Raw genomic sequence first — 56,620 nt, 5'->3', positions numbered from 1 at the left:
TCGCGCATCGGCGTCTGGCGGAAGAAACCGAGCACGAAGGCCGACAGGCTGAACGCGGCGAGCAGGGCGCTGCTGTCGGCGATAAGCGACTGGTTGTAGCCCAGCTGCGGCACCCAGGCCGCCAGCAGGCCCAGGTTGGCGGCGGCGCACACCGCCAGCCCGGTATGCAGGGCGGCGAGCCACAGGCTGCACACCGAGCGCATGTAGGCGAAGCGGATCAGGTTGTAGATCACCACCAGCAGCAGGGCGCCGAGCAGCGCACCGAACAGGTAGGCCGGGCGCTCGAGGCTGACCAGTTCGGCCTCGTCGATGACCTTGAACCAGGCCATCAGCGGGTGGTTGGAGGTCATGCGTACATAGACTTCCCGGGCCTGGCCGTCGTTGGGCAGCGACATCAGGTAGGCGCGCGAGGGCAGCGGGCGAGAGCTCATCGGCATCGACTCGCCGCTGTGCACGGTCTGCTCGATCAGCTCGCCGCGCAGCAGGTAGTAGTCGAGGTACTGCACCCGTGGCGCGAACAGCCACAGCCAGTAAGGCGCCTGGTGTTCGGGCACGTCGAAACGCAGCCACACGGCTCGGTCGCTGGGCGGGAAGGTGAAGGCGAGGTCGTCGAGGGGCAGGAACTGGTTGCGGCGGCTGCGTACGTCATCCAGATCCAGCTGGGCGCTGTCATCGATGAACGCCGACCAGCCGGTGGCGTACGGGGTAGCCACTCGCTGCGCGGCTACGCTCGACAGGCAGAAGCCGGCCAAGAGCAGGCTGACGAGTAAACCGATGGCAATCCTGAGCCGACGCACGTGGCAATCCCTTTGAGGTTATACGACCGGATTATAGTCAGCCGGTGTGGCGCCGACTATGCGAGCTGAAAGCCTATCCTGCCAGCCGAGCCGCGTGGTTGAGCGGCCCAGCTGTGGTATTGCCGATGGGCGGCAGCGCTTGATGCCGCCATCGTGTTACATCAGTTGTCGCCACGCTCGCGGGCGATGGCCCGGTAGCCGATGTCGTTGCGGTGGAACATGCCGTTCCAGCGGATCTTCGCGGCCAGGCGGTAGGCCTGCTGCTGGGCATCCGCCACGCTTGCGCCGATGGCGGTGGCGCACAGTACGCGGCCGCCGGCGGTGACCACCTGGCCATCCTTGAGCGCAGTTCCGGCATGGAACACCTTGCCTTCCAGCTGAGCAGCGTCGTCCAGGCCTTCGATCACGTCACCCTTGGCGTAGTCGCCCGGGTAGCCGCCGGCGGCCAGCACCACGCCCACGGTCGGGCGCGGGTCCCAGGTCGCTTCGACCTTGTCCAGCGCCTTGGCCAGTGCGGCTTCGACCAGCAGCACCAGGGAGCTTTCCAGGCGCACCATGATCGGCTGGGTTTCCGGGTCGCCGAAGCGGCAGTTGAACTCGATGACCTTCGGCGCGCCGGATTTGTCGATCATCAGGCCGGCGTAGAGGAAGCCGGTGTAGACGTTGCCTTCGGCCGCCATGCCGCGCACGGTCGGGTAGATGACTTCGTCCATCACCCGCTTGTGCACCTCGGCGGTGACCACCGGAGCCGGCGAGTAGGCGCCCATGCCGCCGGTGTTCGGGCCGCTGTCGGCGTCGCCAACGCGCTTGTGGTCCTGGCTGGTAGCCATCGGCAGCACGTTCTGGCCGTCGACCATGACGATGAAGCTGGCTTCCTCGCCATCGAGGAATTCCTCGATCACCACGCGGGCGCCGGCGTCACCGAAGGCGTTGCCGGAGAGCATGTCGCGTACCGCCTCTTCAGCCTCACTCAGGGTCATGGCGACGATCACGCCCTTGCCGGCGGCCAGGCCGTCGGCCTTAATGACGATCGGTGCGCCCTTCTCGCGCAGGTAGGCCAGGGCCGGCTCGACCTCGGTGAAGTTCTGGTAATCGGCGGTCGGGATGTTCTGACGGGCCAGGAAATCCTTGGTGAAGGCCTTGGAGCCTTCCAGCTGGGCCGCCGCGGCGGTCGGGCCGAAGATGTCCAGGTCGCGGGAACGGAACAGGTCGACCACGCCCTTCACCAGCGGCGCTTCCGGGCCGACGATGGTCAGCTGCACGTTCTTCTCGGCGAAATCGGCCAGTGCCTGGATGTCCAGCACGTCGATGGCCACGTTCTCGCATTTGGCTTCGGTGGCGGTGCCGGCGTTGCCTGGGGCGACGAATACCTTGGCGACGCGCTTGTCCTGCGCCACTTTCCAGGCCAGGGCGTGTTCACGACCGCCGCTGCCGATGATCAATACGTTCATGTCTCTCTCCCAATGGAGGCGGGCCGCTGGCCCGTTTGGTGGATAGGAAAAGCGCTATCCACCCTACAAATTCCGAGGTCGCGATGAAGCCGGTAGATGCTAGGCGCCCCGGGTTTCGACAAGCGGAGTTGCCTATTGGCAATGAGCATTGGCGGAACCCGGGGCAACAACGCAGATGCCGGTTTCAGTGCGGCCGATTTAGTGCCTAAAGTGGCGCATGCCGGTGAACACCATGGCAATGCCTGCTTCATCGGCGGCGGCGATCACTTCGTTGTCGCGCATCGAGCCACCGGGCTGGATCACCGCGGTGATGCCGGCCTTGGCGGCGTTGTCGATGCCGTCGCGGAAGGGGAAGAAGGCGTCCGAGGCCATCACCGCGCCCGGTACCGGCAGGCCGGCGTGCTCGGCCTTGATGGCGGCGATGCGCGCGGAGTTGACGCGGCTCATCTGACCCGCGCCGACGCCGACGGTCTGGCGGTTCTTGGCGTACACGATGGCGTTGGATTTGACGAACTTGGCCACTTTCCAGGCGAAGATCAGGTCATGGATCTCTTGTTCGCTCGGCGCGCGCTGGGTGACGATCTTCAGGTCTTCGGCCTTGATCATGCCGATATCACGGCTCTGTACCAGCAGGCCGCCGTTGACGCGCTTGTAGTCCCAGCCCGGCGCACGCTCGGCCGGCCACTCGCCGCATTCGAGCAGACGCACGTTGGCCTTGGCAGCGACCACTTCACGGGCGGCGGCGCTGATTTTCGGGGCAATGATCACTTCGACGAACTGGCGCTCGACGATAGCCTTGGCGGTTTCGCCATCCAGCTCGCGGTTGAAGGCGATGATGCCGCCGAACGCCGACTCGGTGTCGGTGGCGTAGGCCAGGTCGTAGGCCTTGCGGATGCCGCCTTCGTCTTCCGGCACCACGGCGACGCCGCACGGGTTGGCGTGCTTGACGATCACGCAGGCCGGCTTGACGAAGCTCTTCACACATTCCAGCGCGGCGTCGGTGTCGGCCACGTTGTTGAACGACAGTTCCTTGCCCTGCAGCTGCACGGCGGTGGCCACGCAGGCCTCGTCGGCATGCTCGACGTAGAACGCCGCCTGCTGGTGCGGGTTCTCGCCGTAACGCATGTCCTGCGATTTGACGAACTGGGTGGTGAAGGTGCGCGGGAACAGGCTGCGGTCTTCGGTAGAGAGGGTATCGCGGCCCTGGTCGATGGTGCCCAGGTAGTTGGCGATCATGCCGTCGTAGGCGGCGGTGTGCTCGAAGGCCTTGAGGGCCAGGTCGAAGCGCTGGGCATAGCACAGGCCACCGATTTTCAGGGAGTCGATGACGGCCTTGTAGTCACCGGCATTGACCACGATGGCCACGTCTTTGTGGTTCTTGGCGGCCGAACGCACCATGGTCGGCCCGCCGATATCGATGTTCTCGATGGCATCGGCCAGGTCACAGCCCGGTTTGGCGACGGTGGCGGCGAAGGGGTACAGGTTGACCGCCACCAGGTCGATCGGCTTGATGCCGTGCTCGTCCATCACCGCGCCGTCGAGGGCGCGGCGGCCGAGGATGCCACCGTGGATTTTCGGGTGCAGGGTCTTCACCCGCCCGTCCATCATTTCCGGGAAGCCGGTGTAGTCGGCCACTTCCACTGCTGCCACGCCGTTGTCCTTGAGCAGCTTGTAGGTGCCGCCAGTGGAGAGGATTTCCACGTTGAGGGCGACGAGCTCGCGGGCGAATTCGAGGATGCCGGTCTTGTCGGACACGCTGATCAGCGCACGGCGGATGGGGAGGCGGGTGGTCTGGTCGGTCATTACAGGATCCATCAGCAGGGGAATCAGTAAAAAGGGCGGCTGATCAGAGCCGCCCTTCTTCAGGATTTCGGTGAGTTACAGCAGATCGTACTGCTTGAGCTTCTTGCGCAGGGTGCCGCGGTTCAGGCCCAGCAGCTCCGAGGCCTTGGTCTGGTTGCCCTTCACGTAGTTCATGACGGTCTCCAGCAGCGGGGCTTCCACTTCGGTGAGCACCAGGTTGTAGACGTCGGTGACGTCTGCGCCCTCAAGGTGAGCGAAGTAGTTGTGCAGGGCTTTCTCGACGCTGCCGCGCAGGGTCTGGCCTTCTTCGCTCGGTGTGTTGAGGTGCTGTTTCAAACTGGTGTTGTCGCTCACGGGTGCAATCCCACTTCCTAAAGTCTCGGTCAACAGTGTCATGCGGCAGCCTCTTTTTCGTCGTTATAGCGCTCACCGAAGAACTGGCGAACGCTTGCACATTGCGCCTCCTGGCTGTCGAGACGGTTGAACTGGGCACGGAATTCGCGGGCGCCGGGCAGCGTCGCGAGGTACCAGCCCACGTGCTTGCGAGCGATGCGCACGCCCATCACATCGCCATAGAAGGCGTGCAGGGCAGCCAGATGCTCGAGCAGGATGCGTTCGATCTCGGCCAGCGCAGGGGCCGGGCAATGGGCTCCGGTGCGCAGGTAATGCTCAATTTCTCTGAAAATCCACGGGCGGCCCTGGGCCGCCCGGCCGATCAGCAGACCATCGGCACCGGTGGTGGCCAGCACATGGGCGGCCTTTTCCGGTGAATCGATGTCGCCATTGGCCAGTACCGGAATCGATACGGCCTGCTTGATCGCGGCGATGGTGTCGTACTCGGCTTCGCCGGTGTACAGGTCGGCGCGAGTGCGGCCATGCACGGCCAGGGCGACGATGCCGCACTGCTCGGCGATGCGCGCGACCTCGACGCCGTTCTTGTTCTGACGGTCCCAGCCGGTGCGAATCTTCAAGGTCACCGGGACGTCGACGGCGGCGACCACCGCTTCGAGGATCGCCTGTACCAGCGGCTGATCCTTGAGCAGGGCGGAGCCGGCCGCCTTGTTGCACACCTTCTTGGCCGGGCAGCCCATGTTGATGTCGATGATCTGGGCGCCCAGCTGCACGTTGGCGCGGGCTGCCTCGGCGAGCATCTGCGGGTCGCCACCGGCGATCTGCACGGAACGTGGTTCCGGATCGCCGCTGTGGATCATGCGCAGGCTCGACTTGCGCGTATTCCACAGGCGTACATCGCTGGTGACCATTTCCGAGACCACCATGCCGGCGCCGAGGCGCCGGCACAGCTGCCGGAATGGCTGATCGGTGACGCCGGCCATGGGGGCCAGGATCAGTCGATTGGGCAATGTATAGGGGCCGATGCTTAGCGCCGACATAGGGCTTCCCTGCTCAAGAGACGTGCTGTTGAGACCGTAGGAGGGTGCGAAAGGGGGGTGATCATACCCGCTCTCAATGACCGGATAAAGGTGGTTTTGAACAAAATCTGAACAGCTGGGGTGCGGTGCCCGGTCGCGCTGGCGGGCGGCCGCGATGCAGACGGCCTGCGTTGTGCGGCCGTCTATCGGTTGCCCGGTATCACTCCGGCGAGTGGAAGTTGAGGCTGTAGTTCACCGCGCGTGGGCCCGGATCGAGAATGTCCAGGGCGATATGAATCGGCGTCTGCGGCGGCATTTCCGCCTGGCCGGCCAGTTCACCGGCCAGGTATTCGCTGGGCTTGAAGCGGCGGCTGGCGATCAGCTGGCCATTCATATCGGCGAAGCGCATCTCCAGCAGCGGAAATGGCTGGGAGAACGACGCACGGTTGTAGAGGATCGCGTCCACGACCAGGGCGCCGCTGAATTCCGGATGGCTGCGTACCACCAGGTTGCTGCTCTTGATCTGCTCGATATCTACCTTGGAGGGCAGGGTGCAGCCGATGGTCGGGCAGATCTGCTCGAACCAGGGGCGGTACTGATCCTGGCGGGCAAGCTCGGCGTAGTGATAGATCACGTATTGCCCGGCCAGCGCGGCGGCCGCCAGCAGATTGAGCAGGCTCCAGGCGATCCAGCGGCCCCAGGGCTTGCGCGGCGGGCGCCAATCGAGCTGCAGCGGTTCCTCTTCCAGCTCGAACAGCGCTTCACCGCGCAGGTTCGGCTCGCTGCGCGGCCTTACTTTCGCGCCCTTGGGCGCAGGTGCTGGTGCCTCGGGCTCATCGTGGTCAAGGAGTGGTGTCGGCTCTGGCTCGTCGTCGCGTTCGGCGCTGAGGCTGAAGGTCGGCTCCAGCTCTGGCTCCGGCTCCTCGCGGGTCGGTGCAGCGGGCTTTGGCGTGGCGAGCACATCGCGCAGGCGCGGCGTCCTGGGGATCGGCGGCACGCTTTCCGGTGTCTTGGCGGGCGGCGGCTGGCCGAAATCGATGCTCGGCACTTTAGGCTCGTCGATAGGCTCGAGCTCCAGCTTGCTCACGGGCGGGTCGTCGCGCAGCAGCGCTTCGGCCCAGCGCTCGTCTTCGCCGGGCTCGTCATCGTCCTGATCGTCGAAGCGCGGCGTCTGCCGGGTCGGTAGGTCGAGCTCGAGGAACTGGCGCGACAGTTGCTGTTCCTGAGCTTCGAGCTTGGCCAGCTCCTCGTCGAGGTCCAGGCTGTCGAGATCGAGGTCGTCGTGAATCCACAGCGTGCCGTCGTCGGCCTTGCCGCGCGGCTTGGCAGCGGGCGGTGGTACGGCTGCCATGCTCGGTGCAGGTGCAGGTGCAGGTGCAGGTGCAGGTGCAGGGTGCTTGGGCGTTGCGGCGGGCACGGGTGTAGCGGGCGCTGCGGCGCGCATGTCCGGAATGTGATGACCCTGCTCGCGCAACTGGCGGGCGGCATTGAATACCTGCAGGCAGGCGCCGCAGCGTACCGAGCCCTGGGCAACGGCAAGCTGGGCCAGGTTCACGCGGAAACTGGTGCTGCAGTTCGGGCATTGGGTCACGAAGCTTTCGGTCATGCGTCATCCGACGGCCGCAGGGCGGCAAAAACGGGGCAATAGTCTAACCCAACAGATTGCAAAAGCAGCATTAAGTGCCGTGTCCGCACGCGCAGACACGGCACGTTTGCGTGCTTAACGGCGAACGCCGCTGATGCGCACCCAGCCGTCCTGAACGGCGGTCGGGTCGAGGTCGAAGTCGGCGGCGTAGGCGGCGCGCACTTCGTCGGCCTGTTCGGCGAGGATGCCCGACAGCGCCAGGCGGCCGCCTGGCTTGACCAGGCTGGTGATCTGCGGCGCCAGGCTGACCAGCGGGCCGGCAAGGATGTTGGCGACCACCACGTCCGCCGGCTCCTGGGGCAGGTCGGCTGGTAGGTAGACCGGAAAGCGCTCGTCGGCGATGCTGTTGCGCTGCGCATTGTCGCGTGAGGCTTCCAGGGCTTGCGGGTCGATATCCGTGCCCACCGCCCGCGGCGCGCCGAGCAGCAGGGCGGCGATGGCCAGGATGCCCGAGCCGCAACCGAAGTCCAGCACGCTGCAGCCTTCCAGTGGTTGGGCGTCGAGCCACTGCAGGCACAGCGAAGTGGTCGGGTGGGTGCCGGTGCCGAACGCCAGGCCCGGGTCGAGCAGCAGGTTCACCGCGTCCGGCTGCGGCGCCTCGTGCCAGCTGGGCACGATCCACAGACGCTGGCCGAAGCGCATCGGCGCGAAGCCGTCCATCCAGCTGCGTTCCCAGTCCTGGTCTTCGATATGCTCGATCTGGTGCTCGGGAAGCGCGCCGTCGGTGAGCAACTGCAGGTGCGCGACCAGCGCGTCGGCGTCGGTATCAGCCTCGAACAGAGCGAGCAGATGGGTGTGGCTCCACAGCGGCGTGGTGCCCAAGTCGGGCTCGAAGATCGGTTGGTCTTCGGCATCCATGAAGGTGACGGACACCGCGCCGACTTCCAGCAGGGCATCCTCATAAGTGGGCGCCTGCTCGGGGGTGATGGCGAGGCGCAGTTGTAGCCAGGGCATGGGAAGCTCCGGTGGGGCGGCCGCAAGCGCAGGGCTGGCGGCGGCAGATGATAGTCGCGGGCGGGTTCAGGTGCTGACGTCCGGGTTGTCCCAGTCGTCCTGGCCGTCGTTGTCGATAAGCCAGTTTAAGGCCGCGTGGCGCTCCATGACTACGCTGGAGTTGAGGCCGGCGGGCATCGGCGCCTGCTTGAGGCGGGCGTCCACGCAGGCCCAGTGGTAGTGGTAGATCAGGTCGGCTTCGTCGAGGATGCTGGCGATGTCGCGCATTTTCGTCTGCGCCATGAAGGCAGCGAAGTCCTGGTGTTGGGCCACGGCCTGGATAGCGAAGTCGCAGTCGATGGCGTGGTCCGGGAAATCCAGCTCCTCTACCACGCCCAGCGCCCACAGCAGCACCCAGTAGGCTTCGTACTTCCAGACCATGTTGACGACATCCTGCTCGCCACCCCCGTTGCTGAGGATGCGCACTTCATTGGGCGTCAGCCCATTGATGCCGTACTGCTCCAGCAAGTCCTGGCACCAGCGAGCAGTGTCCGGGGTGTACTGGCCGGCCTGGCGGTCGCAGGCTGCCTGGATGGCGATCAGGCAGGCGATGGCGCGGCGGGCAATTTCCTCGGCGCTGCGCACGCGCACTTCGCTGGCGCTCTCGATGCAGGGCAGGTGCTCGATATAGGGGATGCCGGCCGCCTTGAGGCGGGCGATGGAGGCCTGTTTGCGCGCCTCGGGCGTTTGGCTGGCCTGGGATGATCCGTTCATTTCGCCTCCTTTAAAGGGCTTTAAATGCAAAAGGGGAGCGGCCTTGGCCGCTCCCCTTTTGTGGTGCCGGACGCGCTTAGTGCTTGTCCATGCCCAGTTTCTTTTCCAGGTAGTGGATGTTGATCCCACCCTGACAGAAACCCTTGTCGCGAACCAGGTCGCGGTGCAGCGGCACGTTGGTCTTGATACCGTCGACGACGATCTCGTCCAGGGCGTTGCGCATGCGGGCCATGGCCTCGTCGCGGGTCACGCCGTAGGTGATCAGCTTGCCGATCAGCGAGTCGTAGTTCGGCGGCACCGAGTAGCCGCTGTACAGGTGCGAGTCGACGCGCACACCGAAACCGCCCGGAGCGTGGAAGTGCTTCACCTTGCCGGGGCAGGGCATGAAGTTGTCCGGGTCTTCGGCGTTGATGCGGCACTCCAGGGCGTGGCCCAGGAGCTTGATGTCTTCCTGCTTGTACGACAGCTTGTTGCCCGCGGCGATGCTGAGCATCTCCTTGACGATGTCGATGCCGGTGACCATTTCGGTAACCGGGTGCTCGACCTGGACGCGGGTGTTCATCTCGATGAAGTAGAAACGACCGTCTTCATAGAGGAACTCGAAGGTACCGGCACCGCGGTAGCCGATCTCGATGCAGGCATCGACGCAGCGCTTGAGCACTTCGGCGCGGGCCTTCTCGTCGATCAGCGGCGCCGGGGCTTCTTCCAGCACCTTCTGGTGACGGCGCTGCAGCGAGCAGTCGCGGTCGTACAGGTGGATGGCGTTGCCCTGGCCGTCGGACAGTACCTGGACTTCCACGTGGCGCGGGTTGCCGAGGAACTTCTCCAGATAGACCATCGGGTTGCCGAACGCGGCACCGGCTTCGGTGCGGGTCAGCTTGGCCGACTTGATCAGGTCCTCTTCCTTCCACACCACGCGCATGCCGCGACCACCACCGCCACCGGCGGCCTTGATGATCACCGGGTAGCCGACTTCACGGGCGATGCGCAGGGCTTCTGCCTCATCTTCCGGCAGCGGGCCGTCGGAGCCTGGAACCACCGGTACGCCGGCCTTGATCATGGCGTCCTTGGCGGACACCTTGTCACCCATCAGGCGGATGGTGTCGGCTTTCGGGCCGATGAAGGCGAACCCGGAGTTTTCCACCTGCTCGGCGAAGTCGGCGTTTTCCGCGAGGAAGCCGTAGCCAGGGTGGATGGCGGTGGCACCGGTGACTTCCGCGGCGCTGATGATGGCCGGGATGTTCAGGTACGACAGGTTGCCCGGCGCCGGGCCGATGCATACGGACTCGTCAGCCAGGGCCAGGTGCATCAGCTCGCGGTCGGCAGTGGAGTGCACGGCCACGGTCTTGATGCCCAGCTCCTTGCAGGCACGCAGGATGCGCAGGGCGATCTCGCCGCGGTTGGCGATCAGAACTTTTTCCAGCTTCTGCATTACGGGTTCCCCGTGCATCAGACGATGGTGAACAGCGGTTGATCGTATTCCACCGGCTGGCCGTTCTCGCCCAGGATGGATTCGATCGTGCCGCTGGTTTCGGCCTCGATGTGGTTCATCATCTTCATCGCTTCGACGATGCAGAGGATGTCGCCTTTCTTCACGGTCGAACCGACTTCAACGAAGTTGGCCGAAGTTGGCGAAGCGGCGCGGTAGAAGGTACCGACCATTGGCGAGCGCACCACGGTGCCGTTCAGCTTGGCAGCGGCCGGAGCAGCTTCAGCGGCAGCGGCTACCGGAGCGGCGGCAGCGACCGGAGCAGGCGCCGGTGCGTAGGTCGGTTGGGCGTAAGCCGGTTGCTTGCCATGACGGCTGATGCGCACGGACTCTTCGCCCTCTTTGATTTCCAGCTCGTCGATGCCGGACTCTTCCAGCAGTTCGATCAGTTTTTTGACTTTGCGAATATCCATAGGTGTTCAACTCCCAGTCTGGTCAGGGTCGTTCAAGTTGTATGAAAGAACCGCCGCTGCGTGGCGTCGGTTTCAGGTGTTTTTGCTCGCCAGGTTTTCCAGGGCCGCGTCGAGCGCCAGCCGATAACCGCTGGCGCCGAGCCCGCAGATCACGCCTACCGCCACGTCGGAGAAGTAGGAGTGGTGCCGGAAAGGCTCACGCTTGTGCACGTTGGACAGGTGCACCTCGATGAATGGGATGCTCACCGCCAGCAATGCGTCACGTAATGCGACGCTGGTGTGGGTGAAGGCTGCCGGGTTGATGATGATGAAGTCGACGCCTTCGCCGCGGGCGGCGTGGATGCGTTCGATCAGTTCGTACTCGGCGTTGCTCTGCAGGTGCAGCAGATGATGGCCGGCTTCGCGGGCACGCTGTTCCAGGTCGAGGTTGATCTGTTCGAGCGTGGTGGCGCCATAGGTGCCGGGCTCTCGGGTGCCGAGCAGGTTCAAATTGGGGCCGTGCAAAACCAGCAGCGTCGACATGATCCGGGCTTCCTTCTTTTTAGCTGCGCGGACTCTGCCAGAAGTGCCGTAGGGCTGTCCAGTTTTTGGGAGTAGTCAGCACGATCCATGCAGGGTTGGCTGAATATGTGACCGAGTTTCCTAGAATCGTTCTCGCGCGCCGTTCAGACGCTCGGCAAAGCCTGCCGCATCGATTTCGCCGATGACTCGCAAGTCATGCATTTCCTGCCCGTTGGCGGCGAACAACTGGATCGCCGGTGGCCCGAACAGCCCGTAGCGATCCAGCAGCGCGCGCTGGGCAGCGGTGCTGTCGGTCATGTCGAACCGCAGCAGGTGATAGTCAGCCAGTTGCGGGCCGATCTGCGGGGAATTGAATACTTCGCGCTCGATCTTCTTGCAGCTGATGCACCAGTCGGCGTACCAGTCGAGCAGCAGCGGCTGGCCGTCGTTCTTGGCCTGGGCCAGCGCGGCGTCCAGTTCGGCGGGTGTGCTGACCGTCTGCCAGCTACCGGAGGCGCTCGACTGAGCGCTGGCGATACCGCCGGCGAGGGGCTGCAGGGGATCGTCGTTGCCCTTCAGGGCGCCCGTCCAGGCGGCCAGGGCGTAGACCAGCAGCGCCAGGCCGAGCAGTTGGGCGAGCTTGCCGCGAGCATCTTTAGCGTTGAATTCCAGGGCGCCGAGAAACAGCGCAACGCCTGCAGCCAGCAGGCCCCAAAGCGCCAGGGAAATCTGCCCCGGCAATACGCGCTCCAGCAGCCAGACCGAAACGCCCAGCAGCATCACGCCAAAGGCGTTGCGCACGGCGACCATCCAGGTGCCGGACTTAGGCAGCAGGGCACCGCCGCCGGCGGCGAAGATCACCAGCGGCGTACCCATGCCCAGGCCCAGGGCGAACAGCTGCAGGGCGCCGCCGGCGGCATCGCCGGTACTGCTGATATAGAGAAGCAGCGCGGTGAAGGGCGCGGTGATGCACGGCGAAACGATCAGGCTGGACAGCACGCCCAGCGTCGCCGCGCCGGCGATGGTGCCGCCCTGGGTCTGCGCGGCCTTGCGATCCAAGCGTTCACGAATGAATGCCGGCAGGCGCAGTTCGAAGACGCCGAACATGGCCACCGCGAACAGCGCGAAGAACAGCGCGAAGGGCACCAAGATCCACGGTGATTGCAGCATGGCCTGCAGGTTGAGCTTGGCGCCGAACAACCCCATCAGCGCACCGAGCGCGGCGTAGCAGGCGGCCATCGGCAGCACGTAGGCCAGCGACAGCACCAGGCCGCGGCCCTTGCTCGGCCGGCCGCGCAGCACCACACCGGAGAGGATCGGCAGCATGGGCAGCACGCAGGGCGTGAAGGTCAGGGTCAGGCCGGCGGCGAACATCAGTGCCAGGTCGGTCCAACTCCAGGTGGTTTTGCCGCTAGCGGGAGCGCTGGTGCTGTCGGCCTGGGCTGCAACGCCGCCATTGATCGCCAGCGTTTCGGTTTCCGGCGGATAGCACAGCCCCTTGTCGGCGCAGCCCTGGTAGGTGACGGCGAGGTTGAGCGGCTTGTCGTCCGGGTTGTTCAGCGGGATGTCGACATCCAGCACTTCGTAGAACACCTGCACATCACCGAAGTACTGATCGTTCTTGTGCAGGCCTTCCGGCACCTCGACGGGCTTGCCGGCCAGCTCAGCCGGTTCGACCTTGAACTTGAACTGGTGGCGATACAGGTAATAGCCCTCGGCCGCAACGAAGCGCACCTTCGCCGATGTCGGCGAGCTCTCGACCAGGCTGAGCTTGAAGGCCTCGCGTACCGGCAGGAAGTCGGCGCTGTTATTCAGCGCCTGACCCAGTGGCGCGGCATTCGGGCGGCTGTCGAACACCCCGGCGCCGGCAGGCAGGACGACGAGCAACAGCAGCAGGCAGATAAGACGTGGCATGGGCATCTCGTGGGGCATTGATCGCGCCATGATAACGGAGCCGGCGCGCTGTGCCATGGGCGGCGCAGTAAGTGGCCATTGCGGCGGGTTGATATTGCGCGCCTCAGGGGCGATTGCTGCGACACAAGGCCGCGTGGGGCGGCTGCCGTCATGCGCAGGTGCTGCGATTCGCGCGCATGGCGCGCTCACACGACAGTTCCTAGGGTAGACGACGCTTTACCCGACTACAGTTCTTCGATCGCAATGGTGGATGAAAAGAGCGTCGGCTACGCGCCCCGATCCACCCTACGTAGCTGAGGCGTAGGATGGGTGAAACCCATCGAAATCACCATTGATGGATTTCGTCTGCTCGGCTCGACCCGTCCTACTGGCTGGGCGTCCTCATCCGCTATCAGATCGGATTAAGGCGCTTTTGATGGGTTAGCACCCATCCTATAGGGTAGAAACGTGTTGTTTACACCCGAAACGCCTGCACCGCCTGATCCAGCTGGCCGCTCAGCGCTTGCAACTCGACGCTCTGCGCGCGGCCCTGGCCGATGCGTTGCAGGTTGTCGCCACCCAGTCGATAGATACGCTCGCTGTGGTCGCGGATCTCGCTGACGGCGCTGCCCTGGTAGGCCGTTGCCTCGGCGATGCGCGCAGCCATGCTGGCGATGGTGCCGATGGCGCCGACGATCTCGTCCAGAGCGCCATCGGCAGTGCGGGCCTGGTCGGCGGTCGCTTCGGCATGTTCGACCTGGCTGCGCATGGCTTGCACCGAGTTGTTGGCGGCTTGCTGCAGGCGGCTGATCACCTCCTGAATCTGCGCGGTGGCCGAGCTGGTGCGTAGCGACAGCGAGCGCACCTCGTCCGCTACCACAGCAAAACCGCGGCCCGCTTCACCTGCCCGCGCCGCCTCGATGGCGGCGTTGAGGGCCAGCAGGTTGGTTTGCTCGGCGATGCTGCGGATTACCGTCAGTACGCTGCCGATCGTGGCGGTTTCCGTGGCCAGATGCTCGATGGCCTGGGCATTGCCCTGTACTTCCTCAACCAGTGCATGCAAGCCAGCAAGGCTATTGCCGATCACCTGCTGGCCCTGGGCGAGGGCGCGGTCGGCGTCGCGGCCGGCGGTGGCGGTCTGGCTGGCATCGCCAGCCACCTGCAGGATGGTCGCCTCCAGCTCGCCCAAGGCATCACGAATCTGTGCGGTATCGCTGGCCTGGCGCTCGGCGCCGTCGTGCAGGCCGCTGCTCAGGTCGGCCAGGGTATGGCTGGACGCCGAGACCTGGGCCGCGTGCTGGTGAATGGTGCCCACCAGTTCGACCAGATAGCGACGCAGGCGATTGAGCGACTCTTCGATGTCACGCAGTTCACGGGTGTTTGTGGCCAGGTGGATCTCGCCCGCGAAATCCCCGGCCGCCCAGGCCGAGAGCGCCGGCACCAGACGCTCGAGCAGACGGCTCAAGCGGCGCTGCAGGGTGTCGATGATCAGCGCGATGAGCAGGATAAGCGCCACCATGATGCCGAGGATCAGCCTCACCTCGCCCTGGATACGCCCGTGCTCGGCGCGGACCTGGGGCTCAAGCGCGGTAAAGGACTGCTGCACGGCATCCAGCCGGGCGCGGGTGGTGGCTGTTAGCTGTGCGCGCTGTTCGATCAGCGTCCGGGTGCGCGTCAGTTCGCCGGGATAGCGCCCCAGCAGGCTGTCGAGATCGCGCTTGAGAGCGACGCCACGGTCTTCGGCTTCGCTCGCCTGACTGTCACTGTCCAGACCCATCAGGGAGGCGAAGGCATCACTGCCCGAGGCCGCCTGTGCGGTGATGCCAAGCAGGGGCAGATCGCTGATCACCTTGGCTTTGCCTTGCAGCGCCTGCACTTCACGCTCCACGTCGGCGGCCAGTTCGGCGCGCCCGCTGCTGACCAGCTTGCTGCGCGCCAGGGCGAGCCTGGCCAGATGTTGCGAGGCCTCGAACAGCGGCGCGCGGTAGGCGCTCGCGCTTTCGCTCTGGCCTTCGTCGGCGTAGCGGGCGAGCCCTGCCAGTGCATCAGCCATCTCCCGTTCGGCCTGGATCAGCAGCCCCTGCGGGTCGCCGGACAGCTTGCCGGCGGCGAGCAGTTGCTCGGCGGCAAATGCCTTCAGCTCGCCCAGGCTTTCGCCCAGATCACCGGCGAGATCACCCGGCAGCTCATCGACCTTTGCCTGCAGTGTGTCGAGGTTCTGAATCGCGGCGCTATGGCGCAACGCATCGCCGTTTTCCAGGTAGCCGAGAATGTTGCCCGCGGCCTCGCGCTGGAATTGTTGCGAGAGTTCCAGGTACTGCTCCATCAGCACATAGGGGCGTTCCAGTGCCCGCTGCGACCACCACAGGGTGCAGGCCAGGGCAATGCCGATGCCGACCAGCAGGAGGGTGTTGAGGTTGGTGAGGGATTTGAGGCGCATGGGGCTGATTTGACGTCCGATCGATGCTGGCACTGCGCCATGCAGTGCGTAGTGATCGGTACGTTATTGCGCTCATGTGACAGCTAGGTGACGTGGCGCGAAACTGACGCCAGCGAACCGATAGGTGGTTGCCGGCGTCGGGCGCCTCTCAGCTGTAGACCTCAACGCGGTTGCGGCCGCCGTTCTTGGCGCGGTACAGCGCCTCATCGGCGCGTTGCGACAGGTGTTTGCTGTCCAGGTTGTCGAACAGCTCGGCGATGCCGCAACTGAAGGTGCAACTAAGGTCATGCGGGTGGGCGGGGTAGTGGATCTCGGCGAAGCGCGCACGCACGTCGTCCAGCACCTTGGCGGCGGTCTTGGCGTCGGTGTTGGGCATCACCACGGCGAATTCCTCGCCGCCGTAACGGCCGATGCAGTCGCTCTTGCGCAGGCGCTGCTTGAGAAACAGCGCCAGACTCTTGATCACCCGGTCGCCCATGGGGTGGCCATAGTTGTCGTTGACCTTCTTGAAGTAATCGATATCGATCATCGCGAAGCTCAGCGGCTGCTCGTCGCGCTGGGCACGGAAACGCGCGTCTTCGAGCAGCTGCAGGGTGTGGGTGTGGTTGAACAGACCGGTGAGGCTGTCGCGCACCATGCGCGCCTTGAGGCTGCGCGCGCGGTCGGCGCGGTTGCGTACCGTGGCGATCAGGTGGCGTGGTTTGATCGGTTTGGTGAGGAAATCGTCGCCGCCTTCGCTCATGGCGTCGAGCTGCTTGTCCAGATCGTCCTCGGCGGACAGATAGATGATCGGCACGCTGACGTAGCGGTCGTTGTGGCGGATCACCTGGGCCAGCTCGGTGCCGTTGCAGGCTGGCATGTACATGTCGAGGATGATCAGGTCCGGCTGGAACTCGGCCAGCTCGTCCATCGCCTGGATCGGCTCGGTGATGGTGCGGGTGACGATGCCGGCGCTGTTTAGCACCCGCTCGGTGTGGGTGGCCTGGGCGCGGGAGTCGTCGACGATCAGCACGCGGTAGGGCTCGTACTGGGCGACGTGGGTGAGCACTTCGATGCGCTCCAGCAGGCTCGAGGCATCCATGGAACCTGTGAAGAATTCCCGCCCACCGGCGCGTACGGCTGCCAGGCGGGTCGGGGTGTCGGTGTCTTCGTGGCTGTAGAACAGCACCGGAATCTTTTCCTGCAGGCCTTCCTGCACGGCCTGGGCCAGTTGCAGGCCGTTGCCCGGCCCGGCGAAGTCGATCTCCATGACCAGAGCCGCCGGGTGGCGTTCGAGCATGGCGGCGCGAAAGGCGTTGGCGGTATCCAGCGGCTTGGCATTCATGCCGAAGAATTCCAGCTGCTGGGCCAGGCGCTCGGCGCGCTCCAGGTGCTGCAGGGCGATGTACACCGGCTTGCGCAGCGGCGGCAGGGTGGTGTGCTCGAAGCGGTCGCCGTGGCGCAGGCCGGTGCGCGACAGGCGCTGCATCAACTGGTTGAGTTCGCTGATCACTTCGCTGTTGAGGCGGCCACGGTTGGCGTCCACCACGCTCAGACAGGCGACGATGCGCTTGCCCAGCTCGCGGTGCTCGACCTGTTCGAAGCGCTCGGCGTAACGCTGCAGCAGCTGTGCGGCTTCCTGCAGCTCATGCATGCCGGCCTCGTTCCACTCCGCGCGTTGCAGGCGCTGCCAGACTTCCAGAACCTGGCGCGCTTGGTTGATCACCCGTTGGGCGAAGTGCTGTTTGAGCCGGTCGCGGCTGGGATCTTCTTGCTCGGTCATGGCCGGTAGTCCGTAGAGTGTCGCAAGCCTGCCGATGGTGGCCTGGTGCTATCAATTAAAAACTATTTTGCCATTCCTATGGCGCCAGTGTTGTGACTCGCCCCGCACCCTGGGTCATGGCCGATGCAAACCTCTGGCGGTATCCCGTTACGTCGTGAACAGCTTGCGGCACTGCGCGCTGAGGCAGCCTTCCCTTATAGTGGCAGCGTAGTCTCGCTGCAGGCCATGGGTGCTCCAAGTATTGGCGCAACCCTCCCAGAGGCCTGTGGTCGAAGCCCTGTACGTCGCTGATCAAAGGATAATCGCCATGCTTGATTGGAAGAACCGCACCACCGGCACTGCCTCTGCCGATGACGGTGCCAGCACCGGCTCTCGTCGTCGCCTCGGCGGCGGTATTGGCCGCGTTATCGCCAGCCTGCTGGGCGTCTATCTGCTGGTGGCACTGGTCGTCGGCTGGTACTGGAGCCAGGAGCCGGATCTGTTTCCCGTGCAACAGCGTGTACAGGCCTCGGCCGAGAAAGCCAACCGTCAGGTGGTGACCGGCTATACCAGCGTGGAAACCCTCAAGCAGGTCGCCGAGACCCTGCTCGACAAGCCGGGCGGCTATCTGGCCAATGACCTCGCGCCGCCGGGCCTGTGGCTCGACAACATGCCTAGCTGGGAATACGGCGTGGTGGTGCAGGTGCGTGATTTCTCCCGTGCGCTGCGCAAGGACTTCGCCCGTTCGCAGTCGCAATCCACCGAGGATGGCGACCTGGCCCGCGCCGAGCCGAACTTCAACTTCGACAATCGTAGCTGGGCGCTGCCGTCGACCGAGTCCAAATACCGTGAAGGCATCGACTCGCTGGATCGTTACCTCGCTCGCCTGTCCGAGCCGGGCCAGAGCGGTGCGCGCTTCTATACCCGCGCCGACAACCTGAATAACTGGTTCGGCGACGTCGCCACTCGCCTGGGTTCGCTGTCTCAGCGCCTGTCCGCCAGTGTCGGCCAAGTGCGCCTCAATACTGACGTGAACGAGAACACCGAACTGGCCCAGGGGCAGGTGCCCGAGGTGACCGAGCGCACCTACGAAACCCCATGGCTGCAGATTGACAACGTGTTCTACGAAGCCCGCGGCCAGGCCTGGGCGTTGTCGCACCTGCTGCGCGCCATCGAAGTCGATTTCGCCGATGTGCTGGCCAAGAAGAACGCCACCGTCAGCGTTCGGCAGATCATCCGCGAGCTGGAGGCCGCCCAGGCCACGCTGTGGAGCCCGATGGTGCTCAATGGCAGCGGCTACGGCATCCTCGCCAACCACTCGCTGGTGATGGCCAACTACATCTCGCGAGCCAATGCCGCAGTGATCGATCTGCGTCAGTTGCTGTCCCAGGGCTGATCCGTGGCAATTGCTGAAACCGAGGTGGCGCACCGCGCCGCCTCGGATGCCGAGCTGATCGCCTGGGTCGATGAGCAGGATCAAGTGCTTGGCGCCTTACCCCGCGCCGAACTGCGTAGCCGCAGCCTGATCGGTCGCGGCACTTTCATCCTTCTATTCAACTCCGCCGGCGAGCTGTGCGTGCATCGCCGTACCCTGAGCAAGGCGGTGTATCCGGGCTACTGGGATATCGCTGCTGGCGGCATGGTGGCGGCCGGTGAAAGCTACGCACGTTCGGCCGAGCGCGAGCTGGCCGAAGAGCTGGGCATCCGCAATGCCGTGCTGCGTGACCATGGCCGCTTTTTCTTCGATCAGCCGGAGAACCGTATCTGGTGCGCGGTGTTCTCGGCCGTCTCCGACGCACCGCTGGTGCTGCAGCCCGAAGAGGTGCTGGAGGCGCGCTTTATGAGTCTCGAAGCCGCGCAGCGTGATACCCAACTCAAGTCCTACTGCCCCGATTCGCTCGTGGCGTTGCAGCACTATCTCGCCAATCGCTAGTGACACGGGGTCGCCAATCCATCAGGGGTTGGCGCATTTCGCTTCTTAGCATCGCCGGCCTTTGTCGTTACACTGCGCCGCTCCCATCCACTGAGGAAAAAACGCGGTGGCCAAGAAAACCTCTTCATTCGCCGGCCTCGGTGGCCTGGTGTTCTCCACGGATGCAGGCCGGCATTGCCCGGATTGCTCGCAGCCGGTGGACGCCTGCACCTGTTCGCGCACGACGATTCCCGAGGGCGACGGCATTGCCCGGGTGCGCCGCGAGACCAAAGGCCGCGGCGGCAAGACGGTGACTACCATCAGTGGCGTGCCGTTGGCCGAAGAGCCGCTCAAGGAGCTGGCCTCGGCGCTGAAGAAGCGCTGCGGCTGCGGTGGCTCTTTCAAGGATGGCGTTATCGAGATCCAGGGCGACCATGTCGAACTGCTGCTCGCCGAGCTGATCAAGCGCGGCTTCAAAGCCAAGAAATCCGGCGGCTGAACGCCGCCGCCCGTGACTCTCTAAACTTACTCACTGCTCGGCCAGTCCACTGCCGAGCAACCGTCATTTCCAGGCTCTATGCTCGCCCGACCGTATCGACAGCATCAGCCTATCTGTAACAGGGGAACCCTCGATGGCCGCACGACGCACACGCAAGGACGATGGAAGCCAATGGACGGTGGCCGACAGCCGCAGTGTCTACGGCATCCGCCACTGGGGCGCCGGCTACTTCTCGATCAATGACGCCGGCCGCGTCGAAGTGCGCCCCAACGGGCCGGGCAGCACGCCCATCGACCTTTATGAGCAGGTCGAGGAGCTGCGCCAGAGCGGCCTGTCGCTGCCGCTGCTGGTGCGTTTCCCGGACATCCTTCAGGACCGCGTGCGCAAGCTGACTGGCGCCTTCGACGCCAGCATCGCGCGCCTGGAATACAACAACCGCTATACCGCCTTGTACCCGATCAAGGTCAACCAGCAGGAAGCGGTGGTGGAGAACATCATCGCCACCGAGAACGTTTCCATCGGCCTGGAAGCCGGCTCCAAGCCCGAGCTGCTGGCCGTCCTGGCGCTGGCGCCGAAGGGCGGCACCATCGTGTGCAACGGCTACAAGGACCGCGAATTCATCCGCCTGGCGCTGATGGGCCAGAAGCTTGGCCACAACGTGTTCATCGTCATCGAGAAGGAGTCGGAAGTCGCTCTGGTGATCGAAGAGGCCGCCGAACTCAAGGTGGCGCCGCAGATCGGCCTGCGCGTACGCCTGTCGTCCCTGGCGTCGAGCAAGTGGGCGGACACCGGCGGCGAGAAGTCCAAGTTCGGCCTGTCCGCCGCCCAGCTGCTGTCGGTGGTCGAGCGCTTCCGCAAGGCTGGCCTGGATCAGGGCATCCGCCTGCTGCACTTCCATATGGGCTCGCAGATCGCCAACATCGCCGACTACCGCAAGGGCTTTCGCGAGGCGATCCGCTATTACGGCGAGCTGCGTGCTCTTGGCCTGCCGGTGGACCATATCGACGTCGGCGGCGGCCTGGGCGTCGACTACGATGGCACCCACTCGCGCAACGCCAGCTCGATCAACTACGACATGGAAGACTACGCCGACGCGGTGGTCGACATGCTCAAGGAATTCTGCGACCGCCAGGAGATTCCGCACCCGCACATCTTCTCCGAGAGCGGCCGGGCGATGACGGCTCACCACGCACTGCTGCTGGTGCAGGTGACCGATGTCGAGCGTCACAACGACGAGGTGCCGGAGATCGACCGCAGCATCGAGCAGCCCGAAGTGCTGCAGGTGCTGATCGACCTGCTCGAGGACAGCGACCCGGAAATGGTCGCCGAAACCTACTGGCGCGCCACTCACTACGTCAGCGAGGCGGCCGGGCAGTATTCGGCCGGCAAGCTCGACCTGCCGCAGAAGGCCCTGGCAGAGCAGTGCTACTTCGCCATCTGCCGCCGCCTGTATAACCAGCTCAAGGCCCGCCAACGTTCCCACCGCCAGGTGCTCGACGAGCTCAACGACAAGCTCGCCGACAAGTACATCTGCAACTTCTCGGTGTTCCAGAGCCTGCCGGACACCTGGGCCATCGGCCAGATCCTGCCGATCCTGCCGCTCAACCGCCTGGACGAGGAACCGCTGCGTCGCGCGGTGCTGCAGGATCTGACCTGCGACTCCGACGGCAAGATCAACCAGTACGTCGATGAGCAGTCCATCGAAACCAGCCTGCCGGTGCACGAACTGCGCGAGGGCGAGGACTACGTGCTGGGCATCTTCCTGGTCGGCGCCTACCAGGAAATTCTCGGCGACATGCACAACCTGTTCGGTGACACCGACTCGGTGAACATCTACCAGAACGCCGACGGCAGCATCTACCACGCTGGTATCGAGACCCACGACACCATCGAGGACATGCTGCGCTACGTGCACCTGTCGCCCGAGGAGCTGATGACCCACTACCGCGACAAGGTCGCCAGCGCGCGCATCACCGCCCGCGAACGTACCCAGTTCCTCGACGCGCTGCGTTTGGGGCTGACGCGCTCTTCGTACCTGTCGTACTGAGGACGGCGGGAGCGAGCCCACTAGGAGAGAGGCCATGAAGCGTTTCGCGACCCTGCTGCTCCTGGCGCTGCCGCTGCTGGCCCACGCCAGCGAGAATCCGCTCGAGGCCGAGCGCTGGAAGACCCGGCCGCTGATCGTGCTGGCGGCCAGCGCCGATGATCCGCTGCTGGCGCGGGTGCAGGCCGCGCTGCGCGAGCCGGCCAACCGCGAGGCGTTCGTCGAGCGCGACATGGTGCTCTACACCGTGATCGGCCAGCAGGGGCAGCGCAACGAGCAGCCCCTGGAGGCCATCGCCACCAAGCGCCTGCTGCTGGCGCTGGACGCCGGCAACGCCCGGCCCCAGGTGATTCTGGTCGGCAAGGATGGCGGCAAGAAGATCCAGCAGGGCGCCGATGCGGACTTGCAGGCGATCTTCCGGACCATCGACCGCATGCCTATGCGGCAAGGCGAATGACTCGCCGAAAGATGGACCAATGACTTTCCATCATCTTGGTTCTATTGAGCGGGCCAGGTGCTGAGTAATCTGGCGTCCGTCCAATAGCGAGTACGCCACCATGCCTAACTCCATCACCTTGCGCCTGCCTTATAGCCAACTCTCGCCCGACGCCTACAAAGGGCTGATCGCCACCAAGAAAGCCCTGGCTGCCAGCAGCCTCGGCCTGCCGCTGATCGAATTGGTGTACCTGCGTATTTCGCAGATCAACGGCTGCGCCTTCTGTCTGGAGATGCACGCCAAGGCGCTGCGCGACGGCGGCACGCCCCAGACGAAGCTCGACAGCCTGGCGGGCTGGCGCATCAGTGCGCACTTCAGCGAGGCCGAGCGCGCCGCCCTGGCCTGGGCTGAATCGCTCACCGATATCGCCCGCACCCACGCGCCGGATGACGTGTATGAGCCGCTCAAGGCACATTTCAATGACGCACAGATCAGCGACCTGACCTATGCCATTTCGCTGATGAATGCCTTCAATCGTTTGGCCATCGGCATGCGGCAGTAGAGAAGATAGGTAGCCCTAGTCGAGCGAAGCGACACCCGGGGCACCAACCCGGGTATCGCGTCGCTCAACCCAGGCTACGGGATTGGTCGCCGCCTAATTGTGGGAGCGGGTCATGCCCGCGAAAATCTCGGGCATAAGCGAGGAGTCCTACCTGGCCAAAGATCAATTCATGTGCCGGTTGGATCCTTCAGACTGTGGGCGATGTCAGCTACCAGCCCGATCCGCCAACAGGCTACGGTCGAACACGAACACGCCCTCGGCCTGATCGGTCAGCTCCCACAATTGCTGAGGGCGGCCCATTTTCGGGAAGTTCTTCTCGCCGGTGTCGCGGATCCAGCCGGCGTCCTTCATCTTTTCCAGGCGCTTGCGCAGCGAGGTGTTATTGATCATCGTCCCCAGGCAGGCCTGGGCGGCGTTCAGGGCATCGAGCACGGTAAAGCGTGGCGGCGCCAGGTAAAGCGGCAAGCTGGTGTAGACGGATTTTCCGGCCAGGCGCTCGACGCTCAGGCGTACCAGTTGCCCGTGGTCAAAGGGCAGGGCGAGGCGCCCGTCCAGCACCTCGTCGAGTGGTACGAAGCGCAGGCCGTCGTCAGCGGTCTCGGTGTCCGGCGCCAGCAGGGCCAGGTAATAGGTGCTCATCGACCAGCCGCGCGGGTCACGCTCGGCGCTGCCTTCGGTGCCGACCTGCTCCAGATGCCTTGGCAACACCTGGGCCTTATCGCGCAATACGCGGTGGGCGGCGGCTTCCAGGTTGGCGTCGCGGGTGCTGCCGTTGACGATCACCCCCGGCAACGCCCACTGGCCCAGAAACGGCTCGCGCTCGCGGCGGTGCAGCAGCACCTGCAACTGGCGGCTCTCGATATCCATACGCAGGGCGATCAGATCGACACTGGCCAATACTTCAGCAGAACTCACATCGCACTCCTGTAGATCGTCATATCAGCCTGAATCTCCGGCAACTGCCAGGCCTCGGGGATCGCCTGCCCGGCGGCGATCATCGCGCGGATTGCGCTGCTGTGCACGGTCATCTCCTCATCGGCGACCACCAGCCCAAAGCGCTGGCGCAGCTCGGCGGCGCGGTGGAATGTCTTGAGCCGGGTGAGGTTGTCTTCGCCTATCACCAGCGCCAGGCGCTCGCCCGGCAGTCCGTATCGTTCGGCCAGGCAGCTGAGCAGGTCAACGCTGTAGATCACCCGGCCATCGGCACCCAACTCGCGCTCCAGGCTGCAGCAGCGTACCCGATCACCGAAGCGTGCTGCCAGGCGCTCGACCCAGGCGCAACGCAGGTCGAAGTCGGCCATGCGCTTGGCGTCGGCATGGCGGTAGCTCGGCACCACCAGCACCTGCTCGCTGGTTTCCAGTGCTCGGCAGATCACACTGGCGTGGCCGGCATGGGGCGGATCGAAGGCGCCGCCGTAAACGGCCAGCGCGAAGCGCTGTGGCGCTGGTTCATCTTGGCCTGCCGCGAAGCACTGCAGGGGCGATGGCTGCATGACGATTCTCCTTGCAGGTGGGTGTTGACATACATAATACACCTGGTGGAATATGTGTCCACCCCGCAGCGATGCGGCTCCATGAGTAGGAGGTGTCAGATGAAGATCGCCACGTTCGATGTCGATGCGCAGAAGGGCTTTACCAGCCTGTGCCCCGATGAGTTGCCGGTGCCCGGCGGCCATGAAATCGCCGCGTCGCTCAACGACATGGCGCGTCGTGGCACCCTGCGCCTGGGCAGCAAGGACGCCCACACGCCCAACGCCCTGTGGGTGGTCGAGGGCTACGACCAGATGCTGCAGCCCTTGAGCCATGCCAATTCCGATCTGACCTGGGTCAGCCACTGTGTGCCGGGCACGCCGGGCTTCGAGCTGCTCGATACGCTGCCTGCGCCAATCGACTATGACTTCTTCGTCTGGAAAGGTGTCGAACCCGATCTGCACCCCTACGGCGCCTGCTACCACGACCTGGCCGGCAAGCGCAGCACGGGCGTGATCGAATACCTGCAAGTAGCGGGCGTTAAGGCCGTGGTGGTCGGTGGCCTGGCCCTGGATTTCTGCGTGAAGAACACCTCGCTGCAACTGCGTAGCGCCGGCCTTGAGGTGTTGCTGTATCTTCCGGCGTGCCGGGCCATTTCCGAAGCCGGCGCGACGCAAGCCATCGAACAGATGCGCGCGCAGGGCATCATCATCTGCGCCGATAGCGGAGCGCTCGACAGCGAGCTGGCCCGCCTCGAGGAGAGTGACCATGAGTGAGAGCGTATTCGCCCCCAGCATCATCCAGAACCTGCTGGACACCGATTTCTACAAGCTGACCATGATGCAGGCGGTGCTGCACAACTACCCCAACGCCGAAGTGGAGTGGGAGTTTCGCTGCCGCAGCAAGGAGGACCTGACGCCCTACCTGGCAGAGATCCGTTACCAGATCGAACAGCTGGTCAACACCACCATCACCGTGGACCAGCTGGCGTATCTGGAGAAGATCCCGTTCATCAAGCCAGACTTCATCCGCTTCCTCAGCCTGTTCCGCTTCAACATGCGCTACGTGCACGTCGGCACCGACGACGCCGGCCAGCTGGCGATTCGCGTACGCGGGCCGTGGCTGCACGTGATCCTCTACGAGATTCCGCTGCTGGCGATCATCTCCGAGGTGCGCAACCGCTATCGCTACCGCGAGGTGGTCATCGAGCAGGTGCGCGAGCAGCTGTACCGCAAGCTCGACTGGCTCAAGGGCGAAGCCAGCGCCGATGAACTGGCGGGTTTCCAGATGGCCGACTTCGGCACCCGCCGGCGCTTTTCGTACCGAGTGCAGGAGGAAGTGGTGAACATCCTCAAGCACGACTTCCCAGGCCGCTTCGTCGGCACCAGTAACGTGCACCTGGCCCGCGAGCTGGAGTTGCGGCCACTGGGCACCATGGCCCACGAATGGTTCATGGCTCACCAGCAGCTCGGTCCGCGGCTGATCGACAGCCAGAAGGCGGCGCTGGAATGCTGGGTCAAGGAATACCGCGGTCTGCTCGGGGTTGCCCTGACCGACACCATCGGCATGGACAGTTTCCTCGGCGACTTCGATCTGTACTTCGCCAAGCTATTCGACGGCCTGCGCCACGACTCCGGCGACCCGCTGGTCTGGGCTGAAAAGGCCATCGCCCACTACGAGAAGCTGGGTATCGATCCGATGAGCAAGACGCTGGTGTTCTCCGACGGTCTGACCTTGCCCAAGGCGCTTGAACTGTACCGCGCGCTGCATGATCGCATTCATGTCAGCTTCGGCATCGGCACCAACCTGACCTGCGATATTCCGGGTGTCGAGCCGATGAACATCGTCATCAAGATGATCGACTGTAATGGCCAGCCGGTGGCGAAGATCTCCGATACGCCGGGCAAGACCCAGTGCCGCGACCCGAATTTCGTGACCTATCTGAAACACGTGTTTCGTACCGATGCCAATCAGGGAGCCTCCTCATGAGCAATCGCCAAGCTGAAATCGCCAAAGCACTGGGCGTGATCGCGCCCTTCACCTCGGACGCCGACGTGGACGCCGAGATCACCCGCCGTATCGCCTTTATCAAGGGCACCCTGACCGCCTCGCGCACCAAGGTGCTGGTGCTCGGCATCAGTGGCGGCGTGGATTCCTCGGCGGCCGGCCGTCTAGCCCAGCTGACCGTAGAGCAGCTGCGCAGCGAGACTGGCGATCAGGCCTACCGTTTTATCGCCATCCGCCTGCCGCACAGCGTGCAGCACGACGAATCCGACGCCCAGGCGGCGTTGGCCTTTATCGCTGCCGACGAGGTGCAGACCATCGACATCGCCCCGGCCGTTTCCGGCCTGGCCAAGCAGATCGGCGAGCTGGGCGAGCTGACTTCGGCGCGCCGCGATTTCGTGCTCGGCAACACCAAGGCGCGCATGCGCATGCTGGCCCAGTACACCGTGGCCAACGCCCGCAACGGCCTGGTGATCGGCACCGACCACGCCGCCGAAGCGGTGATGGGTTTCTTCACCAAGTTCGGTGACGGCGCCTGCGACCTCGCCCCGCTCAGCGGCCTGGTCAAGGGCCAGGTACGGCGCATCGCCGAACGACTTGGCGCACCCGCTGCGGTGTTCTCCAAGGTGCCGACCGCCGACCTGGAAGACGAGCGCCCAGGTATTCCGGACGAGCAGGTACACGGCGTCAGCTATGATGACATCGACGCCTTCCTGCAGGAAAAACCGGTCAGCGATACCGCCTACCAGGCCATCGTGCAGACCTACGACAAGACCCAGCACAAGCGCGAGCTGCCGCTGGTGCCTTGATTGGCAGCCAACAAAAAGCCCGCGATTCAGCGGGCTTTTTCGTCTCTGAGTGGCGGCAAGCGCGGGGTCAACTGCCAGGCGCCGCCAGCCATTGATCACGCCGCGCCAGTTGCCAGGCCAGTGCGCCCAGGGTCAGGCCGCGCAAGGCCATGAAGGCCAGAAAGGCGATCCACAAGCCATGGTTGCCGAACCCCTGCAGCGCCAAGGCGATCGGCAGGCCGATGGCCAGGGCCACAAGCATGGCGTTGCGCATTTCGCGGGCACGGGTGGCGCCGATGAACAGGCCGTCGAGCAGGTAGCTCCACACCGCGAACAGTGGCAGCAGGGCGAGGTAGGGCAGGTAGTGGCCGGCGGTCTCGCGTACCGCGGCGATATCCGTCTGTAGATTGATGAACAGGTGGCCGCCCAAGGCGAACGCCAGGGCGAACACCAGGCTGGCCAGTAGCGACCAGATACCGGCGACGATCAGGCTGCGCTTGAGGGCCAGGCGATCCCGCGCACCGATGGCATGGCCGCATAGCGCCTCGACCGCATGGGCCAGGCCATCCAGTGCATAGGCGGTGATCAACAGGCCGTTGAGCAGCAGGGCGTTGGCCGCCACCGTGGCGTCGCCCAGGCGCGCGCCCTGAATGGTGATCAGCAGGAACACCGCCTGCAGCGCCAGCGAGCGCAGGAAGATATCGCGATTCACCGCCAGCAGCGCGCGCCAGCTCTGCCACTGGGCCATCGCCGCCCAGCGGGTGTTGCCCGGGTGGCGACGCAGGGCGCGCCGCGCAAGCGTCAGGCCGACCAGCAACCCGCCCCATTCGGCCAGTACCGCGGCGCGGGCGGCGCCCACCACTTCCCAGTGCAGGCCGAGTACGAACCACAGCGACAGCACGATGTTCAGCAGGTTGGTGACCAGCAGCATCACCAGCGGCGCGCGGGCGTTCTGGGCGCCGAGCAGCCAGCCGATCAGCGCGTAGTTTGCCAACGCTGCGGGCAAGCCGAGCAAGCGCGTGTGTAGAAAATCCCGGGTCAGGCCGTCGAGCTCGGCCGACGGGTTCATCAGACCCAAGGCCAGGCCGCTGAAGGGAATCGCCAGCGCGCCAAGCAACAGTGCCAGCAGGGCGGCGAGCAGCAGGCCCTGCACCAGCACCTGGCGCAGCGCCCCGCCATCGCCGCGACCGCAGGCCTGGGCCGCGAAACCGGTGGTGCCCATGCGCAGAAAACCCAGCACCCCGACGATCAGGATGTACAGGCTGCTGCCCACCGCTACGGCGCCCAACTGATGGGCGTGGGGCAGGTGGCCGACCACCGCGGTATCGACCAGCGCCACCAGCGGTACGGACAGGTTGGAAAGGATCATCGGCGCCGCCAGCGCCCAGACCCTGCGGTGGGTTGGCGCGTGGCGCCAGGCATCACAAAACATGTACGTCTCCCTGTAGGCGGCGAATTATAAAGGAGACGGCACGGGGTATTCTTATGCTGTGGTGTTAATTGAAACTGTAGGACACCCCGACATATGCCCCGAAACCTTCGCCCGGTGTCGAGCGGGCGGCATCGGCGCCGTTGTCGTCGTAGCCCGGCGTGACGGTGGCGGCGTAGCGTTTGTCGGTCAGGTTGCGCAGGTCCAGCCAGGTTTGCCAGTCGTCTTTCGGCGAGGCGTAGCCCAGGGTCGCGCCAAAGATCGTGTAGGCATCGGCGTAGTAGGAATTGGCGTAATCCACCGCCACTTTGGAGGCGTACTGGGTGTTTAGCCCGGCGTAGAAACCGTTCGGTAGGCTGTAGCGCAGCTCGGCTTGGTAGTAGTGGCGGGGCAGGCCGGGTAGGTGGTTGTCGCCAAAGGTGGCGTCGTCGCGGTAATGGAAGTCGCTGAAGGTGTAGGCCTGGCGCAAGGCCAGAGCGCCGGCCGCGCCGCCGTCCCACAACGGGCTGTCGAGGCCCAGCTCGATGCCTTGGTGGATGGTCGGGCTGGCGTTGGCTTCGGAAGGCGGCACGCCAGTGGTGATTTCCACGGTCAGCAGCTCATGGCGCACCAGCGAGTAGTAATAGGCCACGTCCCACTGGCCCAGCGCGGAGTCGCCACGGCCACCGACTTCGAAGGTCGTCGCTGTCTGGTTATCCAGCGAGATCGGCGCGCGCTGGCGGGCAGCGTACGGCTGGTTGCTGTTGGGGAAACGCAGCGGCGAACTCCAGAGCATCGACCAGGCGTGGGGCGGCTCGATCGAGCGGCTGACATTGCCGTAGAGCTGCACGTCCGGGTTGAGCTGGTAGCGCAGGCCGATACGCGGCGCGTAATCCCAGGTGTGCTCGCTGAGCTTATCGTCGGTGGCCGGCCAGGTCACCTGTACTTCACGGCGGGTGTAGATCAGCGCCAGGCCGCTGGTCAGCCACAGGTCAGGTGCCAGCTCGGTTTCGTTGCCGATATGCAGCACGTTGTCCGAGCCCAGGTGCTCGTAGGCGCGCATCAGGGTGCCGGCTGGGTAGGCGGTGCCGTTTACGTTGATCGGCAGCGCCGCATTTTCCCTGGACTTGCTGCTCGGCAAGTTGGTGGTGCTACGGAAACCGACGGTGGTGGTGCTGTCGAGCCCGAACAGGCCGTGGCGGCGTGTGTAGTTCAGGGTGCCGCTCACGTCGCTGTAGTCCACGCGCACCCGGTAGGTGTTACCGTTGGGCGAGCTGTTCTCGACGATATCCATCGGGTAATGGTGATAGGCCAGGCCGGCCACCAGGGTGGAGTCGTCGTCGATCTGCCAGGTGGTCTTGTTGGCCAGCCAGGTGCTGCCAGGTTGGTCACGGTGCGCGTTGATACGCAGATTGTTGGCAGCGGCCGCCCTTGGGTCGTGCTCGATCTGCGCCTTGGTCAGCCGACCTGGGACGTCATGCTCTGTTTCCCGGTAGCGCAGGTAGAAGCGCGTCTCCAGGTTGTCGTTGAGGCGATAGCCGACGTTGGCGGCCACGCCCTGGCCCTTGCCCGACGAATGATCCTGATAGCCGTCGTAACGGCTGTCGGTGACGTTGACGTAGTAATCGACATCGCCCAGCACCTGCCCGGAGCTGATGCTGCGCTTCTGGTAACCGTGGCTGCCGGCTTCATAGCGCAATTGCAACTTGTCGGCATCACGGCCGGTGCGGGTGATGTAGTCGATGGCGCCGCCCAGGGCCAGGGAGCCCTTGTCGAACCCATTGGCGCCGCGCAGCACTTCGGCGCGGCTTATCCACAGCGGTTCCAGCAGCTCATAAGGCGTACCGCCCGAGCCGGTCAGCGGCAAACCGTCGAGCATGACGTGGTTGCCGGAGGCGTGGGAGCCGGTGCCGCGGTTGATGCCCGAGCCGCGGATGGCGATCTTGATGCCCTCGTTACCCGGCGACTGCGCATAAACGCCCGGCTGGTAGGCCAGCACATCGGCATTGCCAGCCACGCGGCCCTGCTCGACGCGCTGCATGTCCACCAGATTGGTGCCGCCCGGCACCTCCTTGAGTTGCGCCTCGGCCACCTGCTGCTCGGTCAGCGCCTGCTCGGTGATCTGTACGCCTTCGATCTGCAGGCTGCCCGTCGCGGTCTCGGCATGGGCGACAGGCAGCACTACGCAGCCCAGCAGGCTGGCAGCCAGCAGGTGACGTGGGCGCAGGGCGTACGGGGGCAGGCAAGGCATTCGGTAGGTTCTCCGGGAAGCGGCATTTGGGATAGCGCGGGGTAGGACGGTGGCTCGTTGCGATAAGCCACGTCTGGCAGTTGGCAATCCGCTAACGGTGCTGGGGTTGTCGGGAGAGAGGATGGATTAACTTTCTCGTTTGGCATATTAGGTTATGCCTAAATTGAATTTCCCTGTGGATCGTCAAGCCGATACCGTCTAAGGCCTTTCCTGTGAAGCTGGCTGTAAAAGCCCGCCGAAGCACCTTATCCGCACGCTACCCGACCACGCGGCGCATGCACGACTCTCTTATGGAGGCGCCATGCCCATCTCTGTGCTCAACCGTCGTCAGTTGCTTGCCCTGGCGGGTACCGCCACCGCGGCGGCGTTCGCCAGCCGCTTCGCCTGGGCCGATGCCGGTCATGCTGGCCACGGCGCCCATACCGGGCATGCCGGCCAAGGTACGCAACCGGTTGGCAGCGGCCTGGATCTGGACAGCGATCGCTGGGTCTTGCCCGAGCCGCGCAAGATCAAACTGGCCACCAACCTCAATGCCGTGTGCCTGGCACCCGTGGCGGTTGCCGACAGCCAGGGCATCTTCAAGCGCCATAACCTGGAGGTCGAGTTCGTCAACTTCGGCAACTCCACCGAGGTGCTGCTCGAATCCATGGCCACCGGCAAGGCCGACGCCGCCACCGGCATGGCGCTGCGCTGGCTCAAGGCGCTGGAGCAGGGCTTTGACGTCAAGCTGACCGCCGGCACCCACGGTGGTTGCCTGCGCCTGCTGACCCTGGACGATGGTCCGAAAAGCTTCGAGGCGCTGAAGGGCACCACCATCGGCGTCACCGACATGGCTGCTGCGGACAAGAACTTCTTCTCGCTGATGCTCAAGCGCCATGGCGTCGACCCGGTGCGCGACGTGACCTGGCGGGTGTACCCCATCGACCTGCTCAGCGTTGCTCTGGAGAAGGGCGAGATCCAGGCCGCCAGTGGCTCCGATCCACTGATGTACCGGGTCAAGCAGCAGCCGGGCTTCGCCGAGCTGGCGACCAACATGATCGAGGAGTACGCCAACATGAGCTGCTGCGTGGTCGGGGTCAGCGGCGAGCTGGCGCGCAACGACACGCCGGTGGCGGCGGCCATCACCCACTCGATCCTGCAGGCCCATGCCTGGGCGTCGCGCAACCCCGATGCGGTGGCCGAGGAGTTTCTCAAGTTCGCCATCAACACCTCCAAGGAAGAGGTGCGCGCCATCCTCACCGAGCACACCCACGGCTACTACTCGGTCGGCAATACCTTCGTGAAGGAGATCGCGGTATACGCCCGCGACCTGAAGAACGTCGAGGTGCTGCGCCCGCGTACCGATCCCCTGGAATTCGCGGAGAGCATCCATGCCGACGTATTCGCTTGAGCAAGGCCAGGCGCAGCCGCGCGTGGCCACGCCGCTCTGGCGCGGTGGTCTGCTGGCCGCATTGGCCTGGATAGCCTTCGCCCTGTTCACCGCGTTCTACCCCGATGGCGGCAAGCCCTGGCCCTTCACCCGGGAGCTGGCGTACGTCGGTGCTGGCGTGGGCGGGCTGCTGGCGCTGCTGGGCATCCTGCCGGGTCCGTTGGGCCGGCTGGTGGAGCGTCTGCGTCCGGCAGGCGCCTGGTTGGTGGCATTGCCCGTGCTGCTCGGTGTGTGGCTACTGGTTACCGCCAAGGTGGTGCTGCTGCCGGTGCCGTTCTTCGCGCCGCCCCAGGCGCTGATCGAGGTGTTCGTCGATGACTGGTTACGCCTTGGTGAAAGCCTGCTGCATTCGTTATGGCTGCTGGTCAATGGCGTGGTGGTGGGCGGCATCGCCGGTTTCATAGCAGGCGTGGCGATTGGCTGGTCGCATCGCATCGGCTATTGGGTTCATCCGGTGCTGCGCATCCTCGGGCCGATTCCCTCCACCGCGCTGCTGCCGATCTGCTTCTTCTTTTTCCCGACCAGCTGGAGCGCCAGCGTATTCCTGATCGCCCTGGCGACCTGGTTCCCGGTCACGGTACTGACCTGGTCCGGCGTGGCCAGCGTCGACAAGGCGTACTACGAGGTGGCCCGTACCCTGGGCGCCAATTCGCGCTTTCTGGTCTGGCGAGTAGCGATTCCGGCTGCATTGCCTCATGTGTTTGTCGGCTTGTTCATGGGCCTCGGCGCCTCGTTTTCGGTGCTGGTGGTGGCCGAGATGATGGGCGTCAAGGCTGGCCTCGGCTGGTACCTGCAGTGGGCCCAGGGCTGGGCCGCCTACGCCAACATGTACGCTGCGCTGCTGGTGATGGCGCTGCTTTGCTCGGGGCTGATCACCTTGCTGTTCATCGTCCGTGATCGGGTGCTGTCCTGGCAGAAGGGGGCGGTGAAATGGTGAACGTCGCAACCGCTCATCCGCTTCAGGCTGCGGGCATGAGCCTGGATATCCGCGGCCTCAGCCATGCCTTCGACCTGGGTGACAGCCGCCTGCCGGTGCTCGACAAGGTCGACCTGCAACTGGCACCCGGCGAAAGCGTCGGCCTGCTCGGGCCATCCGGCTGCGGCAAGTCGACCCTGCTGCGTCTGGTCGCCGGGCTGGAGAGCCTGCAGAGCGGTAGCCTGCTGGCCGACGGTGCCGCGCTTGCCGGGCCGCATCACTCGCGGGTGCTGGTGTTTCAGGACCCGACGCTCTATCCCTGGCGCAGTGTGTGGAACAACGTCGCCCTCGGCCTGCAGGCGCGCGGTCAGCTCCGGGAGCAGAAGCACCGCGTCGACGAGACGCTGCGCAAGGTTGGCTTGCTGGAATTTCGCGAGGCATACCCGCGCCAACTCTCCGGCGGCATGGCGCAGCGTGTGGCGCTGGCCCGCGCACTGATCAACGAGCCGCGCCTGCTGTTGCTCGACGAGCCACTGGGCAAGCTCGACTCGCTGACCCGCATCGCCATGCAGAGCGAGCTGATTCGCCTGTGGCAGCAGCAGGCCTACAGCTCACTGCTGGTTACCCACGATGTCGAGGAGGCGCTGCTGCTCTGCGACCGCGTGCTCGTGTTCTCGGCGCGCCCGGCGCGGGTGCTGGCCGAACTCAAGGTCGAGCGCTCCTATCCGCGTCGCCGCGACGATCCGCGTCTGCTCGAGCTGCGTCACCACGCCTTGCAGTTGCTGGGGCAGGGCAGTGACTGGTGAGCATCCCCTTATGTTCTGTTGGAGCCGTCTAATGAAGATTCGCACCGGCCTGTCGGCCCTTTTACTGTCCACCCTGTCGCTGGCGGTGTCCGCCGCTGACCTGACCATCGGCGACCAGCGTGGCAATGCGCGCGCTGTCATGGAGGCGGCCGGCGTACTCGACGGCCTGGATTATCAGATCCAGTGGCGCGAGTTTCCCAACGCCGCCCCGTTGCTCGAAGCCCTGCGCGCCGGCCACCTCGATGGTGGCCTGGTCGGCGAGGCGCCGCTGACCTTCGCCGCAGCGGCTGGGCTGGAGGCCAAGGCGATTCAGGCGGCGAGCTACCTGGGCAACGCGTTGATCATCAGCGGCAATGCCGGCATCGCCTCGGTCGCCGACCTCAATGGCAAGAAGATCGCCGCGGTCAAAGGCTCGTCCGGCCAGGCGCTGGCGCTCAATGCCCTGGCGCGTGCCGGGCTGAAACCGAGCGACGTGACCTTCGTCAACACCACGCCCTCGGAGGCGACCCTGGCCTTGAGCAACGGCAGCGTCGATGCCGTCGCCACCTGGGAGCCCTACGTATCCTTTGCCGTGCAGCAGAGCGGCGCGAAGATTCTCGCCGACGGCAAGGACTACCCGAGCCTCAATTACCTGGTGGCCGCCAACACGGTGCTGCAGGGCAAGCGTGCTGAACTCAAGGATTTCGCCGCGCGGCTGGCGCAGGCGCGGATCTGGGGCGCGGCGCATCCCGAGCCCTACGCCAAGGCCATCGCCAGCCTGCTCAAGCTGCCCCAGGCGGTGGCGCTGGGCAAGGTGCAGCGTGAGGTCAATACGCCGGAGACCGACCTCGCCGCCGTGCGCGCGCTGCAGCAGGCGACCATCGACCTGTATCAGCGTGAAGGCTTGATCCCGCGGAGCTTCCCGGCGGACAGCGTGATCGAAGCGAGCTTCTTCACCGAGCAAACGCCATGATGCACCTGGCGCTGTACCTGGAGGCCGGTACCCATCAGGGTGGCTGGCGACACCCGCATTCGGCCTCCACCGGCTCGGTCGACTGGCCGTTGTACAAGACCATTGCCCGGCGCGCCGAAGCGGCCTGCCTGGACATGCTGTTCGTGGCCGACAAACTGTCGATCGACGACAACTATGGCGGTCACTTCGGCGAAACGGTGCGCTACCGCCCGGTGGTGCGGCCCGAGCCGCTGACCCTGCTGTCCGCTCTGGCGGCTGTGACCGATCGCATTGGCGTGGGCGGTACGGTGTCGTCGTCCTATGCGCTGCCTTACAGCGCGGCGCGCATGCTGGCCAATATCGACCACATCAGCGGCGGCCGTGCGGCCTGGAATCTGGTGACCTCGGTCAGCGATGGCGAGGCGCGCAACTTCGGCCGCCAACAGCACTACGGCCATGCCGAGCGGTATGCCCGCGCTGGCGAGTTCATCGAGGTGGTGCAGAAACTCTGGGACAGCTGGGGTGACGAGGCGCTGCTGCTCGACGCGCAGCAGGGCGTGTTCGCCGACCCGGATGCCTTCCATTACCTGCATCACCGCGGCGAGTTCTTCGATATCAAGGGGCCGATCAACATTCCGCGCCCACCCCAGGGCCAGCCGGTGCTGATCCAGGCCGGGGTGTCCGAGGCGTTTCTCGACCTGGCGGCGAAGAACGCCGAAGTGGTGTTCGTGGTGCATCCGCAACTGGAGCGCGCCAAGGCGTTCTACCGCCTGCTCAAGGACAAGGCACGCAGCCATGGGCGCGACCCGGACACGCTGAAGATCCTGCCCGGCATCGTGCCGGTGGTGGGCGAAACCCATGCAGCGGCGCTGGCCAAGGATCGTCTGCTCAAGGAGCTGATTCGCCCCGAGGCGGGGTTGAGCTTCATGTCCGCCAGCATGAACCACGACCTGGCGCAGTACCCGCAGGATGGGCCGTTCCCGGATATCCGCGAGGCCATCACCGGCAGCAAGGGGCGTTTTCAGTATGTGATCCAGCAGGCTCTCGAACTGGGCCTGACGGTCGGGCAAACGGGCAAGCGCTATGCCGAGAGCCTCAGCTTCTTCTCGCCAGTGGGTTCGCCGGAAGGAGTCGCCGAGCAGCTCGCCGCCTGGTACCGCGCGGGTGCCTGTGACGGCTTCGTGATCCTGCCGCCCTACCTGGAAGCGCAAGGCGATCTGTTTCTCGAAGGCGTGGTGCCGGCTTTGCAGGCGTCGGGGTTATTCCGTACCGAATATCCTGGCCAGACGCTGCGCGACACCCTCGGCCTGGCTCGGCCGGCGAGTCGGTTCGTCTGAGCGGGCCAACAGCCTTGGCCATTTCCCGGCGGTGGCGATTCGCCGCCTCGCCTGCCTTCTTTCGCCGCGCTGTTGCTACCTGACGCCGCGAGCGGCTGCATAGTCCTTCATCTGATAACGCGCACGTTGCGCCGCGCCCGCGGAGCTAAGTCAGAACGCCGCAGCGACAGCCTGTCGCGCGGCATCCAGCCACGCTGGTAAGTGGCGTGGCGAGGCGTAATCTGAAGGCGATCCATTGATCCAGATCAAGGCGCCTTTCGCCTTGGCTGTCTGCGGTACACGCATAACAAGAAGTCGATAACTAACTCTGATCGAGGGGCACGTCCATGTTCGGCCTAGAGGCTTTGGATCTTGCGCGCATCCAGTTCGCCTTCACCATTTCCTTTCACATCATCTTTCCCGCCATCACCATCGGCCTGGCCAGTTACCTGGCGGTGCTCGAAGGCCTGTGGCTGAAAACCGGGCAGACGGTGTACCGCGACCTCTACCACTTCTGGGTGAAGATCTTCGCGGTCAACTTCGGCATGGGTGTGGTCTCCGGTCTGGTGATGGCCTACCAGTTCGGCACCAACTGGAGTGCCTTCTCGGATTTCGCCGGTTCGGTCACCGGGCCGCTGCTGGCCTACGAGGTGCTCACCGCGTTCTTCCTCGAGGCGGGCTTTCTCGGCGTCATGCTGTTTGGCTGGAACCGCGTGGGGCCGGGCTTGCACTTCTTCTCGACGGTGATGGTGGCGGTCGGCACGCTGATCTCGACCTTCTGGATTCTTGCCTCCAACAGCTGGATGCAGACGCCCCAGGGCTTCGAGATCGTCGACGGCCGGGTGATCCCGGTGGACTGGTTCGCGGTGGTGTTCAACCCGTCGTTCCCGTATCGCCTGGCGCACATGGCCACCGCCGCATTCCTGGCCACCGCGTTCTTCGTCGGCGCCTCGGCGGCCTGGCACCTGTTGCGCGGGCGCGATACGCCGGCGATGCGCAAGATGTTCTCCATGGCCCTGTGGATGGCCCTGCTGGTCGCCCCGGTGCAGGCGGTGATCGGCGACTTCCACGGCCTCAACACGCTGAAGCATCAACCGGCGAAGATCGCCGCCATCGAAGGCCACTGGGACAACAGCTCCGGCGAGCCGACACCGCTGATCCTGTTCGGCTGGCCGGACATGCAGCGCGAGGAGACTCGCTTCAAGATCGAGGTGCCGTACCTGGGCAGCCTGATCCTCACCCACAGCCTGGACAAGCAGGTGCCGGCGCTCAAGGAGTTCGCCAAGGAGGACCGGCCCAACTCGACCATCGTGTTCTGGTCGTTCCGCATCATGGTCGCCATGGGCTTGCTGATGATCCTCGCCGGTGTGTGGAGCCTGTGGCTGCGCTGGCGCGGCAGCCTCTACCGGTCGCGCCCGTTCCTGTACTTCTGCCTGTGGATGGGCCCGTCCGGGTTGATCGCCATCCTCGCCGGCTGGTTCACCACCGAGATCGGCCGCCAGCCGTGGGTGGTCTACGGTCTGATGCGCACCGCCGAGGGCGTGTCGATGCACAGCGCCGCGCAATTGGGCCTGACTCTGGTGCTGTTCGTGGTGGTGTACTTCGCGGTGTTCGGCGCGGGCTTCGGCTACGTGATGCGCCTGGTGCGCAAGGGGCCGGTCACCGGCGAGGGCGATCATCAGGATGACGGCGGGCCGGGCACCCGGCATACGCCCGCGCGGCCGTTGTCGGCCGCCAAAGAGGGCACCGACGACAGTGACCACGGCGGTGAACACGCCGAAGGGAGGGCATGACCATGGGTATCGATCTGTCAGTCATCTGGGCGGTGATCATCGTCTTCGGGGTGATGATGTACGTGATCATGGACGGCTTCGATCTGGGCATCGGCATCCTCTTCCCGTTCGTGCCCGACAAGGGCGAGCGCGACGTGATGATGAACACCGTGGCGCCCGTGTGGGACGGCAACGAGACCTGGCTGGTGCTCGGCGGCGCCGGGCTGTTCGCGGCCTTTCCGCTGGCCTACTCGGTGGTGCTCAGCGCCCTGTATCTGCCACTGATGTTCATGCTGCTGGGCCTGGTGTTTCGCGGCGTGGCCTTCGAGTTTCGCTTCAAGGCCAAGGACCACAAGCGGCATATCTGGGACAAGGCGTTCATCGGCGGCTCGGTGGCGGCGACCTTCTTCCAGGGCGTGGCGCTGGGCGCATTCATCGAAGGCATCCCGGTCGAGGGCCGGGCATTCTCAGGTGGTTCGCTGGACTGGCTGGCGCCGTTTCCGCTGTTCAGCGGCCTGGGGCTGATCGCGGCTTATGCGCTGCTCGGTTGCACCTGGCTGATCATGAAGACCGAAGGCCGCCTGCAAAAGCAGATGCACGACCTGGCCCGGCCACTGGCCCTCGCGCTGCTGTCGGTGATTGGCATCGTCAGCCTGTGGACGCCGCTGTCCCAGGCGAGCATTGCCGAGCGCTGGTTCACCTTCCCCAACCTGCTGTGGTTCGCCCCGGTGCCGTTGCTGGTGCTGGCGAGCTTCTTCTACCTGCTGCGCTCGGTGGCCAACTATGACAACAGCAAGCCGTTCGTGCTGACCCTGGCGCTGATCTTCCTCGGCTACAGCGGCCTGGGCATCAGCCTGTGGCCGAACATCGTGCCCGGCTCGCTGACCATCTGGCAGGCGGCCGCACCGCCGCAAAGTCAGGGCTTCGCGCTGGTCGGCGCGTTGCTAATCATCCCGATCATCCTCGTCTACACCGCCTGGAGCTACTACGTGTTCCGCGGCAAGGTCACGCCGGATCAGGGGTACCACTGATGAACAAGTTCAGCGAAAAGAAACCCCTCTGGCAACGCATCGCCTGGCTGGCCGGCATCTGGACGGTCAGCGTGCTGAGCCTGGGGCTGGTGTCATATCTGTTGCGGCTGTTTATGAATGCGGCGGGGTTGAGTACGCCGTAGGAGCCGTTTTCGCCGGGTAGGGTGGCTCGGGATAACTCGTAAGGTGGATCGGGGCGCGTAGCTGGCGCTTTATCCACTATGGCAGTGCAAGTTGCGAACGGTGGACAAGCTTCGCGTTGTCCACCCTACTTGTCGGTAGGGCGTAGGGTGGATGACGCTTTATCCATCCACCACTCCGATCGCCGCGGGCGCTCTTTTACTGCCCCGGTACCGCCAGCCAGTGGCCAAGGGTTTTCTGATACGCGCCGGTGGCCTTGCTCAGGTGCAGCCACTGATCCACATAGCTTTTCCAGGTCATGTCATCGCGGGGCAGCAGGTAGGCTTTTTCGCCGTATTGCATGTAGGCGGTCGGGTTGACGGCGCATAGACCGGGCATGCGTTTCTGCTGGTACAGAGCTTCGGACGAGTCGGTGATCATCACGTCGGCGCGCTTATCCAGCAGTTCCTGGAAGATGGTGTTGTTGTCATGGAAATTCAGCTGCGCCTTGGGCAGATAAGCCCGCGCAAAGGCCTCGTTGGTGCCACCGGCCGGCTCGATCAGGCGCACTTCTGGCCTGTTGATCTGCTCGACGGTCTGGTAACGCGACACGTCTTCACAGCGCACCAGCGGGATTTTGCCGTCGACATCCAGGGTACTGCTGAAAAACGCCTTCTTCTGGCGCTCCAGCGTCACCGAAATACCGCCCATGCCGATATCGCACTTGCCCGCCACCATATCCGGCATCAGGGTTTTCCAGGTGGTCGGCACCCACTGCACCTTCACCCCAAGGCTTTGCGCGAGCGACTGAGCCATCTCGATATCGATGCCTTCGTAGTCGCCGTCCTGGCGCAGGAAGGTATAGGGCTTGTAATCACCGGTGGTACACACCGCCAGCTGTCCCTTCTCCAGCACCTTGTCCAGATGCGACGGCGTTTCCTGAGCCTGGGCAAAACCCGACAGCCCGATAAGCAGGGTGGTGATGGCGCTGATTTTTAGATTTTTCATGGTGGATGAGGCTCGCGGTTGAGGGCGGGATAAAAGCGAGCGCACAAGGTAAGGACTGGGGCTTGGTGGAGCAAGGCCTAGGATTGTGGTTTTTATTCTGGGTAGGTGCTTTGAGTGCGGTGGACAAGCTTCGCTCGGCCACCTCACATACATAGGTCAAAATGCTATACGGTGTTAAGTAGCCTGCGTAGTGTGTTTGAAAAAGAAGTGAAGTCTACTTCTCGTTTGATGTCTTCGCTTAGATTTCTTATGAAGTAGGATTCATCAATGTTTCTTCCTTCTAGATCTTTCTTGACTCGGAAGTAGAAAAGTTTGTCTGGAGATTTAGCTTTTGAATCATATTGGTCGATATGCTCGGCCATTAAGTCGTCTAGCGATTTAATTGGGAAATATTTGTCGTTAATTGTTTTTCTTATTTTTGGCATTGATTTTTTGAAAACTATCTCGTAGATAAATTTTTCTATGCTTTGAATCGGTAGGAACGCTTTGGCAAGATTCTTGTAATTTTCTTTCTTTTCAACTTCAGTGGCTACGTCTCCATCAAGAATGCTAATGATTTTTTTGTTTACGCCTATCACGTTATGGCGAAGTAAGTCCATGTGCAGATTCAGAACATTCTGCCAACCACCTACTGGCGAAATATGAACGAGTCTGCTCTCTTTAAGGCCGCTGTCGGCTATTACTCCGTCAATAACTAATGAGGCAAGGGAGTCTTCTGCTAATATTAAATAGTCGAAGCCGTCGTGTCGGTATATTTCTCTTATTGCGTAGCTTGGGAAGCACGGATTTATTAATTGTACATGCCCTTCAGTATTATTGATAAGGTACATGTTTTGAGGTTTTAATGCTCTGATTACCTCGGGCGAATGTGATGTGAGATACACACATAGCTTCGGGTAAGTGACTAGGAGCGAGTTTAAGTACGAGATTAACCTGGAGATAGCTATAGGATGTAAGGCAAGTTCAATCTCGTCAATAAGAATGAAGAAGGTTTTGTCAGTGACTTTTTTGCCTGTTCCTTGGTTTACTAAAGCATGATAGATGTAGTTGAGTAGGGAGATAAGTAGGCACTCGCCAGAGCTCATGCGGTATTGACTGAGAAGAGCACCCTTCGGAGTGCTCATGAAGTAGGGGAGATTTGAAAGCTCAAACTCCTCGGATATCTTTTTGTTCCGAATTTTCTTCATTGTTCGATAATGGTTGTTATCGCCATGGAGAATGTAGCTCAAATTATCTTTTACGTAGTCGAATGCTTCAACTATGTGCTCGCCTGCAATGGAGTTGCTGCGTAGTAGTTTATCAACTATGGTTGAGTCTCGAAATCTTGTTCCGTAAAACAGGCTGCCCTCGTACACCCCTTTGTAATGTGCTGGACTGGTTGCGCACCACCACATCATTGTTTCGTTATCATGCCTTCTTTTGACGTGCCAGTTATAATTTTTCTCGCCTTCTGCTGTGGCTATTCCGATATCTATAGTTGAGTCTTCACTGTAGTCTTCATGTTGAAGCATGTTAAACCGCTTTGGACTTAGTAACACTGACATGATAAGCATAAGTGTGCTTTTACCACACCCGTTACCGCCCACTAAGCTATATAAGCCACCCTCTATCGGCAGTTCAATATCTGCAGATATTATGTTTTTCACATTGTTTATTTTGATCTTCAAACGGTCCAAGTAATGCTCCTTGAGTTCTTCCATGTGTTATGCGGCAGCAAGTGGATGGAGGACGTTTTCTTATCCACCACAGCGTTAACAGATAGTCCTTCGCTGTCCGAGACGTGGCCTGCTGTTATCGGCTGGATACAAAAGTCCTTTCGACACTACGCCATCAAATAGCCATCCGTCTACATCATCTCCGCCGCCACCCTGGTTGCCCCACCCCGCCAATCCTTCCCATACTGCCTCCCTATGCCGCCTACCAAGGGAGCCCCCATGTTCGCCATTAGCGAAACCCTACAACGCCGCTTCGCCGCCTTGCATTGCACCGCCGATTTCTGGTCGTTGCGCCACGTGCGGGAAACCACGGAGCGCTATTGGGTGCGCCGCAATGTGGCGCGGGCGCCTTCGTTCGCCGACGATGCGGGCGCCATGCTCAGTGTGCGGGTGGCTGGGGTGGAGGCCTATGCGGCGACCAGTGATCTCAGCCAGGCCGGCTTGCAGGCAGCGCTCGACAAGGCCGAGGCGCTGGCGCGGCAGTTGGCAGGGCGTAATCTGCTCGATCTGCATGAGCTGCCGGTGCCCCATAAGCAGGCCGATGACGTGATGCCTGGCTACCAGCGCACTCTGGCCAGTCCGGCCCACTGGTACGAGCTGCTGGCGGCGGAGTCGTCGCGGGTACCGCGGGATGAGCGGCTGGTGGACTGGTACGCCGGGCTGACCTTTACCGCCACCGAGCAGATTTACCTCAACAGCGTCGGCGCCCGTTTGCGCCGCGCTCAGCATTACGTCTTCCCGCAGCTGGGCGTGACCGCCAGCGATGGTGCCGACAGCCACCAGAGCCGCAGCTTCGGCGGCACTCACCTGGCGCGCCAGGGCGGTGCAGAGGTGATCGATCAGCTGGGTCTGGTTGGCACCGCCAGCCGTATCGCCGACGAGGCGCTGCAACTGCTGCTGGCGCCCAATACGCCGAGCGGCCATCGTGATCTGCTGCTGATGCCGGACCAGATGATCCTGCAGATCCACGAGTCCATCGGCCATCCGCTGGAGCTGGATCGCATCCTTGGTGACGAGCGCAATTTCGCCGGCACCAGCTTTATTCGCCAGGAGGATTTCGGCAGCTACCAATACGGCTCGTCGCTGCTCAACGTGACCTTCGACCCGACGGTATCGGGCGAGCTGGCCAGCTATCGCCATGACGACGACGGCACCTCGGCGCAGCGCGAATACCTGATCCGCGAGGGCATCCTGCAGCGGCCGCTCGGTGGCGCGCTGTCGCAGTGGCGCAGCGGGCTCGAAGGCGTGGCCAATAGCCGCGCCTGCAGTTGGAACCGCCCGACCCTGGATCGCATGGCCAACCTCAATGTCGAACCCGGCAACCAGCGCCTGGAGCAGCTGATCGGCGGCATCGAACGCGGCATTCTGATGAGCAACAACCGCTCCTGGTCGATCGATGACGCGCGCAACAAATTCCAGTTCGGCTGCGAGTGGGGCCGGCTGATCGACAACGGCGAGCTCAAGGGCGTGGTGAAGAACCCCAATTACCGCGGCATCTCCGCGCAGTTCTGGCGCAACCTCAAGGCGGTCGGCGACGCCAGTACCTTCGAGGTGCTGGGCACGCCGTATTGCGGCAAGGGCGAACCGAACCAGGTGATTCGTGTCGGGCACGCCACGCCGGCGTGCGTGTTCGCCGATGTCGACGTATTTGGAGGGGCAGCCTGATGAACGCACGTCAGCATTTCGAGGCGCTGCTCGCGCACCTGAGCGCCGGGCTGCAGGCCGGCGAGGGCTTTACCCTGGAGTACCAGGCCGAGGCTTCGGACTTCATCCGCTTCAACCATGCCCGCGTGCGCCAGGCCGGCCAGGTGCAGCAGGTGTACGCCACCCTGGCGCTGTACCAGGGAGAGCGGCATGGCGACTTCGAACTGGCCTTGAGCGGGGTGATCGATGACGACCTACCGCGCCTTGACCAGGCGCTGCGGCGCCTGCGCGCGGTATTACCGACTCTGGCCGACGACCCCTATCTGCGCCTTAATCGCGAGGCCTGGCGCAGCGAGACCGCGGCGGGGGACGCGGCCCAGCACAGCGAGGCGGCCATCGAGCAAATCAACGAGGCAGCCGCCGGGCTGGACCTGGTCGGTTTCTACGCCGCCGGGCCGCAGTATCAGGGTTTCGCCAGCTCCTGGGGCGCCTTCGGTTGGCACGCGGCGAGCAGCTTCAACTTCGAATTCAGCCTGTTTCACGAAAACGGCCAGGCGGTGAAAAGCAGCTACGCCGGCGAGCAGTGGGATGCCCAGGCCTTCGCGCGCAAATTGGCGTTCGCCCGTGAGCAACTGGAGCATCTGGGTAAACCCGCCCATGAGTTGAAGCCGGGAGCCTACCGCGCCTACCTGACGCCCGCGGCGCTGGAAGAGTTGTTCGGGCTGTTCGCCTGGGGCTTTTCCGCCGAAGCGCTGGCCACTGGTGGCAGCCCGCTGCAGCGGCTGTTCGCCGGCAGCGCCAGCTTGAGCTACAAGGTGACGCTGGACGAGCGCATCGAGGGCGGCCTGGCGCCGGCCTTCACCCGCGAAGGGCCACGCCAGCCGCTGCGCCTGGTCAGCCAGGGCAATCCGGGCGAGCGCCTGGTCAGCTCACGCAGCGCCGCCGAACACGGGCTGATCGCCAACGGCGCGGGCAGCGGTGAGTACCCGTTCTCCCTGCACCTGCACGGCGGCGAGCTGGAGGAGGGCGAGATCCTGCAGCGCCTCGGCACCGGGCTGTATATCGGCAACCTGTGGTACAGCAACTTCTCCGACCTGCCGGCCGGGCGCCTGACCGGCATGACCCGCTTCGCCACCTTCTGGGTCGAGGACGGCCGCATCCGGGCGCCGGTGGACACCATGCGCTTCGACGACTCGCTGTTCGACTTCCTCGGCGCGAACCTCGAAGCCCTGACCCGTGAACCGGAGCTGCTGCTGCCCAGCGGCACCTATGGCGCGCGACAAACCGGCTCGATGGCGCTGCGCGGCGCGCTGCTGTCGCGGTTTACCCTGACGTTGTAAAGACGGTATTCCTGGGTATTGCTGCGTGCGCGGATCAACACTCATCCATGACGTCACACTGACGCTCATTTGAGCATATGAGCGCGTAGCGCCCGTTCCTCTCGCATGACGTGAATGATGAAGACCGTCGTATCCGAAACGCGGTAGAAAACCCGGCAGGGCGGGACGACGATTTCGCGATACACCGAGTTTGGCAGCTCGTCAGGGGTGCGGCCTGACAGAGGGAACTCAGCCAAACGCCCGACCGCTTCAACCACCTTCCTGACCAGCGCGCGAGCGGCATCGGGTTTGTCCAGGGCAATGTACTGAGCCAGATCGTCGAGTTGCTCGAGGGCGGGATTTGTCCAGACTATTTCAGCCATTTGCTCAGCCGTTGCCTGGCCTGTTCATGGCTGACGGTATCGCCCTCGATCACGGCCCGTTCGCCGCGGGCCAGGGCATCCAGAAGGGCGAGGCGCTTCTGCATGAACTGGTAGTCATCGACATCCACCAGATAGGCCGAGGGTATTCCGTGCTCGGTGATCAGAACAGGTTCCTTGGATTCGTGAAGGTCGGCAAGGATCTTGGTGGCCTGTCGCTTCAGGTTGGTGACCAACTCGACTTTCATGAGAGGACTCGGTGCGTGGATGAAGTATCACTTTAGTGATACTTCTCTCGCTGGGCAATTGGAAAGCGTTCTGAAACCGAACTGTCATCCCTTCGTCGCGCGACTGCCATCTGCGCTCGTTAAGTTGCTCGCCAATGAGATCGATCTCAAGGCGAGCGAGCATGACGGATCTGAAAGAGGTGGCCCTCAGGGCAGGGGTATCGCGGGCCACTGCCGCACGGGCTTTTGCGTCGCCGGATATGGTGCGCCCGCATACCCGTGAGCAGGTGTTCGCCGCGGCGCGCCAGCTGGGCTTTCGCCCCAACCGCCTGGGTCGGCAGCTGCGTTTGCAAACCACCCAACTGATCGGTGTGGTGGTGCCCAACCTGCTCAACCCGGTGTTCGCCGAGCAGTTCCAGGCCATGGAGCAGGCGGCGCGTGCGCGGGGCTACAACCTGCTGCTGGCCACCACCGACTACCAGGCCGAGCGCGAAAGCGAGGTGGTCGAAGAGCTGCTGCGCCAGCGCGTCGACGGCCTGGTGCTGACGGTGACCGATGCGCGCAGCAACCAGGTGCTGCAGGGCCTGGCCCAGGAGGATACGCCCTTCGTACTGGCCTACCACCAGCCCGAGGATGCCCAGTACAGCGCCGTGTCGGTGGATAACCGCGCCGGCATGGCCCTGGCCACCCGGCATTTGCTGGCCGCCGGGCATCGGCGCATCGGCATGGTCGCCGGCTCTGCATTGCAGTCCGACCGTGCCCGGCTGCGCTACGCCGGCTATCGGCAGGCCATGCACGCTGCCGGGCTACAGGCGCTGCCGCTGATCGAGATGCCCGCCCATACCCAGGCCGACTTCGCCGCCCTCGCACCCTGGCTGCATGGCTCGCAGGCGCCCAGCGCGCTGCTCTGTTCCAACGACCTGCTGGCCATCAGCCTGATCAACGAGCTGCGCCGCAACGGCTGGAGCGTGCCGCGCCAGCTCTCGGTGATGGGCTTCGACGGCATCGCCCTGGGTACGCAGATGCACCCGACGCTGTGCAGTGTGGTGCAGCCCATCGCCGAGCTGGCGCACACCGTGATCGACCAGTTGCTGGCGCAGATCGCCGGCGCCACCCCCGCTTCCCACTGCCTGCCGTGCCACATCCGGCCAGGCGAAAGTATCCGCCCCCCTCGAGGAGACGTCCGATGATCCGCTTGCGTAAAACCCTTGCGGCCCTGTTGCTGTGCGGTACCGCCAGCCTGAGCCACGCCGCCGACACGGCGATCTGCTACAACTGCCCGCCGGAGTGGGCGGACTGGGGCGCGCAGCTTGCGGCAATCGCCGAGAGCACCGGCGTGAAGGTGCCGCTGGACAACAAGAACTCCGGCCAGGCCCTGGCGCAGCTGGTGGCCGAGCGTGCGGCGCCGATGGCCGACGTGGTGTATTACGGCGTGACCTTTGGCCTGCAGGCGCAGAACGCCGGGGTGGTCGGCAGCTACAAGCCAAAGGGCTGGGACGACATTCCCGCCGGCTTGAAAGACCCCGAAGGGCATTGGTTCGCCATCCATTCCGGCACCCTCGGCATCATGGTCAACGTCGATGCACTCGGTGGCCTGCCAGTGCCGCAAAGCTGGGCCGACCTTCTCAAGCCCGAGTACAAGGGCATGGTCGGTTATCTGGACCCGTCCAGCGCCTTCGTCGGCTACGTGTCGGCGGTGGCGATCAACCGCGCCATGGGCGGTGACCTCGACGACTTCACCCCGGCCATCGACTACTTCAGGAAGCTGGCCGGCAATTCGCCGATCGTGCCCAAGCAGACCGCCTATGCGCGGGTGCTGTCCGGCGAGCTGCCGATTCTCGTCGACTATGACTTCAACGCCTACCGGGCACGCTACAAGGACCAGGCCAACGTCGCCTTCGTGATTCCCCGTGAGGGCAGCATCAGCGTGCCCTATGTGATGAGCGTGGTGGACAATGCCCCGCACCGCGCCAATGCCGAGAAGGTGCTGGACTTCGTGCTCTCCGACCAGGGCCAGGCGCTGTGGGCCAATGCCTACCTGCGGCCGGTGCGCCCGGTGCAGATGCCCGCCGAGGTAGCGGCGCGCTTCCTGCCGGAAAGCGACTACGCCCGGGCCGGCGTTGTGGATTACCAGAAGATGGCCGCGGTGCAGGAAGCCTTCGCCGCGCGTTACCTGAAAGAGGTGCGCTGAGGTGAACAGCGCGCTGAGCAACCACGCTGCCGCGAGCGCCCACAGCCGGCCGCTGCGCCGCTGGCGACCTGGCGCGGCCGTGGCGCTGGTGCCGGCAGCCGCGGTGCTGCTGGCCTTCTGGCTGTTGCCGCTGGCGCACCTGATACTGCTCGGCGGTGAAAGCCGTGGCGAGGCGGGCAGTGGGTACTGGCAGGTGCTGAGCAGCGGCCAATATCTGAGCAGCCTGGCGCAGACCAGCCTGCTGGCCGCATCGGTGACCCTGGCGGCGCTGCTGGTGGGCAGCATCAGCGGGGTGTTTCTCGCCCGCCAGCGCTTCTTCGGGCGCTCGGCGCTGGTCGCCCTGCTGACCTTTCCCCTGGCCTTCCCGGGCGTGGTGGTGGGCTTTCTGGTGATCCTGCTGGCCGGCCGCCAGGGCGTATTCGCGGCGCTGGGCATGGGGCTGGTGGGCGAGCGCTGGGTTTTCGCCTATTCCCTGGCCGGGTTGTTTCTCGGCTACCTGTATTTCTCCATACCGCGGGTGATCCTCACCGTGATGGCCGCCAGTGAAAGCCTCGATGCCAGCCTGGAGGAGGCCGCCCGCTCGCTTGGCGCCAGCCACTGGCGGGTGACCTGGGACGTGATCGTGCCGGGGCTGATGCCGGCGCTGGTGTCCTGCGGGGCGATCTGCTTCGCTACCTCGATGGGCGCGTTCGGTACCGCCTTCACCCTCGGCACCCAGCTCAACGTCACGCCGGTGGCGATCTACAACGTGTTCACCAACTACGCCAACTTCAGTGTGGCTGCGGCGCTGTCGGTGATCCTCGGCGCGCTGACCTGGGCGGTGCTGCTGGTGGTCAGGAAATGGGTGCGAAAAGCCGGAGGGCTGCTATGAAACGCTCGACGCTGTTTGCCGCGCAGCTGATCTTCACCTGCCTGGTCTGCGCCTTCATGCTGGTGCCGGTGCTGCTGTCGCTGCTCGCCGGGCTGACGCGCAATTATTTCCAGGGCCTTTCCAGCGGCCTGACCATCGACTGGCTCGTGCAGGTCTGGCAGGCCTATTCGCCGACGGTGTGGCTGTCGCTGCAACTGGCGCTGGCCTGCGCCCTGTGCGTCTGCCTGATCGGCGTGCCGGCGGCCTATGCCCTGGTGCGCATGAACAACCGCTTCAGCCGCGCCTTCGAGGAACTGATGGTGCTGCCGGTGGCGATGCCCGGCCTGGCCAGCGCACTGGCACTGCTGCTCACCTACGGTCATCTCGGCGGCTTTCGCGGCAGCTGGCTGTTCATTCTGGTCGGCCATGTGCTGTTCACCCTGCCGTTTCTGGTGCGCCCGGTGATGGCGGTGATGCAGCGCCAGAACCTGCCGACCCTGGAAGATGCCGCCGCCAGCCTTGGCGCCGGCCCGCTGCGACGCTTCTTCACCGTGGTGGTGCCCAACTGCCGGACCGGCATCCTCGCAGGCGTGCTGATGGTCGTCACCCTGTCGCTGGGCGAATTCAACCTGACCTGGATGCTCCACACGCCCATGACCAAGACCCTGCCAGTGGGCCTGGCCGACAGCTACGCCTCGGCGCGGCTGGAGGTCGCCAGCGCCTACACCCTGCTGTTCCTGCTGATGATCGTACCGCTGCTGATCGCCCTGCAGGCCATCAGCGCCCGCCTGTCCCGAGGATACCAACGATGAGCGCTACCTCCATTCGCCTGCACAACTGCCGCAAGGCGTTCGCCGACGGCACCGTCGCCGTGGATGACCTCAGCCTGGAGATCCAGGCCGGCGAAACCCTGGCCATCCTTGGCCCATCCGGCTGCGGCAAGACCACCACGCTGCGCCTGATCGCCGGGCTCGAGCGCCCGGATGCCGGGCAGGTGCTATTCGCCGGGCGCGACGTCACGCCATTGCCCATCGAGCGCCGCGACGTGGGCATGGTGTTCCAGAACTACGCGCTGTTTCCCAACCTCAACGTGGCCGACAACATCGGTTATGGCCTGAAGGTGCGCAAGATGCCCCGTGCCGAACGCGAACAGCGCTGCGCCGAGTTGCTCGAGCTGGTCGGCCTGCAGGGCTATGGCCACCGCGCCATCCATGAGCTGTCCGGTGGTCAGCGCCAGCGCGTTGCCCTGGCCCGCGCCGTGGCGCCACGCCCGCGGGTACTGCTGCTCGACGAGCCGCTGGCGGCCCTGGATGCCCAGTTGCGCGAACGCTTGCGCAGCGAGCTGGGCCAGTTGCTGCGCGAGCTGGCCATCACCGCCGTATTCGTCACCCATGACCAGGGCGAGGCGATGGCCCTGGGCGATCGCATTCTGGTCATGGAGCGCGGCCGTATCGCTCAACTCGCCACGCCGCGGGCGCTCTATCAGCAGCCCGCCAATGCCTTCGTGGCGAATTTCATCGGCACCCTGAACGCCTTCGTCGTGCTCGGCCGTACCGCCAATGGCGTGCAGGTCAACGGCGGCGAGTTGCCGTGGAGCGCCAGCGAGCTGCCGGGCACCCTGTATTGCCGCCCCGAGCACCTGCGGGTGACCAACGCTCCGGGCCATATGCGCGGGCGGCTGCTCGGGCAGTTCTTCCAGGGCGCGCAGAGCCGCCTGCTGGTGGACGTGGGCGGCGCGCAGCCGCTGTCGGTGGACAGCAGCGACGACCGTCTGCACGCCCCCGGCGATTTGATCAACCTGGCCGTCGAGCCCCAGCGAGTGTTCAGCCTCAATGCCTGATGTCATCCCCAACGCTTCGACCTTCATCATCGCGCAGATCAGCGACCTGCACCTCAAGGCCGGCGGCAAGCCGAGTTACGGGGTGGTCGATACCCTGGCGGCGCTGCGCCGCGCGGTCGAGCACCTGAACGCCAGCCAGCCACGCCCGGATATCGTGCTCATCAGCGGTGACCTGGTGGACTTCGGCCACCCGGACGAATACGCCGTGCTGCGCCCGGAGCTGCAGCGCCTGGCCATGCCCTATTACCTGGTGCCCGGCAACCATGATGATCGCGCCCACCTGCTGGCCGCCTTTGCCGATCATGACTATCTTCCGCAGTCGCCCGATGCGCCGCTGGACTGGGTGGTCGACAGCCATCCCGTGCGACTGATCGGCCTCGACACGACGATCCCCGGCAGCCACGGCGGTCAGTTGCAGGACAGCCAGTTGCGTTGGCTGGATGCGCAGCTGGCGCTGCGCCCGCAGGTGCCGACAGTACTGATCCTGCACCACCCGCCATTTATCAGTGGCATCGGCCATATGGATCGCGAGCCGTTTGGCAATGCGGCGGCGCTGGAATGGCTTATCGGCGGCCACCCGCAGGTGGAGCGGCTGCTCTGCGGGCACCTGCATCGCGCGATCCAGCGGCGGTTTGCCGGCAGCCTGAGTTGCGTGTGCCCTGGTGTCTCGCATCAGATCGTGCTGGACCTGCAGCCTGCCGCGCCTGCGCACTTCAACCTGGAGCCGCCTGGCTACCTGCTTCATCACTGGCATGCCGAGCATGGCCTGGTTACCCATATCGGGGTGTTCGGTGAATATCCCGGGCCTTATCCGTTCTACGACGGCAATGGGCTGATCGACTGAGGGAAGGATTGCTGGGTATCGCTGCGTTCAACCGCAGAATACAAGGTGACTCTGGTAGCCCGGCGTTGAGCGCAGCGATACCGGGGCAGCAGGCGCCGCGATATCAATGTCTACTTGGTCGCCTTGAGCACCACGAACTTCGGCGTCGCCGCCACCTGCTCGACGCCGCGGAACAGCCGCGCCAGCTTGGCGTGGTAACCCAGGTGGCGGTTGCCGACGATCCACAGCTCGCCACCGGTGACCAATGCGCTGCGTGCCTGCTGGAACATGCGCCAGGCGAGGAAGTCGCCGACCACCTGCTGCTGGTGGAAGGGCGGGTTGCACAGCACCAGATCCAGCGAGTCTTCGGCCTGTTCGGCCAGGCCGTCACCCGGGCGGATGGTCACCGGGCGCTCGCCCAGGGCGGCTTGCCAGTTTTCGCTAGCGGACTGCACGGCCATATAGGACTCATCCACTAAAGTCAGCTCGGCCTGCGGGCTGCCGAGGGCGTAGACGATGCCCAGCACGCCGTTGCCGCAGCCCAGGTCGGCCACTCGACGGTTATCCAGATGGCGCGGCAGGTGCGGCAGGAAGGCGCGGGTGCCGATGTCCAGGCCTTCGCGGCAGAACAGGTTGGCATGGTTGCTCACCTCCAGCGCCGGCTTGTCGAGGCGGTAGCGGGTCGGGTAGGGCGACCGCGCCGCTGGTCGGGCTTCGGGCGTGGCGTGCAGCAGGCGGGCCTTTTTCACCGCCAGCGAGGCCTGCACCGGGCCGATGTATCGCTCCATCAGGTCGCCGGCAGCGCGGGGCAGGTGCTTGATCATCGCGCCAGCGATCACCTGGGCGCCTGGCGCCAGCTGGCCGTGCAGGCGGATCAGCTGTTCTTCCAGCAGCGCCAGGGTTTTCGGCACACGGATCAGCACCACATCGAACGGCCCACTTACCGGCTCGCTGGCCGGCACGAAGGTCACTGCATCCTCGGCCAGGCCGTTGCGTGCCAGGTTGAGGCGCAGCGCCAGGTGGCCCAGGTGCGAGTCGCCGCTGCTGGTCACCTGGGCGCGGCCGGCCAGGGCACAAGCCAGGGCGCCGAAGCTGTCGTTGAGCAGCAGCACACGCGCACCGTCCGGCAGGCTCTGCACCTGCTCGAGCAGGTAGGCATCGGCGGCATCGAAGGCCTGCAGCGGCATGCCGGGTTGCTCGGGCTGGCGTTGCAGGTCAAGGGTGGCGAACGGGGTGACGAAGGACGACGACATGCTGATCTCGTGATGGGCGTGGCGGGGCGCATTCTGCCACGGCGCGGGCATTGAATCTTCAGGCTGTGCAGCAGTTGGCGTTATTACCGCTTGTTCTGCCGGGTGCGATCGACAAGAATCGCGGCCCTGCCAGAACGGTCGCGTTTGCCTGACCCCTCTCCGCAGCCCTCCAATAATAGTCGGACACCCGCGCGCTGCGCCGAGCCTAGCCGACAGCGACCTCACCGAGGTCATCCGCAACCCATTTCCTTCAGGTGCTGCCTCGCGCATGCGCCGCTGTCTGCTATTGCCGAGGTTTTGCATGTTCAAGTCCGTTGTCACCACCGCCCTGTCAGCCGTGCTGCTGATCTGCACGTCGGCGTTCGCCGCCGAGCCCATTGTCATCAAGTTTTCCCACGTGGTTGCCGAAGACACCCCGAAAGGCCGTGGCGCGCAGCTGTTCAAGGAATTGGTGGAGCAGCGCCTGGGCGATAAGGTGAAGGTCGAGGTGTACCCGAACTCCACGCTGTTCGGTGATGCGGACGAGCTGCAGGCGCTGCGTGACGGCAAGGTGCAGATGTTGGCGCCGTCGCTGTCCAAGTTCGATGCCTACACCAAGCAACTTCAGGTGTTCGACCTGCCGTTCCTGTTCGATGACCTGGAGGCGGTAAAGCGCTTTCAGAAGCGTGAGAAAAGCCGCGAGCTGCTGCGCTCCATGGCGGGCCACGACATCTACGGCCTGGCGTACTGGAACAATGGCATGAAGCAGCTTTCCGCCACCCGCGCCTTGAAGGTGCCTGCCGATGCCAAGGGTCTGAACTTCCGGATCCAGCCGTCGCCAGTGTTGGAGGCGCAGTTCTCCGAACTGGGCGCCACCACCAGCAAGATGGCCTTCAGCGAAACCCTGGCGGCGCTGCAGAAGGGCACCGTGCAGGGCGCGGAAAACCCCTGGTCGAACCTGGCCAGCCAGAAGCTCGACAGCGTGCAGCCGTTCATCACCGAAACCAACCACGGTTCGCTCAATTACATGCTGATCAGCAACTCCAAGTTCTGGATCAGCATCCCCTACCAGGTGCGCACGCAGCTGGAAGCGATCATCGAAGAGGTCAGCTTCAAGGTGAATCAGGACGCCGAAGAGCTGAACCGCAAGAGCCGCGAGCAACTGGTCGCCGCCGGCCGTGCGCAGATCATCACTCTGACGCCCGAGCAGCGCGATGCCTGGCGCGAAGCGATGCGCCCGGTGTGGCAGCGCTTCGAGACCGAGATCGGTGCTGACGTGCTGCGTGCAGCGCAGACGGTCAACCGCCGCTGAGCACCTCTGCCGGCTCATCACGCTGTTCGTAGGGTGAACGACGCTTCACCTACGCGGCCCGACCCGTCCACCGCTGCAATCGCAATGGTGGATGAAAAAAGCGTCAGCTACGCGCGCCGATCCACCCTACGACTACGAAGCCCGCAATTCCTCCAACAGCAATCGCGCCGGCGATGACAGCGGCGAGCCACGTCGGCTGATCACCCCATAGGGCTCGCTGCGCAGCACCTGGGCCAGCTCCAGACACGCCAGCTGGCCGGCGCGCGCCGCTGACTGGGCCGTCTCCCGTGGCATCAGCGCCACCAGGTTCGGGTCTTCCTGCAGCAGCATTAGGGTGGCGAAGGTCGACGCGGTTTCCAGCGGGTAGCGAGGAAACTCCAGCTCGGCGTCGCTGAACGCCCGCTCCAGCACCAGGCGCATCGGCATGTTCGCCGGAAACACTACCCAGCTGTAGGCCGCCAGTTGCGCCAGGCTCAGGCCCGGCGTGCTGGCCAGCGGGTGGGCGGGGCTGGCCACCACTTTCAGCTGTTCGTCATGCAGGCTCAGGCAGTCGTAATCGTCCGGCCGGCGGCTCACGCTGGTGCGGCAGATCGCCAGGTCGACGCGACCCTGGTCGATCAGGCTGAGCAGCCGCGCACTGGTGTCCTCGACGATCTCCACCGACAGCTCCGGTTGGCGCGCGCGCAGGCGTGACAGCGCGCGGGTCAGATGCGGCACCGCACCCATGATCACGCCCACCACCAGGCGGCCGCCCTGGCCCTGGAGAATGCCGAGCATTTCTTCGCGCAGGTGCGCCAGGTCGCTGTGGATGAGCCGCGCATAGCGAATCGCGCAGCGTCCCAGGTCGTTGGCTTCAAGGCCCTGGCTGGTACGGGTGAACAGCCGCGTGCCGAATGCCGATTCGATTTCGTTGAGCGCCTTGGTCGCGCCTGGCTGGCTGATCGCCACGGCGTCGGCGGCCTTGTGCAGCGAGCCCTGTTCGTCGAGGGCGATCAGCAGGCGCAGCTGTTTCAGGCGCAGTCGGGAAACCAGGGCGGGCAGGGAAGCGAGCATGGTGATAACCATCGGTTATTGCTTGATCAGAGCCTGTCATTAGGCAGGCTGGCGCGCAGTTCGTAAAGTCTGCCCTGTACCCGTTCGGGCAAGACTGACAAGAGAGATAAGCCATGCGACTGATCCAGTTCGAATCCACCAGCGGCCAGCGCCAGGTCGGCGTTGTCGAAGGCGATGCCATCCGTACCGTGCGTGGCGTGGCCAGCACCCGCGAATTGGCGCTGGCGGCGATCCGCGCCGGGCGCAGCCTGCAGAGCGAAGTCGAGAGCCGCGGCAGCAACGCCGGCCCGGCCTACGCCGAACTGCAGCAGGGTGGGCGCATCCTGCCGCCGCTGGATCATGAAGATTCGGCCCATTGCCTGATCAGCGGCACCGGCCTGACGCACCTTGGCAGCGCCTCTACCCGTGACAAGATGCACCAGCAGAAAGGCCAGGACGAAGCCGCGCTGACCGACACCATGCGCATGTTCCGCTGGGGCCTGGAGGGCGGCAAGCCGGGCGCCGGCAAGGTCGGCGCGCAACCGGAGTGGTTCTACAAGGGCGATGGCAGCATCGTCGTGCGCCCTGGCGCCGAACTGCCGGTGCCAGTGTTCGCCGAAGACGGCGGCGAGGAGCCCGAGCTGGTCGGCCTGTACGTGATCGGTGACGACGGCAAGCCGTATCGCCTCGGCTATGCCCTGGGCAATGAATTTTCCGACCACGTGCTGGAGCGTCGCAGCTATCTTTACCTGGCGCATTCCAAGCTGCGCGCCTGCGCCTACGGGCCGGAGCTGCGCGTCGGCGAGCTGCCGGCGCACCTGGCCGGCACCAGCCGCATTCATCGCGGTGGCGAGGTGATCTGGGAGAAGGAGTTTCTCAGCGGCGAGGAGAACATGTGCCACAGCCTGGAGAACCTGGAGTTCCACCACTTCAAGTACCAGCAGTTCCTGCGCCCGGGCGACGTGCACGTGCATTACTTCGGCACCGCGACCCTGTCCTATGCCGACGGCATCCAGGCGCAGCCTGGCGATACCTTCGAGATTGAGATGAAAGAGTTCGGCGCGCCCCTGCGCAATGGCTTGGTAGCGGCAGCTGAACCGCTCGAGCCGGGTGGCGTGACCGCTCTGTAAACACTGTTCACCGGGGCCTTAGGGCCCCGCTTGGTTTTCCACAGGAGGAATATTCATGTCCGTTAATGGCCATAACATCATCGGCGGTGCCTACAGCGCAGCCGGCTCCGTAGTCCACAAGAGTCACGACGCCACTACTGGCGAAGCCCTTTCCTACGATTTCATCCAGGCCACCCCTGAAGAAGTCGATGCTGCTGCCAAAGCTGCCGCTGCTGCCTATCCCGCTTACCGCAGCCTTTCCGCCGCCAAGCGTGCCGAGTTCCTTGACGCCATCGCCGACGAGCTGGACGCCCTGGGTGACGACTTCGTCGCCACCGTAACCCGCGAAACCGCCCTGCCGACCGCCCGTATCCAGGGCGAGCGCGGCCGCACCAGCGGCCAGATGCGTCTATTCGCCAAGGTGCTGCGCCGCGGCGACTTCTACGGCGCTCGTATCGACCGCGCCCTGCCGGATCGCCAGCCGCTGCCGCGCCCGGATCTGCGCCAGTACCGCATCGGCCTGGGCCCGGTTGCCGTATTCGGTGCCAGCAACTTCCCGCTGGCCTTCTCCACCGCCGGCGGCGACACCGCCGCCGCGCTGGCCGCCGGTTGTCCGGTGGTCTTCAAAGCCCACAGCGGCCACATGACCACTGCCGCCCACGTGGGCGAAGCCATCCTGCGCGCCGCCGAGAAAACCGGCATGCCCAAAGGTGTGTTCAACATGATCTACGGTTCGGGCGTCGGCGAGGCGCTGGTCAAGCACCCGGCCATCCAGGCCGTCGGCTTCACCGGCTCGCTCAAAGGCGGTCGCGCCCTGTGCGACATGGCCGCGGCACGCCCGCAGCCGATCCCGGTGTTCGCCGAGATGAGCAGCATCAACCCGGTCATCCTCCTGCCGGAAGCCGCCAAGGCGCGTGGCGAGAAGATCGCTGGCGAGTTGGCCGGTTCGGTGGTCATGGGCTGTGGTCAGTTCTGCACCAACCCGGGCCTGGT

General features: G+C 64.4%; 52 protein-coding genes (1 of these 52 cut by a window edge). 28 read left to right on the top strand and 24 right to left on the bottom strand.

The features are described from left to right. The 14 genes from BM279_RS21185 to BM279_RS21120 all read right to left on the bottom strand — a co-directional run. A protein-coding gene (locus tag BM279_RS21185) for a hybrid sensor histidine kinase/response regulator (RefSeq protein WP_093507100.1) crosses the window boundary here: on the bottom strand, window positions 1-797 show its 5' portion. 1,990 nt of this gene lie to the left of the window's left edge; only the first 797 of its 2,787 coding nucleotides appear in the window; its start codon is at window positions 795-797; the stop codon falls past the left edge of the window. Window positions 798-958: 161 nt separating this feature from the next. Next, complete coding sequence (gene purD / locus BM279_RS21180) at window positions 959-2,248, bottom strand: phosphoribosylamine--glycine ligase (protein WP_027909687.1); 1,290 nt, start codon at window positions 2,246-2,248, stop codon at window positions 959-961. Between the two features lie 198 nt (window positions 2,249-2,446). After that, window positions 2,447-4,051, bottom strand: coding sequence for a bifunctional phosphoribosylaminoimidazolecarboxamide formyltransferase/IMP cyclohydrolase (gene purH / locus BM279_RS21175; RefSeq protein ID WP_093507098.1), 1,605 nt, complete (start codon window positions 4,049-4,051; stop codon window positions 2,447-2,449). A 75-nt stretch (window positions 4,052-4,126) separates the two neighbouring features. Beyond that, window positions 4,127-4,447 carry a DNA-binding transcriptional regulator Fis gene (gene fis / locus BM279_RS21170; RefSeq protein WP_093507096.1) on the bottom strand — a complete coding sequence of 107 codons (321 nt, stop codon included), beginning with the start codon at window positions 4,445-4,447 and terminating at the stop codon, window positions 4,127-4,129. After that, the gene (dusB, locus tag BM279_RS21165; RefSeq protein ID WP_093507094.1) at window positions 4,444-5,442 is read right to left on the bottom strand and encodes a tRNA dihydrouridine synthase DusB; all 999 of its coding nucleotides are present in this window, start codon (window positions 5,440-5,442) and stop codon (window positions 4,444-4,446) included. The genes fis and dusB overlap by 4 nt, the downstream gene beginning before the upstream one ends. 199 nt (window positions 5,443-5,641) lie before the next feature. Continuing rightward, a complete protein-coding gene (locus BM279_RS21160; RefSeq protein ID WP_093507092.1) occupies window positions 5,642-7,027 on the bottom strand; it encodes a DUF3426 domain-containing protein in 1,386 nt (461 codons plus the stop codon). Window positions 7,028-7,141: 114 nt separating this feature from the next. Then, entirely contained in the window at window positions 7,142-8,020 is an 879-nt protein-coding gene (gene prmA / locus BM279_RS21155; protein ID WP_093507090.1) for a 50S ribosomal protein L11 methyltransferase, read from the bottom strand. Between the two features lie 66 nt (window positions 8,021-8,086). Continuing rightward, window positions 8,087-8,773: a DUF4272 domain-containing protein gene (locus BM279_RS21150; protein ID WP_093507088.1), complete on the bottom strand. Its 687-nt coding sequence runs from the start codon at window positions 8,771-8,773 to the stop codon at window positions 8,087-8,089. A gap of 76 nt (window positions 8,774-8,849) precedes the next feature. Further along, window positions 8,850-10,205 (bottom strand): acetyl-CoA carboxylase biotin carboxylase subunit, encoded by a 1,356-nt coding sequence (gene accC / locus BM279_RS21145; RefSeq protein WP_093507086.1) that lies wholly within the window; start codon window positions 10,203-10,205, stop codon window positions 8,850-8,852. 17 nt (window positions 10,206-10,222) lie between these two features. Then, window positions 10,223-10,675, bottom strand: coding sequence for an acetyl-CoA carboxylase biotin carboxyl carrier protein (gene accB / locus BM279_RS21140; RefSeq protein ID WP_093507084.1), 453 nt, complete (start codon window positions 10,673-10,675; stop codon window positions 10,223-10,225). Window positions 10,676-10,747: 72 nt separating this feature from the next. Further along, window positions 10,748-11,197, bottom strand: coding sequence for a type II 3-dehydroquinate dehydratase (gene aroQ / locus BM279_RS21135; RefSeq protein ID WP_027904932.1), 450 nt, complete (start codon window positions 11,195-11,197; stop codon window positions 10,748-10,750). A gap of 120 nt (window positions 11,198-11,317) precedes the next feature. Further along, window positions 11,318-13,090 carry a protein-disulfide reductase DsbD gene (locus tag BM279_RS21130; RefSeq protein ID WP_093507082.1) on the bottom strand — a complete coding sequence of 591 codons (1,773 nt, stop codon included), beginning with the start codon at window positions 13,088-13,090 and terminating at the stop codon, window positions 11,318-11,320. Between the two features lie 454 nt (window positions 13,091-13,544). Continuing rightward, window positions 13,545-15,509 (bottom strand): methyl-accepting chemotaxis protein, encoded by a 1,965-nt coding sequence (locus BM279_RS21125; protein ID WP_093507080.1) that lies wholly within the window; start codon window positions 15,507-15,509, stop codon window positions 13,545-13,547. A gap of 148 nt (window positions 15,510-15,657) precedes the next feature. Beyond that, complete coding sequence (locus tag BM279_RS21120) at window positions 15,658-17,271, bottom strand: response regulator (protein WP_093507078.1); 1,614 nt, start codon at window positions 17,269-17,271, stop codon at window positions 15,658-15,660. A gap of 307 nt (window positions 17,272-17,578) precedes the next feature. Between BM279_RS21120 and BM279_RS21115 the strand changes: the two genes are divergently transcribed. From BM279_RS21115 to BM279_RS21090, 6 genes are all read left to right on the top strand, one after another. Then, window positions 17,579-18,646, top strand: a complete 1,068-nt coding sequence (locus tag BM279_RS21115; protein ID WP_093507077.1) for a DUF2333 family protein — start codon at window positions 17,579-17,581, stop codon at window positions 18,644-18,646. A 3-nt stretch (window positions 18,647-18,649) separates the two neighbouring features. After that, complete coding sequence (locus BM279_RS21110) at window positions 18,650-19,183, top strand: NUDIX hydrolase (RefSeq protein ID WP_093507075.1); 534 nt, start codon at window positions 18,650-18,652, stop codon at window positions 19,181-19,183. Window positions 19,184-19,289: 106 nt separating this feature from the next. Then, window positions 19,290-19,661 carry a translation initiation factor Sui1 gene (locus BM279_RS21105; RefSeq protein ID WP_093507073.1) on the top strand — a complete coding sequence of 124 codons (372 nt, stop codon included), beginning with the start codon at window positions 19,290-19,292 and terminating at the stop codon, window positions 19,659-19,661. A 133-nt stretch (window positions 19,662-19,794) separates the two neighbouring features. Beyond that, the gene (speA, locus tag BM279_RS21100; protein ID WP_093507071.1) at window positions 19,795-21,708 is read left to right on the top strand and encodes an arginine decarboxylase; all 1,914 of its coding nucleotides are present in this window, start codon (window positions 19,795-19,797) and stop codon (window positions 21,706-21,708) included. A gap of 34 nt (window positions 21,709-21,742) precedes the next feature. Continuing rightward, a complete protein-coding gene (locus BM279_RS21095; protein WP_093507069.1) occupies window positions 21,743-22,162 on the top strand; it encodes a DUF4174 domain-containing protein in 420 nt (139 codons plus the stop codon). A 100-nt stretch (window positions 22,163-22,262) separates the two neighbouring features. Next, window positions 22,263-22,703 carry a carboxymuconolactone decarboxylase family protein gene (locus BM279_RS21090; protein WP_093507067.1) on the top strand — a complete coding sequence of 147 codons (441 nt, stop codon included), beginning with the start codon at window positions 22,263-22,265 and terminating at the stop codon, window positions 22,701-22,703. Between the two features lie 204 nt (window positions 22,704-22,907). On the opposite strand, the gene BM279_RS21085 is transcribed toward BM279_RS21090, so the two are convergent. Together BM279_RS21085 and BM279_RS21080 are read right to left on the bottom strand one after the other, a co-directional pair. After that, a complete protein-coding gene (locus BM279_RS21085) occupies window positions 22,908-23,618 on the bottom strand; it encodes an NUDIX domain-containing protein (protein ID WP_093507065.1) in 711 nt (236 codons plus the stop codon). Next, complete coding sequence (locus tag BM279_RS21080; RefSeq protein ID WP_093507063.1) at window positions 23,615-24,196, bottom strand: adenylyltransferase/cytidyltransferase family protein; 582 nt, start codon at window positions 24,194-24,196, stop codon at window positions 23,615-23,617. Before BM279_RS21080 ends, BM279_RS21085 begins: the two co-directional genes overlap by 4 nt. A 99-nt stretch (window positions 24,197-24,295) precedes the next feature. On the opposite strand from BM279_RS21080, the gene BM279_RS21075 reads away from it, so the two are divergent. From BM279_RS21075 to nadE, 3 genes are read left to right on the top strand one after another with little or no spacing between them, the layout of a single operon-like run. After that, the gene (locus BM279_RS21075; RefSeq protein ID WP_093507061.1) at window positions 24,296-24,949 is read left to right on the top strand and encodes an isochorismatase family protein; all 654 of its coding nucleotides are present in this window, start codon (window positions 24,296-24,298) and stop codon (window positions 24,947-24,949) included. Continuing rightward, the gene (gene pncB, locus BM279_RS21070) at window positions 24,942-26,162 is read left to right on the top strand and encodes a nicotinate phosphoribosyltransferase (protein ID WP_093507059.1); all 1,221 of its coding nucleotides are present in this window, start codon (window positions 24,942-24,944) and stop codon (window positions 26,160-26,162) included. The genes BM279_RS21075 and pncB overlap by 8 nt, the downstream gene beginning before the upstream one ends. After that, window positions 26,159-26,986: an ammonia-dependent NAD(+) synthetase gene (nadE, locus tag BM279_RS21065; protein ID WP_093507057.1), complete on the top strand. Its 828-nt coding sequence runs from the start codon at window positions 26,159-26,161 to the stop codon at window positions 26,984-26,986. Before pncB ends, nadE begins: the two co-directional genes overlap by 4 nt. Window positions 26,987-27,053: 67 nt before the next feature. On the opposite strand, the gene BM279_RS21060 is transcribed toward nadE, so the two are convergent. Then, the gene (locus BM279_RS21060) at window positions 27,054-28,397 is read right to left on the bottom strand and encodes an MATE family efflux transporter (RefSeq protein WP_093507055.1); all 1,344 of its coding nucleotides are present in this window, start codon (window positions 28,395-28,397) and stop codon (window positions 27,054-27,056) included. Window positions 28,398-28,461: 64 nt separating this feature from the next. Next, entirely contained in the window at window positions 28,462-30,624 is a 2,163-nt protein-coding gene (locus tag BM279_RS21055; RefSeq protein ID WP_093507053.1) for a TonB-dependent receptor family protein, read from the bottom strand. Between the two features lie 301 nt (window positions 30,625-30,925). Between BM279_RS21055 and BM279_RS21050 the strand changes: the two genes are divergently transcribed. From BM279_RS21050 to BM279_RS21015, 8 genes are all read left to right on the top strand, one after another. After that, complete coding sequence (locus BM279_RS21050) at window positions 30,926-32,014, top strand: ABC transporter substrate-binding protein (protein ID WP_093507051.1); 1,089 nt, start codon at window positions 30,926-30,928, stop codon at window positions 32,012-32,014. Then, the gene (locus tag BM279_RS21045; RefSeq protein WP_093507049.1) at window positions 31,995-32,990 is read left to right on the top strand and encodes an ABC transporter permease; all 996 of its coding nucleotides are present in this window, start codon (window positions 31,995-31,997) and stop codon (window positions 32,988-32,990) included. Before BM279_RS21050 ends, BM279_RS21045 begins: the two co-directional genes overlap by 20 nt. Next, window positions 32,984-33,775, top strand: a complete 792-nt coding sequence (locus BM279_RS21040) for an ABC transporter ATP-binding protein (RefSeq protein ID WP_093507047.1) — start codon at window positions 32,984-32,986, stop codon at window positions 33,773-33,775. Before BM279_RS21045 ends, BM279_RS21040 begins: the two co-directional genes overlap by 7 nt. Before the next feature lie 31 nt (window positions 33,776-33,806). Continuing rightward, on the top strand, window positions 33,807-34,727 hold the full coding sequence (locus BM279_RS21035; RefSeq protein ID WP_093507045.1) for an aliphatic sulfonate ABC transporter substrate-binding protein: 921 nt from the start codon (window positions 33,807-33,809) through the stop codon (window positions 34,725-34,727). Further along, window positions 34,724-36,043: an LLM class flavin-dependent oxidoreductase gene (locus BM279_RS21030; RefSeq protein ID WP_208604556.1), complete on the top strand. Its 1,320-nt coding sequence runs from the start codon at window positions 34,724-34,726 to the stop codon at window positions 36,041-36,043. Before BM279_RS21035 ends, BM279_RS21030 begins: the two co-directional genes overlap by 4 nt. 326 nt (window positions 36,044-36,369) lie before the next feature. Continuing rightward, a complete protein-coding gene (locus BM279_RS21025; RefSeq protein WP_093507043.1) occupies window positions 36,370-37,815 on the top strand; it encodes a cytochrome ubiquinol oxidase subunit I in 1,446 nt (481 codons plus the stop codon). 2 nt (window positions 37,816-37,817) lie between these two features. Then, complete coding sequence (gene cydB, locus BM279_RS21020; protein ID WP_093507041.1) at window positions 37,818-38,825, top strand: cytochrome d ubiquinol oxidase subunit II; 1,008 nt, start codon at window positions 37,818-37,820, stop codon at window positions 38,823-38,825. Further along, a complete protein-coding gene (locus BM279_RS21015) occupies window positions 38,825-38,968 on the top strand; it encodes a DUF2474 domain-containing protein (protein ID WP_093507039.1) in 144 nt (47 codons plus the stop codon). The genes cydB and BM279_RS21015 overlap by 1 nt, the downstream gene beginning before the upstream one ends. 196 nt (window positions 38,969-39,164) lie before the next feature. On the opposite strand, the gene BM279_RS21010 is transcribed toward BM279_RS21015, so the two are convergent. After that, complete coding sequence (locus BM279_RS21010) at window positions 39,165-39,953, bottom strand: transporter substrate-binding domain-containing protein (protein WP_093507036.1); 789 nt, start codon at window positions 39,951-39,953, stop codon at window positions 39,165-39,167. Window positions 39,954-40,117: 164 nt separating this feature from the next. Then, window positions 40,118-41,653: an ATP-dependent nuclease gene (locus tag BM279_RS21005; RefSeq protein WP_093507034.1), complete on the bottom strand. Its 1,536-nt coding sequence runs from the start codon at window positions 41,651-41,653 to the stop codon at window positions 40,118-40,120. 234 nt (window positions 41,654-41,887) lie between these two features. Here BM279_RS21005 and BM279_RS21000 point away from each other — a divergent pair, with 234 nt between their 5' ends. Together BM279_RS21000 and BM279_RS20995 are read left to right on the top strand one after the other, a co-directional pair. Further along, window positions 41,888-43,333: a TldD/PmbA family protein gene (locus BM279_RS21000; RefSeq protein WP_093507032.1), complete on the top strand. Its 1,446-nt coding sequence runs from the start codon at window positions 41,888-41,890 to the stop codon at window positions 43,331-43,333. Further along, the gene (locus BM279_RS20995; RefSeq protein WP_093507030.1) at window positions 43,333-44,652 is read left to right on the top strand and encodes a TldD/PmbA family protein; all 1,320 of its coding nucleotides are present in this window, start codon (window positions 43,333-43,335) and stop codon (window positions 44,650-44,652) included. The genes BM279_RS21000 and BM279_RS20995 overlap by 1 nt, the downstream gene beginning before the upstream one ends. Window positions 44,653-44,717: 65 nt before the next feature. Here BM279_RS20995 and BM279_RS20990 read toward each other — a convergent pair whose 3' ends face one another. Together BM279_RS20990 and BM279_RS20985 are read right to left on the bottom strand one after the other, a co-directional pair. Beyond that, the gene (locus BM279_RS20990; protein WP_093507028.1) at window positions 44,718-45,014 is read right to left on the bottom strand and encodes a type II toxin-antitoxin system RelE/ParE family toxin; all 297 of its coding nucleotides are present in this window, start codon (window positions 45,012-45,014) and stop codon (window positions 44,718-44,720) included. After that, entirely contained in the window at window positions 45,002-45,259 is a 258-nt protein-coding gene (locus BM279_RS20985; RefSeq protein ID WP_075932268.1) for a type II toxin-antitoxin system Phd/YefM family antitoxin, read from the bottom strand. The genes BM279_RS20990 and BM279_RS20985 overlap by 13 nt, the downstream gene beginning before the upstream one ends. Window positions 45,260-45,420: 161 nt before the next feature. Here BM279_RS20985 and BM279_RS20980 point away from each other — a divergent pair, with 161 nt between their 5' ends. From BM279_RS20980 to BM279_RS20955, 6 genes are read left to right on the top strand one after another with little or no spacing between them, the layout of a single operon-like run. After that, window positions 45,421-46,428 carry a substrate-binding domain-containing protein gene (locus tag BM279_RS20980; RefSeq protein WP_093507026.1) on the top strand — a complete coding sequence of 336 codons (1,008 nt, stop codon included), beginning with the start codon at window positions 45,421-45,423 and terminating at the stop codon, window positions 46,426-46,428. Next, entirely contained in the window at window positions 46,425-47,429 is a 1,005-nt protein-coding gene (locus BM279_RS20975; RefSeq protein WP_093507024.1) for an ABC transporter substrate-binding protein, read from the top strand. Before BM279_RS20980 ends, BM279_RS20975 begins: the two co-directional genes overlap by 4 nt. Window positions 47,430-47,442: 13 nt before the next feature. Beyond that, window positions 47,443-48,300, top strand: a complete 858-nt coding sequence (locus BM279_RS20970) for an ABC transporter permease (protein WP_167363185.1) — start codon at window positions 47,443-47,445, stop codon at window positions 48,298-48,300. After that, window positions 48,297-49,091, top strand: a complete 795-nt coding sequence (locus BM279_RS20965) for an ABC transporter permease (protein ID WP_093507020.1) — start codon at window positions 48,297-48,299, stop codon at window positions 49,089-49,091. The genes BM279_RS20970 and BM279_RS20965 overlap by 4 nt, the downstream gene beginning before the upstream one ends. Continuing rightward, window positions 49,088-50,119, top strand: coding sequence for an ABC transporter ATP-binding protein (locus BM279_RS20960; RefSeq protein ID WP_093507018.1), 1,032 nt, complete (start codon window positions 49,088-49,090; stop codon window positions 50,117-50,119). Before BM279_RS20965 ends, BM279_RS20960 begins: the two co-directional genes overlap by 4 nt. Beyond that, the gene (locus BM279_RS20955) at window positions 50,112-50,963 is read left to right on the top strand and encodes a phosphodiesterase (protein WP_093507016.1); all 852 of its coding nucleotides are present in this window, start codon (window positions 50,112-50,114) and stop codon (window positions 50,961-50,963) included. The genes BM279_RS20960 and BM279_RS20955 overlap by 8 nt, the downstream gene beginning before the upstream one ends. 110 nt (window positions 50,964-51,073) lie before the next feature. On the opposite strand, the gene BM279_RS20950 is transcribed toward BM279_RS20955, so the two are convergent. Next, window positions 51,074-52,195, bottom strand: a complete 1,122-nt coding sequence (locus BM279_RS20950; protein ID WP_093507177.1) for a methyltransferase — start codon at window positions 52,193-52,195, stop codon at window positions 51,074-51,076. A gap of 301 nt (window positions 52,196-52,496) precedes the next feature. Here BM279_RS20950 and BM279_RS20945 point away from each other — a divergent pair, with 301 nt between their 5' ends. Beyond that, the gene (locus BM279_RS20945; protein WP_093507014.1) at window positions 52,497-53,486 is read left to right on the top strand and encodes a TRAP transporter substrate-binding protein; all 990 of its coding nucleotides are present in this window, start codon (window positions 52,497-52,499) and stop codon (window positions 53,484-53,486) included. Window positions 53,487-53,618: 132 nt separating this feature from the next. On the opposite strand, the gene BM279_RS20940 is transcribed toward BM279_RS20945, so the two are convergent. Beyond that, on the bottom strand, window positions 53,619-54,539 hold the full coding sequence (locus tag BM279_RS20940) for a LysR family transcriptional regulator (protein ID WP_093507175.1): 921 nt from the start codon (window positions 54,537-54,539) through the stop codon (window positions 53,619-53,621). A 113-nt stretch (window positions 54,540-54,652) separates the two neighbouring features. Here BM279_RS20940 and araD1 point away from each other — a divergent pair, with 113 nt between their 5' ends. Together araD1 and BM279_RS20930 are read left to right on the top strand one after the other, a co-directional pair. Further along, complete coding sequence (gene araD1, locus BM279_RS20935; protein WP_093507012.1) at window positions 54,653-55,648, top strand: AraD1 family protein; 996 nt, start codon at window positions 54,653-54,655, stop codon at window positions 55,646-55,648. Between the two features lie 55 nt (window positions 55,649-55,703). After that, a partial coding sequence (locus tag BM279_RS20930) for an aldehyde dehydrogenase family protein (RefSeq protein WP_143103629.1) occupies window positions 55,704-56,620 on the top strand: 917 nt, incomplete at its 3' end.

Origin of the sequence: Phytopseudomonas straminea (assembly GCF_900112645.1) — a bacterium.
In the GTDB taxonomy this organism is placed as follows: Bacteria; Pseudomonadota; Gammaproteobacteria; order Pseudomonadales; family Pseudomonadaceae; genus Aquipseudomonas; species Aquipseudomonas straminea.
Note: the sequence above shows the minus strand (reverse complement) of the source record. Positions and strands in the feature narration are given on the sequence as shown.

Bases quoted from the DNA above. Each gene is read 5' to 3' on its own strand.
- BM279_RS21030 (WP_208604556.1), top strand. From the start codon at position 34,724: ATGATGCACCTGGCGCTGTACCTGGAGGCCGGTACCCATCAGGGTGGC.
- purH (WP_093507098.1), bottom strand. From the start codon at position 4,051: ATGACCGACCAGACCACCCGCCTCCCCATCCGCCGTGCGCTGATCAGC.
- BM279_RS21050 (WP_093507051.1), top strand. From the start codon at position 30,926: ATGCCCATCTCTGTGCTCAACCGTCGTCAGTTGCTTGCCCTGGCGGGT.
- cydB (WP_093507041.1), top strand. From the start codon at position 37,818: ATGGGTATCGATCTGTCAGTCATCTGGGCGGTGATCATCGTCTTCGGG.
- BM279_RS20985 (WP_075932268.1), bottom strand. From the start codon at position 45,259: ATGAAAGTCGAGTTGGTCACCAACCTGAAGCGACAGGCCACCAAGATC.
- nadE (WP_093507057.1), top strand. From the start codon at position 26,159: ATGAGCAATCGCCAAGCTGAAATCGCCAAAGCACTGGGCGTGATCGCG.
- BM279_RS21035 (WP_093507045.1), top strand. From the start codon at position 33,807: ATGAAGATTCGCACCGGCCTGTCGGCCCTTTTACTGTCCACCCTGTCG.
- BM279_RS21095 (WP_093507069.1), top strand. From the start codon at position 21,743: ATGAAGCGTTTCGCGACCCTGCTGCTCCTGGCGCTGCCGCTGCTGGCC.
- purD (WP_027909687.1), bottom strand. From the start codon at position 2,248: ATGAACGTATTGATCATCGGCAGCGGCGGTCGTGAACACGCCCTGGCC.
- aroQ (WP_027904932.1), bottom strand. From the start codon at position 11,197: ATGTCGACGCTGCTGGTTTTGCACGGCCCCAATTTGAACCTGCTCGGC.
- BM279_RS21010 (WP_093507036.1), bottom strand. From the start codon at position 39,953: ATGAAAAATCTAAAAATCAGCGCCATCACCACCCTGCTTATCGGGCTG.
- BM279_RS20950 (WP_093507177.1), bottom strand. From the start codon at position 52,195: ATGTCGTCGTCCTTCGTCACCCCGTTCGCCACCCTTGACCTGCAACGC.
- BM279_RS21080 (WP_093507063.1), bottom strand. From the start codon at position 24,196: ATGCAGCCATCGCCCCTGCAGTGCTTCGCGGCAGGCCAAGATGAACCA.
- BM279_RS21130 (WP_093507082.1), bottom strand. From the start codon at position 13,090: ATGCCACGTCTTATCTGCCTGCTGCTGTTGCTCGTCGTCCTGCCTGCC.
- BM279_RS21000 (WP_093507032.1), top strand. From the start codon at position 41,888: ATGTTCGCCATTAGCGAAACCCTACAACGCCGCTTCGCCGCCTTGCAT.
- BM279_RS21060 (WP_093507055.1), bottom strand. From the start codon at position 28,397: ATGTTTTGTGATGCCTGGCGCCACGCGCCAACCCACCGCAGGGTCTGG.
- BM279_RS20965 (WP_093507020.1), top strand. From the start codon at position 48,297: ATGAAACGCTCGACGCTGTTTGCCGCGCAGCTGATCTTCACCTGCCTG.
- BM279_RS20995 (WP_093507030.1), top strand. From the start codon at position 43,333: ATGAACGCACGTCAGCATTTCGAGGCGCTGCTCGCGCACCTGAGCGCC.
- BM279_RS20980 (WP_093507026.1), top strand. From the start codon at position 45,421: ATGACGGATCTGAAAGAGGTGGCCCTCAGGGCAGGGGTATCGCGGGCC.
- BM279_RS21005 (WP_093507034.1), bottom strand. From the start codon at position 41,653: ATGGAAGAACTCAAGGAGCATTACTTGGACCGTTTGAAGATCAAAATA.
- BM279_RS21125 (WP_093507080.1), bottom strand. From the start codon at position 15,509: ATGCGCCTCAAATCCCTCACCAACCTCAACACCCTCCTGCTGGTCGGC.
- BM279_RS21025 (WP_093507043.1), top strand. From the start codon at position 36,370: ATGTTCGGCCTAGAGGCTTTGGATCTTGCGCGCATCCAGTTCGCCTTC.
- accC (WP_093507086.1), bottom strand. From the start codon at position 10,205: ATGCAGAAGCTGGAAAAAGTTCTGATCGCCAACCGCGGCGAGATCGCC.
- BM279_RS21090 (WP_093507067.1), top strand. From the start codon at position 22,263: ATGCCTAACTCCATCACCTTGCGCCTGCCTTATAGCCAACTCTCGCCC.
- dusB (WP_093507094.1), bottom strand. From the start codon at position 5,442: ATGTCGGCGCTAAGCATCGGCCCCTATACATTGCCCAATCGACTGATC.
- BM279_RS21015 (WP_093507039.1), top strand. From the start codon at position 38,825: ATGAACAAGTTCAGCGAAAAGAAACCCCTCTGGCAACGCATCGCCTGG.
- BM279_RS21120 (WP_093507078.1), bottom strand. From the start codon at position 17,271: ATGACCGAGCAAGAAGATCCCAGCCGCGACCGGCTCAAACAGCACTTC.
- fis (WP_093507096.1), bottom strand. From the start codon at position 4,447: ATGACACTGTTGACCGAGACTTTAGGAAGTGGGATTGCACCCGTGAGC.
- BM279_RS20960 (WP_093507018.1), top strand. From the start codon at position 49,088: ATGAGCGCTACCTCCATTCGCCTGCACAACTGCCGCAAGGCGTTCGCC.
- prmA (WP_093507090.1), bottom strand. From the start codon at position 8,020: ATGCCCTGGCTACAACTGCGCCTCGCCATCACCCCCGAGCAGGCGCCC.
- speA (WP_093507071.1), top strand. From the start codon at position 19,795: ATGGCCGCACGACGCACACGCAAGGACGATGGAAGCCAATGGACGGTG.
- BM279_RS20955 (WP_093507016.1), top strand. From the start codon at position 50,112: ATGCCTGATGTCATCCCCAACGCTTCGACCTTCATCATCGCGCAGATC.
- BM279_RS20940 (WP_093507175.1), bottom strand. From the start codon at position 54,539: ATGCTCGCTTCCCTGCCCGCCCTGGTTTCCCGACTGCGCCTGAAACAG.
- BM279_RS21045 (WP_093507049.1), top strand. From the start codon at position 31,995: ATGCCGACGTATTCGCTTGAGCAAGGCCAGGCGCAGCCGCGCGTGGCC.
- BM279_RS21115 (WP_093507077.1), top strand. From the start codon at position 17,579: ATGCTTGATTGGAAGAACCGCACCACCGGCACTGCCTCTGCCGATGAC.
- BM279_RS20990 (WP_093507028.1), bottom strand. From the start codon at position 45,014: ATGGCTGAAATAGTCTGGACAAATCCCGCCCTCGAGCAACTCGACGAT.
- BM279_RS21040 (WP_093507047.1), top strand. From the start codon at position 32,984: ATGGTGAACGTCGCAACCGCTCATCCGCTTCAGGCTGCGGGCATGAGC.
- araD1 (WP_093507012.1), top strand. From the start codon at position 54,653: ATGCGACTGATCCAGTTCGAATCCACCAGCGGCCAGCGCCAGGTCGGC.
- BM279_RS21160 (WP_093507092.1), bottom strand. From the start codon at position 7,027: ATGACCGAAAGCTTCGTGACCCAATGCCCGAACTGCAGCACCAGTTTC.
- BM279_RS21150 (WP_093507088.1), bottom strand. From the start codon at position 8,773: ATGAACGGATCATCCCAGGCCAGCCAAACGCCCGAGGCGCGCAAACAG.
- accB (WP_093507084.1), bottom strand. From the start codon at position 10,675: ATGGATATTCGCAAAGTCAAAAAACTGATCGAACTGCTGGAAGAGTCC.
- pncB (WP_093507059.1), top strand. From the start codon at position 24,942: ATGAGTGAGAGCGTATTCGCCCCCAGCATCATCCAGAACCTGCTGGAC.
- BM279_RS20975 (WP_093507024.1), top strand. From the start codon at position 46,425: ATGATCCGCTTGCGTAAAACCCTTGCGGCCCTGTTGCTGTGCGGTACC.
- BM279_RS21075 (WP_093507061.1), top strand. From the start codon at position 24,296: ATGAAGATCGCCACGTTCGATGTCGATGCGCAGAAGGGCTTTACCAGC.
- BM279_RS21055 (WP_093507053.1), bottom strand. From the start codon at position 30,624: ATGCCTTGCCTGCCCCCGTACGCCCTGCGCCCACGTCACCTGCTGGCT.
- BM279_RS20945 (WP_093507014.1), top strand. From the start codon at position 52,497: ATGTTCAAGTCCGTTGTCACCACCGCCCTGTCAGCCGTGCTGCTGATC.